This is a genomic window from Shewanella sp. Choline-02u-19 (genome assembly GCF_002836205.1).
GTDB lineage: Bacteria > Pseudomonadota > Gammaproteobacteria > Enterobacterales > Shewanellaceae > Shewanella.
Genome location: NZ_PJBE01000013.1, coordinates 980,414 through 1,038,084, shown reverse-complemented (window position 1 = coordinate 1,038,084; position 57,671 = coordinate 980,414). Strand labels below are relative to the sequence as shown.

Genomic DNA, 57,671 nt, shown 5'->3' with positions numbered 1-57,671 from the left:
TGTGAAATAAATTTGTAGTCACAATTCATATGATTAATTAAGTAAAATCAATGAAGTAATATAAAAATAGATCAACAGACCGGTGACATCGACTATGGTTGTAATAGCGGGGCTGGCAACTACCGCAGGATCTTGCCGACATAACTTTGCCATAAATGGCAACGCAGCACCGATCACCGTAGCAGTAACGACCTGAAAGAAGAGTGCTAATGCAATGGCACTACCTAGCATGGTTAAGGTGATATTACCCGGGACCTCAGCATTATGTGACAGAAACAATACTTTGCCAAAAGAGACTAGCGCCAACCCTAAACCGATAAAAAGTGAAATACGTAGCTCCTTCCACAATACATCACACCAACTTTTCAGCTTTAGCTCACCCAGTGCCATAGAGCGGACTATCACTGTTGCAGCTTGGCTTCCTGCATTTCCCCCCGTATCGGCGACCATAGGCATGTATAGTGCTAAAATAGTCAATGCCATGATGGCATCATCATAACTTTGAATAACCATACCTGATAAAATCCCAACAGCAGCTAAACCGACAATCCAGAAAATTCGCTTATGAACATGTTCCAAGACCGTTGTCTGCATGTAAGGTGTGTCGTCGTGAGTTCCCTGAATGCCCATCAACATTTCAACATCTTGAGTCTGCTCTTGTTGTAAAACAGACATCGCTTCTTTGGCACGCAGTACCCCTGCAGGCTTACCCCAAAAGTCCACTAAGGGTAAGTAATCATTCTCGCTATGTTGCAACTGTGCCACAGCCAGCTCTCTATCAGTGCTGACATGACATGGAGCCACCCAACGAGCAATATCAGCCAATATTGCTGATGGCTGATATTTGACTAATTGATGTAACTCCAGGGTCGATCGATAACAGCCCTGATCATCTACGATAAAAAGCACTTGCTCATCAAAGATATCTGTTGATTGCTGAATTATATCAATCGCTTCACTGACCCGCATATCATCATTAACGCAACGCTGTGGCCTGATTGTCGCCACGGCAATAACTGGATGAGCTTGTGACGCTATTTTTTCCATGTCACTCATAAACCCGCTAGGCATAAGGTGAATAACAGTCTTTTGTTCAGCCTCTGGTAATTGATTATAAATATGAAAGTATTGTAATAAAGACAGCGTTTCAAGCCAGCGTTGGATAACGGTGCTATGTTGCTTTTTAATAAAACCAACAAGCTTGCTTTTATTACATTCATTATCAACTTCAGAATTAAAGCCATTAAAAAATACAAAGTCTAAATTAAAACCTTTATTGATATCATCTGAAGCACTTACTGTAATGTTGGACATGTTTAGTCCTCCCAATATAATAGGATTTAAACTTTATTTAGCCCAAGATAATAATTATTAATGTTTATCATTGAAAGACAAACAGCACTAACTAAGTTAAGACTAATGGATAAACAGTATGAAATAAACAGTGAGGCGGGATGTAAATAGGCAGTAGGATAAAATAATTTACATATTAACTATTACCATACTTTTCCACCGTCACTGTTTTCTCTACTCGGAGGGATGTCATTTTCCATAATACGTTCCTAAACTATCGCTATAAAATAGAAGAAGATTAAAGCAAAGCCTTAACTTACAAAGGTTAACTGACCAAAAACAAGCTATTAAAAACAACTAACTAACAATCTTACAGACTGATTTTCATACAGTACGGCAAGAATATCTGTCACAAAGGGTCGTGAATGCAAGGCAGAATAATCAATATTGGGGAGCTTTTTAAGCTGAAGTTAAAATGAGAATAGGTTTTTAATAAAACACTATTTTTTATTAAAAATCATCTTCAAAATAACTTATATTCTTCGGCGAATCACCGTGGAATCATTGAAGCCCATAGAATGGCCTAGTGTTATTTATTTGAGCTGAATTATAATCATAATAGAGTATATGTCAACGTGAAACAGCCTAATTTACATCGTATTACCGTATTCTATCAAATTAATAGATATATCAACAAAGTAACCGTACACCCGCCTGATTAAATTAATTTTTGATTAACGTTATATTAAGCCTTGATTAAGAAATAAAATTAATGCCGCGTAAATTAACGTCCTTGTTGTTATTAATATTCACAGAAAGGTTACATCTCAAACCATTAATATAAACGGACACCAACTTACACCAATTGATATTTTTCTAATCGATACAGAAACGCTTTATAACTCAGTCCCAAGAATTTAGCGGCTTTCGTACGATTACCTTGATGTTTGTCCATTGCCTGTTCCAAACAATCTTTCTCAAATACCTCCCATTCGATCCCTTGTTCAGGCAATGAAAATTGACTGGTATTAAGTGGCTTAGGCTGACAAGCTAACTCATCGACCATCTCGTCTTCATCGCCTAGTAAGACAAACCGTTCAATCCGATTAGCCAGCTCCCTCACATTTCCCGGCCATGAATGATCTAATAGCTGCTTTAATGTCATCGGTGTCAATTTAGGTAATGCCATTTTGTACTGGCTACTGTGGAGTTTTAAAAAGTGCTCAACCAATCTACCAATATCCTCCTGACGCTCCCTTAATGGCGGCATATGGATAGGGACAACATTGAGCCTGTAATACAGATCTTCTCTAAATCGCCCTTCTGCCACCTCGGTAGGTAAATCTCGATGGGTGGCCGCAATAACTCTAACATCCAGCTTAATTTCACCATTTTGGCCTAAGCGAGAAATGACTCCTTCTTGCAAAAAGCGGAGTAACTTGGTTTGTTGTAATAGAGGTAAGTCACCGATCTCATCTAAAAAGATGGTGCCCCCATTAGCCGCTTCGAGCTTACCGATTTTTTGACTTGTGGCCCCAGTAAACGCCCCTTTCTCCGCACCAAACAACTCCGACTCCGCCAAACTTTCGGGGATTGCGCCGCAATTAATGGCCACGAAAGGTTTATGATGTCTTTGCGACAGTTGATACAAGGCTCTTGCGGCAAGTTCTTTACCTGTGCCGCTTTCGCCACCAATTAACACAGTGGCATCGGTAGCACTAACGCGTTGCACCCGCGTATAAACCTTTTGCATGCAAGGGGCTTTTCCGACTAAGCCCACCAGCTCCTGTTGCTGTGAAAGTTCCGATGCTAAACGCCTATTATGCTGTTTTAGCTTAAGTGACTTAGCCACTTTATCAATGGCCATGAACAGTGATTGACGCTGATAAGGCTTGGACAGGTAATCATCTGCGCCAGCCTGCATCGCATCCACAGCATGAGTAATCGTTCCGTAGGCTGTCGCAATAATAAATCCTAAGTCGGCATGCTCGCGTCTTACGTACGTTAGCAAATCCATGCCTGTTAGTTGCCCAAGTTTCCAATCTGAAAATATCAGATCAGGCACGCTCTTTTTGAGCAATAAAATGGCCTGTTCGACGCTGTCAGCTTCGCTGACAACGTAGTTGTTTGCTGTCAGCATTTGGCAAATAAGCGAGCGCTGATCAGGCTCATCTTCTACCACTAGAATATGTAAGGGCTGCTCACTCATTAATTATCTTCCTTCTGACTAGATTGCTCTTCGACAAATAAAATGGTTGCTATGGTGCCGCCTTCAGGATTGTCTTGATAGCAAATATCGCCATTATAGTGGCTCTCTATGAGACGTTTGGCGATGTAAATTCCCATACCTGAACCTTCTGATTTTGTCGTTATGTGCGGTTTAAACATTTGGCTTTTAATCGAAGGCTCAATGCCTTTGCCCCAATCTGTTATCACAACTGATTTTTCGTTCTCAGCTTTGTTGAGTTCAATTTTAATCTGCTTACCACCAGCTTCAACGGCATTGATCAATACCGCATGCACTATGCTTCTTAATTCTGATTCGGCGCCATAAACCGCTACAAGGTTATTTGCATCAAAAATCACATCAGGCTTGAGGCCAGAGATAGACAGCTCTAATAGAATATCTTGTACAATTGCATTCAATGGCACCAACTTGTCTCTTAGCACCTCGTGACTCGAAAGAGTCAGTAAAGATTGAATGCTCTTATCCATTAAACCAATCTTCTTTTGCATCTTTTGGTTTATCGCTTCACGTTCACTTTGAGAGTCGGTGTAAATACCTTGCTCCGATAACAAACCAAGCGTATGCAGTGGGTTTCTTAAGCTGTGGGCGATACCGCGAGTAATTTGACCGAGATCGGCTAGATGTTGCTGCTGGGACATCTGCTGCTCTTTTTTATTCCAATTTTCCAATGCTAGGCTCATGCGGTTAAAGCCATTCATTATCTGTTTAAGCTCTTTAACACCTTGCTCTTTTAACTGAATGCCAAATTTACCTTCACCCAATTTTTGATGGCCCAGCGCTAATTCGCTTAAAGGCTCAGTAACGTGATGACTGAGCCAGTAAGCGAGGATTAGCGCCATAATGCTCGTCAGTAATATCACAATCAATACCGACTCACTGAAGCGCTCAAGCAGATGGTTAGCCCCTTGGCTTGGCAGATCAATACTGCGCTCTTCGCGGATGACCATGCCATCTTTTTCATCACCATCAACAATCATAACCCGACCTGCTTGTAACCAGTCATCAGTGTGGATCTCAAAGCTTTCAAGGCTCTCTTCTACCCTCTGCTGGTATTCTTTAGCCGCCTCTCGTTTAAGTTGCTGTAAATTCTCTCGCTCACCTTCCATATGACGGCGATCTTTCTCTAGCAGAGCTTGAACCTTCTCCTGTAGCGCCAATTGATGTTTTTGGTAGTCATTTGTCCCCGTATCGACATGGACCTCTACCAGCGATTGCGCAAGGTTATCTATCTCTTGTTCTAGCTCAGCAATATCTTCATCAAGCTCTAATACAAACTCTTTATTTTCTTCAATGTCCGTCAAAAACTCATTTTCTTCTGGTAACGAAAATTCCCAGCGGTCGATGTCGGACGCTCTTTGGATCACCACACTGACTAAACTTTTAGACAGGGATTTTGAGCTTTGCTGTAACTCTTGTTGAAGTTGAGTTTTAAAATACTGAGCCACAAAAAGCTGGCTTATAGCCAACATAAGAATAAGCGCTCCAAACAACAGAAAGACATAACGTTTAATAGACATAATCGACTCTTTTATCTGCCTCAATACACTTTAGATTGAGGCCTTTATTATTAGTTTCTATAGCTATACAAGTTTAATACCAGCTTTCAAATATCAGCTAACGCCCTGTAACACGCTCTTTCAAGAACGGTATTGACCAGAGTAGTTGATTTAAACCCTAGCACGTTTAAGCACAATATCCTTATTTGAGGAAGTCATATGCCCAAATAGGGTTATTTTGTTGTTCTTTAATGGGTTAACAGATTATTTCCGCCGAGAACCCCACTAAAAGCGCATTGTTATGAGTTGGCACGATACTCGCAATACCTACTGAGAATAGAGGGAACGTACCGTTAAGTGGCTGCGTTAGATCCAAACACATCAATGCCTTATGGCAATAGAGAAGACATTATGAAAAATAACTTATTAGTATGCGCATTATTAACCTGCGGTTTAGCCTTGCCAACCAGCTTATTCGCTGCACCTACACAAATTGAAGTCGTCGACAATAAAGACAGAGAATTTACCACCCAAATAGAAACTGATGAGAATGACATTACCCATGTCACCATTAAAACAGATGGTAAGCAACATGACTTAGCATTTACTGCCCAAGAGTTGAAAGATAAAGATGTGATTAGCGCTAAATTAGCTGAGTTACCCAAAGAGTCTCAAGCGCTACTCACTCGTATGCTGTCGCGGTCGCAACTGCACCCTAAAAACAATCTTTTTGTTGTTAACGCAGAGCAAGATAAGGCGATTAGGATTAAATTGGAAAAACTGTATAAACAACTCGATGGGAAAACAGCGCAAATCGAAGCTCATGTAATAAAAATCGAATCTAAATCGGGTGAACTTGAAGCGAAAGCCCAAGAACTCGAAAAACTATTCGAACAAAATGAAGGCGAATTTGAAATACATATTGAATCCCTTTCAGATGATATAGAGATTATTGCCGAGCAGATCTCTGAGCTTGAAGTCATGCGATTTGGTGATAGTGATGAACACGCTAGTTTTGTTATCTTTGACGATGGCGATGGGGCAAGTGCTGAACATATTCTTAGCTTGATTAGTCACGCAAACCTCAGCAAAGAAGATAAACAAAAGCTTAAATCTGCTTTAGACAATATCAAATAACATTGATTGGGCAAGCTGCTCTTAACAGACCAGCTTGCTGTAACCAACAATCAAGGCCGACAGAGTTGTGCTTTGACGCACATAATCACACCTCGATTACTGTTCCCTGCGAGTATTAGTCCCATATTTGTGAAGCCGCCTATAGAATACTTATTTGATTTTGCCTTATCCTTACAGGCTATTTATGGTCAATAAGGTATATCTTTATGTGGTGGCGTATTCTTTTTATCAGTGTTGCGTATTTACTGCTCGGTGCGCATTTTCTTCGATTTGGTCAAAACGAAGTCTGCATAGCCTATGCATTAGCACCTGTATTACTCTTTATTCGAGCAACTTGGATGACTCGATTTTTACAGCTAGCCCTAATCGTCTCCGCCTTTCTGGTTTGGGGAACGAGTGGATTTGAATATGTACAGGCACGCATTGTTGCTGAGGCCCCCTGGTACCGCCTAAGCATTATTATGTCGAGTGTTGTCGCGTTTACGCTATTTGCCGCATGGTGTGGCAACGGCATCATCTATAGAAGACACCAGCGCAAAATATTCAACTAACAATGTACTGATAGCCCAAAGGCTTAGATTCTATTCGTTAACAATCTGTCAGGATAAAAATCACCGTATATGAGTTCGTTCTATACGGTGATTTAACAAGGTTTATGTGAGAGCGACCCATTAACCAGCAGTTTACGACTCGCTATATCAATTAAAATATTAAGTAAAGCCGTCGCACCTATCAGCACTAGCGCCCCATTAAAGCGTATTTCAGAAAAGTTGCTATCAATATAAAAGCCTAACGTAGCAACGCCTAACATTCCCAAAATAGCTGTTTCTCTGAGAATCACTTCAAATCGATAAAACAGTAACGCCATCATATTTGGGTATATTCTCGGTAATATGTCATATGCATAGCCATCAATTTTGCCATTAAAATGCTGGCTAAATGTAGTGGTAGAGCTTTGTCGAGCGGTTAAATAGGCAACTAAGGCACCGTTATGAATCGCTAACGCTATGATTGCCGGCAACATAGAAGGTCCCAACAACAACATGAAAATATAGGCCAAGATGTACTCAGGTATTGATCTTAAAATAAGTAAGATAAAATTGTTGAGTCTAGTGATAAACGCACCCGTTAATGGCTTAAAACTGAATGTTGTCATCAGCAATGCCAACAGATAGCTAAAGCCTAGCGCTGCAACTGCAAGCAACACGGTCGCTAAAACACCGGGAAGTGCTTGCTCAGTAATAATCTGATACAACCATTGTCCAAATAGCCGCCACTTATCGTTAAACAACAGCTCTATGCTATGGCTTTGAAACATGGGCGGTAAAATATCGTCACTTAAAAAGCGCCAAACAAGTGAGCCGTCAATGGTGGTGATATCAGGTAACAACCATACAGCAGCAATAAAATACAAAGGTAACAATTTAGCTCTGCACCAATAAGGTATGGAGCCGATCATAATAATAAACAGAATAAGCAACGCTGCGCCTTGGTGATAATGCCCTTGCCTGAAAGCCGACTCTAAATAAAACCCTAATGTAGGCATTCCGACAAAGCCAAGTATCGCGCTGCTTCTTAGCGCACATTCAAAACGGTAACGCACGTAAGCTTTTATTTCATTCATTACGTGGGCGAAACGGCCATATATGTAGCGGCTGACTTTATCGGTATTCGCTGGTAAATTTTGCAATGTGTAAACAGGGGCTTGCTGTAAAATATCGCTAAAGACTCTAGCAAATGTAGCACCATAAGGTAAGGCGATAGCAAGTACGCCTGTTAAGGGGGATAAACCGAACACTTGCAGAAACAATAACGCCCAAAACAATTCATGAATCGAGCGAATAAAGGCACAAGCGGCTGCGACCAGAGGTTTATTATAAAACAATGCTACGGGTGCACCGAATAACAATCCTGCCGCCACGCCAAGTAAAGCAAAACTAACCGTTTGCCAAACCGCCTCCAATAGATATTCGGTCGCTAAAAAATCTGGTGAAAGAAATCCTAGGGCTATACGCTGCAACTCGCTCCACGGTTCTAACGCTATAATTTCCGTGTCAGCCCAGTAAAAGCATGCCATGGTAACACCAAGCAAAATCAGCGTTACTTTCTGCCAATAACCAAAAAAAGCCTGACGTGGAATTGAGCTCATGTTGACAAGATCAGGCAATGGTATCCGATCCTATAGCCTCGTCAGTATCAATGCTTGAGCCTTCATAGAACGCTTGCAACATCTCAGCACTCAGCTCTGAGGCACGAGTATCTATGCACTTTTTCCCGTCACGCAAACCAATAACTCTATCAAAATGTTGCAACGCCATATCCATATCATGCAATACCATAATGACGCTCTTGTGCTGTTGTAATACTAAACTTATCAGCCGCTTACCCATAACTGGATCTAAGGCGGAAAAAGGCTCATCGCCAATAAAAATGGGCATCTTTTGATATATAGCTCTACCAACCGCAGTGCGCTGACGTTGTCCACCTGATAACTGAGAAACAGTCTGGGATATCGGACAGTCTAGCGCTAAGGAGTTAGCAATGGTTGTCACTTCTTTAAGTGGTTTTTTAAAGGGGAACGCTAGGTTAAAAAGATTATATACTGCAGAATTTCTGCCTAGTGCTCCCATATATATATTATGAAATACACTTAAACTCTCAACTAAACCTTGTTGTTGGGAGCAATATGCCGCACTCCCCTGCAACTGGTCATAGATATAACGAATAAGCGTAGATTTTCCTGAACCTGAGCTGCCAATAATGGCTACCTTTTCGCCAGCCGCAATAGACAGGCAAATTGAATCCAGTGCTTTTTTATCACCAAAGCTCAAAGAAAAATCATTAATGTCTAACATCAATTAATCTATTAGACCGATCGTTTTTGCGACATTTTCAATCGGTTCATAATCTTGATTGTCGGCCGGCACAAATGATTTACGTGGAAAACTCTTAAGAAGTTCCGCATCAGTCATACCCAACAGTGCTGCTTCCACTCGTGCTTTAAAGCCTGCGCCAAAGGTGTCATCGACGCCAGCTCTTACCGTCCATTGGTAATCAGGATAAGTGGGTGTGGTCCAAATAACATTCACTTTTTTCAAGTCAACTTTACCCGCGGCTAAAGCGGACTCCCAGACTTTATAATTAACCGCTCCCACCTGATAAACACCTGCTTGAACTTGCGCGATGGTGCGACTGTGGTCGCCTGAAAAACCAATTCGCTTAAAAATATCTTCAGGGCGTTTACCCAAATTACGTTCGATAAAAAACTGCGGCATCAAGCGGCCAGAAGTAGAATCTTTTGAGCCAAAGGTAAAGGTGTAACCGTTTAGATTAGGGAAGCTATCATCAGCTATAATCTCAGTAGAGTGGTGAGCAATAAAGTAGCTTTTAAAAAATTGGTCTTCATAGCCTTGTGCTATTGCGTCAGAACCCGGTACTAAACGCCTTGCTTGTACGCCGGAAAGACCACCAAACCATGCAAGCTGCACTTGATTGTTTCTAAAAGCGGTTACGGCTGCAGAGTATGACTTTACTGGCACGTATTTAACTTCAACGCCTAGTTTTTCTTCTAAGTAAACGGCCACTTTATCGAAACGTGTTCGAAGTTGGCTTTCATCCTCATCGGGAATAGCGGTAAAAGTAAAAGTTGCAGCCAAAAGACTCGGCGCGAATAGCAGCACAAACATGCTAATAAGGGACTTGATAGCAAACATAATAAGCTTAACCTGACAAAATATTTACCATATTTTAACTAAATTTAACCAACAAACCCAGAAGAAACACTATAAAGCACTAGATAGATCTGGATTTAACCATAACCTTTATCAAACTGATGTTAAATCATCCACTAAAACGTTTTCTTCATAGCAACATCAACATAATTCAGCCAAGGTTAAGTTAGCGAGGCGTAAACTTCTACGTAATTAGAAACACTTAGTTGGCAGTATGCATAAATCTGCGTAAACTAATCTTTATCGCATTCAAGGATATTTGACTATGAGAATATTGGTTGTTGAAGATGATCCTATTTTATCTCACCACCTTAAAGTGCAGCTTAGTGAGCTAGGAAATCAGCTTCAAGTTGCATTAACAGCGAAGGAAGGATTTTACCAAGCGACAAACTATCCTATCGATGTCGCTATTGTCGATCTGGGCTTACCCGACCAAGATGGTATTAGCTTAATTCAAAGTATGCGTGATAACGGAGTGAAAGCTCCCATTTTGATTTTGACAGCCCGAGTTAACTGGCAAGACAAAGTTGAAGGTCTAAATGCAGGTGCTGATGATTATCTGGTTAAACCGTTCCAGAAAGAGGAGCTCGTGGCTCGACTCGATGCTCTGGTCAGGCGCAGTGCCGGTTTTGTCAAACCAAAGATCACCAGTGGCGCACTAGAGATAGACTTGGCAGCCAAACAAGTCACTCTCAACGACGTGCCAATGGAAGTGACCGCCTTTGAATATCTAATCCTCGAGTACTTAATGCGCCACTGCCATGAAGTTGTCGCTAAACAGCGCTTGCTCGATGTCATTTACGGTGACAAAGAGGGAGACCCAAACACTATCGAAGTCATGGTCAGTCGTTTACGCAAAAAACTCACAAAAGATGGTATTGAAAATCCTATCGCGACGATTCGTGGTCAAGGTTACAAATTTAATCTGCCATGCAGTTAAGCTTTAAACCTAAGAAACGTCTGCTTACGCGGATGTTTCTCACTTCGCTCTCAATCATAGCCTTGGTAGGCTTTGGTTTAGCTTGGATGGTTAATATTCTTCATGCCCAAAATAGTTACAATGAAGAAACCTCCCAGCTTATTGCTGAAATCCCTAAAGTAGCCGCCGAACTTAGGGAGCATGATCTACTGCCTGATAATAGCGATGAATGGCTAGCAGAAAATAGCGCATCACAGCGTTATATTATTGCCAGTTGTGACAGTACCTTTAATCAAGTTTGGACATCTTCTTTGGCTGTCGATCGCGGATTATTCGATACCTGCGAACGTTTTAATGAGATCCGCAATAACACCCCCCCCTATTACCTTTCCTTAGCTGATACTCGTGGCTACTTTGTATATTTGCTCTCACTTGATATCGCTGGCAGCGAATACAATTTACTGGTGTTAAAAGATGCTGAGAAGTTAGAAGCAGAATACAGTAAGTTCAGTCGACGCACCTATGTACGGCTGGGGTTTGTGCTGGCATTAGCACTGGTCTTGCTCATCAGTGCGGCTTACTGGGGAATGCGTCCATTAGTGCAATTAAGAAATGAACTCCAATCGGTTAATAGCGGAAAATCCAAGAGCCTTTCTGAAGGTTATCCCATTGAACTTGAAGGCGTAACCCAGGCGCTTAATCAACTGTTAGTGCAATCAAGTGCACAACAGCAGCGATACCAAAATGCAATGAACGACTTAGCCCATAGTTTAAAAACACGTTTAGCCGCGGTGCACGCCATTACTGATGATGCCAGATTAGATAAAGAAGCAACCAGTGAAAAAATAATGGAGCAAGTTAGCCAGATGGATCTATTGGTAAAATATCAATTAAAACGGGCAATGTTAGGGCGTAAGGGCTTAAAACAGGAACAAACTCAAATACTGCCGCTGGTTGACCAACTCGCTCAAATGTTATTTAAGGTATACCGTGACAAACAAGTCCAGTTTGAAGCGGTTATCGAGCAAGAACATGTCTTCCCTGGTGACAAAGGTGACTTAATGGAGCTTTGTGGCAACTTAATGGAAAATGCATTTAAGCTGTGTATTACCACCGTCAGGGTCTCATCCTATTACAATGATGCGGGTGAGTTTGAGCTTTTAGTGGAAGATGACGGTCCAGGCGTTGAAGAGAGTATTAGACAAAACATTATTCAACGCGGCGTTCGAGCAGATACCCAAAAAGCGGGACAAGGTATTGGATTGGCAGTGTGTAACGAGATCGTCATTAGCTATGGCGGACGTCTCAGTATTGAGACATCCGACTTGGAAGGTGCTTGTTTTAGGATCTCAATACCAATCTAACGCGCGTATAGCTGCTCTGCTCGATTAAACATTATCCAAGAGGTCGCGATATATTTATCGCAGCTCTTGGGCATATTGCCTCGATGCGAATGAGTAAAACCTGCAGGTGCTATCACCATAGTGCCTTTTTTAGGCGTTACTTTCTTGTCTTGATAGTAAAACTCAGTCTCTCCGCCTTCTTCGACATCATTTAGGTAAAACATATATAACACGACTCGATGCAAGGCTTCGTTATGATTAAGCTGAGGAAATTGTTCTGAGTGCCAATGAGGATAGCCGCCTTTGTTTTTATCATATTTTTGAATGTTAATCGTACCACTCCGATATAGATATTTAACTAAGGCTTCAGCCCTTGGCTCCCCAAATGCCGCATAATTATCAGGTGTTAGCGTAACAGCGTCACCTTCTAGATTAGAGACTCCTACCGATACCGCACCCATCAGCGCCATAGAATATTTATTAAAGTACTCCGCGGCGTGCTGCAATGTGTATTGCAGCAAAGTATTTTTAAGCACGGCTAAATCTTCATGAGAATCCAACATCAAATCTCGGCTCATTTTTTTGTCAGTGTCGACACCACCACCGGTGCTTCCGGCTAACACACCTGGGTGTTGCTCAAAAGCACTAACGAGCTGTTCACATAGGTCATCGGGAAGTGCATTGGGGTATATTTCAATAAAATCCATTAGATACTCTTAAGCTGCTTGCCTTCGCATAATTGTAAACATATGAGTTAAGCATTTGTAAATAAGATAAGTTGCGTTAAAATAGCAAACTAAGGAAGACTCACACAAATACATATGCCAAATAGTTGTAAAATTGCAGTAAAGCAACTGCAGGTAGGTAATTTCATTCGATTACCTGTTTCATGGAAAGATCACCCTTTTCTATTCAGCAGCTTCAAAATTAGACAACAAGCCCAAATTGAGTTAATAAAGAATCTGGGGATTGAGCATGTCTTTGTCATATTAGATCGCAGCGATACTGCGGTGCTAACCCCTGAAGATGCCCGCAGCAGAAAACAGCCTATTGTCGATAGTAATTTAGATACACTATCAGAGGACCTACGTAAGCAAAAAGCTGAAAGCATAGAAGCCCATAAAAGCCTAAGGCGCCAGCTGCAGAAAACAGAACAACACTTTGATCGTTCAGTCGCAATGATCCGCAGTCTTATGGGTAAATTGCGTAATCGCCCTTTAAATGCCGTGAATGATGGCAAGGAACTTATCCATAATATCTGCGAGCAGTTATTAACGTCTGATAAGTTAGTCTTGCATTTGATGGCAGATGCTAAAGATGATGATGGGATCTACTACCACTCTCTTAACGTATCCGTTTTATCGATGTTAATCGCCAAAGAACTAAACTGGACTCGCAATGAAATAGAATTGATCGGCATTGGCGCATTATTTCATGATACTGGTAAGCTTAAAGTGCCAACACAGATATTAAGAAAAACGTCACCATTATCACAAGCCGAACAAAACTTCGTCAGTCAGCACCCCATGATGGGTGTAGACTTACTCAAGCTTGCTGATAATTTCCCATCAGAAGCACTGCCAGTCATCTTGAATCATCATGAGTTCCTCGATGGTTCAGGCAGTCCAAAAGGCTTGAAAGAAGCCCAGATTGACAAATTAAGCCAATTGGTTGCAGCGGTAAATACCTATGATAATCTTTGCCATTCAGATAATAATCGAAAAGCACGTACCCCCTATTCTGCTTTAGGTTATCTGTATAAGCATTATCAAACACAGTTAAATCCGCAAATGGTTGGAAGAATGGTCAAGATGTTAGGGATCTATCCACCCGGCAGCATTGTCGAGTTATCCTCAGGCCAATACGCTATGGTTATGTCGGTAAATATGAGTCAACTATTGCTACCGAGGATCCTTGTTTACGATGCATTAGTCCCAAAAGAACAAGCACCTATAATAGAGTTGGCACAAGAAGGGATTACCATCGTCAGGTGTTTACCTCCGGCAGGCTTGCCAGAAAAGGTCTTTAAATATCTAAACCCGAGAGAAAGAGTCAGTTACTATTTTGGTACCGATAGCTGAGAATAATCTTTTTGTAATAACAGTAAACTTGTCTAGTTCTTGCTCTATTCCGTTCCTGTTACTAGATTTAATCTAACAGTAAACGTTTAAGAGTGAGTTTTTATGACTAAGCTTCCCGATTTTGACCAACTACTTTGGCTAGCAGAAAACGAACCAAGCAAATTAGATGCTTTACAGAAAAAGTTAAACCAAGAAGTTATTGACGAGTCTTCAGCTGCAAGTAAACCAAAGTTAGTTTCATTGCTCGATCATCTCGAGAAAAAATTGTCACTATGCAAAACACCCTACCAACGCTACCAAATTGTAAGCAGTATGATGTACCAAAAACTCTCAAGTCTTAATGATGTACTTAATCACCCTGATGAGTTTTATCAACATAAGGCTACGGTGCTTACTTTTGCAAACGGCCCCTCACAAACAGGTACAAAAAAAGTTCGCTAAATGCGAACTCTTGTTATTATAACCAACCTTTACGCTTGAAGAAAAAGTAGGTACCCGCAGCACTACCAAACATCATCAAAATAGCCATCGGATAACCTAACTTCCAATCCAGTTCAGGCATATTGGCAAAGTTCATACCGTAGCTACTAGCAATTACCGTAGGCGGCAAAAATACCACTGCCGCAACCGAAAATATTTTAATAATCTTGTTTTGTTGCAGTCCACTAAAACCCATTGCAGCATCGAGTAAAAAATTCAATTTATCGAAAATGAACTGACTATGTGGCATCAGTGATTCAATATCCAATAACATCTCTCGAAGATCTTTTATCTCACCATCTGAGAGTTGACTACGATAGTGCTTTTGCATGTAACGTAATGAACGCTGTGTATCGAGTAAACTTAATCTAATCTTACCGTTGGAGTCTTCTTGTCGAGTAATAAGCTTAAAGACATCATCAAGCTCTTCATTCTTGAACACTTCTTCACTCACACTATCAAGCACAGTGTAAACGTCTTCAATTAAATCTGAGAGATAATCGACCTTTAGATTAAACAACTCAAGCAGCAATGCTTGCGGTGATGTAGCCTCTATTCTGCCAAGACGTAAATAGTTTCTTAGCAGTCTGATTAAGCCAACATCTTCTTCTCTAATCGTCAAAAGGAAATTGGGGCGAATGTTAAAAGAAACGTTTACGCCTTTAACATCTTGTCCTGCTCTTTGTGGGAACAAAGAATTAATGTGCAACCCGTCTTTATTCTGATAAAAACGTGCTGAAGCTTCAATTTCATTGATGTCTTCCTCTTCAGGAACATTTTCAACAGAAAACTGACTTAACCACTCTCGTTCCTGATCATCAGGCTTATAAAGATCTAACCAAGTTGTGCTGGGAGGGATAGTATCCTTGATGCTCAATTCGGTGATCGTTAGATTACGATTCTCGTAGGCATAGGCTGTTATCATAGCTCCTCCTTCTTACAATTAATCAACTAATGGGGGTAAAAAAACGAGGCTATTCTAACCCAAAAAGAGACATCGAAAAGCGTTAACTAAACGAAAAATCTCAAATATTACTCTTCGACTGTCTTAGCGATGGTTATTCGTTCTTGATTAGATAATCTGATTCTTATCCCGTCTATAGTTATTAATTCGTTGTTAGTAATATGCTTCTTTCTAACTTGATAAACAACCGAATCGTTACTCACTGGCGACACAATAGTGACACTAACGACCTTATTACCATCCTGCCAATCCCAATACCAATACCCAGCACTTGCCAATAATGAAAGACTTATAATTATGTACAGAGAGAAGCGAATAATAATCCCTTTACCCATATCTTGAGTTCGCTCTTTTGTTCCGCTTACTTTAGATTGACGAATATAAAAAATGGCACTCGCTATGACTAACAAAGTCACAAGAATTTTTGTTAACACGTGCTCTCTCCAAAACCGTAATGGAAGCACATTATAACTAAAATCATAAAGCTAAACTGTTATTATTATCTAAGCATCCGTATTCAATTGTTCAGTTACACTAGATCAAGCTGCAAAACAAAAATCGTTCTGCTATAAAGTAAGTATCAATTAAAATAGAGATTTTCTATGAAAATAAATCAGTGTATTTTGGCGACAGCATTACTCTGCGTTCATTCTTTCGCTATTGCCAATGTAGAACTAACACTTCCATCAAGCTCTGAACTTGTGCTTATCAATGGCAAAGAGGCTGACGGAAATAAAGACCTTTCACTCGCTAATGGTGAGAACCAGATAGCACTGAGGTATGTAGGGCGTTACCAACAGCAGGGGTCGCAAAACCAATTTAGTTCCGATGTGATTATTCTGACGTTTTCTGCTGAAGATAAGCAATTGACACTCGGTTTTCCGAGAATACGGTCAAGTAGAGCTGCGGAGGCTTTCAATAGTGCCCCTCAGATAACAATGATAGATTCTTCAGGCGCAACGATAGCTTTTCAACAGGGACTATTGATTAAAGAAGGTATGCAACTGGGTCGCGATTACGAAGAAGAGATCAGTATTTACAATAGTAGTCACCAAGTCGCAGCCATCAGTACTTTAGCTTTAGCTGCCCCCATCATATCAACAACCCCGTCTTCAAGTACTCAAGTCTCCGAGGCCGTTTCTGCGAGTAATTCTAACGTGAAATCAGATCAGATAAATGTTGGTCAAATGCTCGACTTTTGGTATGAACAAGCCGATGAAGCAACAAAAAAAGCATTTAAATTAAAGATAAACGCTAAATAGCACATATAGATATTCTCTGACGCAGCTCGGTTTTAAGTAAACCAATTGGGGTTTAAGTGTCATCGAATATCTCACTAACTCCATTAGTCAGTGGCGTCTTCAGGTAGATCAGCAACGTGATCTACCATCCCTAATGTTAGTTATTCAGTCGTCTTTACCCCATCGCTATAAGCACTCTTTTACAGTGCTCATGCAATTCAAAAACGTCTTTGCTATCCGGTTTAAACATTAATTTGACCACACTGTGACGTGGCTAGATATTTAAGTCATAACAGACATCATGTCGACATATTTGAACTCAAAATCTGATGAACCGTATATCCGTTGACTCTACAACCACAAATCACAGACGTAAAAAAGCCCGTTGCGTTAGCAACGGGCTGTTCACTCTCTTTCGAGACCAATCTTAGAAAGAGTGGCGCCTGAAAATGTTCCGCTCGCACTTAGCTGCGACGGCCACTACACGATTATGCCGATGCTATTGCCACTGCACTCCGTCATTCCGGCAATTCATCAACTTAAAACGCCCAAATCACAGACGTAAAAAGCCCGTTGCGTTAGCAACGGGCTGTTCACTCTCTTTCGAGACCAAACTTAGAAAGAGTGGCGCCTGGAAATGTTCCGCTCGCACTTAGCTGCGACGGCCACAACACGATTATGCCGATACTATTGCCCCCTGCATTCTGTCGTTCCGTCAATTCAACAACGTAACAACACTCAAATCGCAGACGTAAAAAAGCCCGTTGCGTTAGCAACGGGCTATTCACTCTCTTTCGAGACCAATCTTAGAAAGAGTGGCGCCTGTCATGGCCAGCTACGCGCTCATAAGCACATCGCTATTACGATATTCGCCCTACTATCACATGAATTGATGCATGCTTCGCATACGCTATTTACTTCCCATGTGAGAGTAACTATTCAAAAAGCTAATAACGATAAATCCCTAGCGCAGAGCACTAGGGATTTATCGTTATTAGGCGCCTGGAAATGACCTACTCTCACATGGGGAAACCCCACACTACCATCGGCGATACTGTGTTTCACTTCTGAGTTCGGAATGGGATCAGGTGGGGCCACAGCTCTATGGTCTCCAGACAAATTTGGAATTCGAAAAGCTGTTACTCGCTATCGCAAGTAAATCGAAATTTATTATTGAGTTTTAACACATGGATGTGTTTTATGTCATAAATGCAGGAGCAATTTTATGACCACACCACATTAAGTGCTTATTCTAACTCTGGTGTTTTGTAAAAACATCAGTCTCATACAAAACCCATCAGGGTTGTATGGTTAAGCCTCACGAGTCATTAGTACAAGTTAGCTCAACGCCTCACAACGCTTACACACCTTGCCTATCAACGTCCTAGTCTCGAACGGCTCTTTAGAGGAATTAAATTCCTAGGGATGACTCATCTTAGGACTCGCTTCCCGCTTAGATGCTTTCAGCGGTTATCGATTCCGAACGTAGCTACCGGGCAATGCTATTGGCATAACAACCCGAACACCAGCGGTTCGTCCACTCCGGTCCTCTCGTACTAGGAGCAGCTTCCTTCAATCATCCAACGCCCACGGCAGATAGGGACCGAACTGTCTCACGACGTTCTGAACCCAGCTCGCGTACCACTTTAAATGGCGAACAGCCATACCCTTGGGACCGACTTCAGCCCCAGGATGTGATGAGCCGACATCGAGGTGCCAAACACCGCCGTCGATATGAACTCTTGGGCGGTATCAGCCTGTTATCCCCGGCGTACCTTTTATCCGTTGAGCGATGGCCCTTCCATACAGAACCACCGGATCACTATGACCTACTTTCGTACCTGCTCGACGTGTATGTCTCGCAGTTAAGCTGGCTTATGCCATTGCACTAACCGTACGATGTCCGACCGTACTTAGCCAACCTTCGTGCTCCTCCGTTACTCTTTGGGAGGAGACCGCCCCAGTCAAACTACCCACCAGGCACTGTCCCGAACCCCGATTCAGGGGCCGCGGTTAGAACATCAAAACTACAAGGGTGGTATTTCAAGGTTGACTCCACATCATCTAGCGACAATGCTTCAAAGTCTCCCACCTATCCTACACATGTAGGTTCAATGTTCAGTGCCAAGCTATAGTAAAGGTGCACGGGGTCTTTCCGTCTAGCCGCGGGTATACGGCATCTTCACCGCAATTTCAACTTCACTGAGTCTCGGCTGGAGACAGCGTGGCCATCATTACGCCATTCGTGCAGGTCGGAACTTACCCGACAAGGAATTTCGCTACCTTAGGACCGTTATAGTTACGGCCGCCGTTTACCGGGGCTTCGATCATGAGCTTCTCCGAAGATAACCCAATCAATTAACCTTCCGGCACCGGGCAGGCGTCATACCGTATACTTCCTCTTGCGAGTTTGCACAGTACTGTGTTTTTGATAAACAGTTGCAGCCACCTGGTATCTGCGACTGCCAACAGCTTAAGGAGCAAGTCCTATCACCGTCGGCAGCGTACCTTCTCCCGAAGTTACGGTACCATTTTGCCTAGTTCCTTCAGCCGAGTTCTCTCAAGCGCCTTGGTATTCTCTACCCAACCACCTGTGTCGGTTTGGGGTACGATTCCTACTAACCTGAAGCTTAGAAGATTTTCCTGGAAGCATGGCATCAACTACTTCATCACCTTAGTGACTCGTCATCAGTCCTCAGTCTTGCAATTAAATGCGTATTCCCGGATTTGCCTAAGAATACAACCTACAACCTTAAACGCGGACAACCAACGCCGCGCTAGCCTAGCCTTCTCCGTCTCTCCATCGCAGTTAGCAGAAGTACAGGAATATTAACCTGTTTCCCATCGACTACGCCTTTCGGCCTCGCCTTAGGAGTCGACTCACCCTGCCCTGATTAACATTGGACAGGAACCCTTGGTCTTTCGGCGAGGGAGTTTTTCACTCCCTTTATCGTTACTCATGTCAGCATTCGCACTTCTGATACCTCCAGCGTGGGTTACCCCTTCACCTTCAACGGCTTACAGAACGCTCCTCTACCGCACTAGTGTAAACACTAGTACCCATAGCTTCGGTGTATTGCTTAGCCCCGTTAAATCTTCCGCGCAGGCCGACTCGACTAGTGAGCTATTACGCTTTCTTTAAATGATGGCTGCTTCTAAGCCAACATCCTAGCTGTCTAAGCCTTCCCACATCGTTTCCCACTTAGCAATAACTTTGGGACCTTAGCTGATGGTCTGGGTTGTTTCCCTTTTCACGACGGACGTTAGCACCCGCCGTGTGTCTCCCGAGTAGTACTCATTGGTATTCGGAGTTTGCAAAGGGTTGGTAAGTCGGGATGACCCCCTAGCCTTAACAGTGCTCTACCCCCAATGGTATTCGCTCGAGGCGCTACCTAAATAGCTTTCGAGGAGAACCAGATATCTCCCGGTTTGATTGGCCTTTCACCCCCAGCCACAAGTCATCCGCTCATTTTTCAACATAAGTCGGTTCGGTCCTCCAGTTGATGTTACTCAACCTTCAACCTGCCCATGGCTAGATCACCGGGTTTCGGGTCTACACCTTGCAACTAAACGCGCAGTTAACACTCGGTTTCCCTACGGCTCCGCTATTCGCTTAACCTCGCTACAAAATGTAAGTCGCTGACCCATTATACAAAAGGTACGCAGTCACGGTCTCAAGAACCGCTCCCACTGCTTGTACGTATACGGTTTCAGGTTCTATTTCACTCCCCTCACAGGGGTTCTTTTCGCCTTTCCCTCACGGTACTGGTTCACTATCGGTCAGTCAGGAGTATTTAGCCTTGGAGGATGGTCCCCCCATGTTCAGACAAGATGTCACGTGTCCCGTCCTACTCGTTTTCACGTAAAGTTAGTTTTCATGTACGGGGCTATCACCCTGTGCCGCTGTGCTTTCCAACACATTCCACTAACACCCTCTACGCTTAAGGGCTAATCCCCGTTCGCTCGCCGCTACTAGGGGAATCTCGGTTGATTTCTTTTCCTCCGGGTACTTAGATGTTTCAGTTCCCCGGGTTTGCCTCATTAACCTATGAATTCAGTTAATGATACATGCTTATGCATGTGGGTTTCCCCATTCGGAAATCGTTAGCTCAAATGCTTGTTACTAGCTCGCCAACGCTTATCGCAAGTTACTACGTCCTTCATCGCCTCTGACTGCCAAGGCATCCACCATATACGCTTAGTCACTTAACCATACAACCCAAATAAGTCTCTATGAGAAATACTCGTTGTTTCAAGCGGGTAAGCTTAAAACAGCCGTATCATAACTAATGGTTTCTACTTTCGCCAAAATTAGAATTTTTCACTTATTGCTGCGACGCAATAAGCCAAGACACTTAATGTTTAAGTGTTTAGAACTCAATTTTTTAAATTTCGCGCTAACCCTATAAACAACAACCTACAAGTAAGTCGCTGTCCCTTTTCAGGTTAACACTATCAGCTTTCCAAATTTTTAAAGAACGGGCTTAAAAAAGCCAAAGATAAATTTTCGTTTATCTTTGGCATCTCTATCCAATGCATGCCTTACTTTCTACTGGTAAAGTAAGTTTACTCAGTCAATTAGAATAATTTTCTAACCGACTAGCAAAGTAAATGGTGTATTTACAAGATAGCTATCGAACCTAAGTTCTTAACAATCAAGTAAATGGTGGAGCTATGCGGGATCGAACCGCAGACCTCCTGCGTGCAAGGCAGGCGCTCTCCCAGCTGAGCTATAGCCCCATTTACATGCAGTCAAACAAAATATATACGTATAAATGACCAAATTGTTTCTTATCGAGGCAGATAGTATCGACGTTTAGCTTTATTAAACGAGTCACTTTCTAACAAAGATAAGGAAAATTTTGGTGGGTCAGAGTGGACTTGAACCACCGACCTCACCCTTATCAGGGGTGCGCTCTAACCAGCTGAGCTACAGACCCATTTATACTTGTTTACTTGCTTCAATTCAGCGTTACTTTCGTCGCTTAATCAGTCATGTAGTGAACTACGCTTCCTCTTTCGCTTCTCAAGTGCCTTGACTTGAAACAAATTAACATCGTCTAAACTTAAAGACGTATATTTTTGCTCTTTCTTTATAACAAGCATATCTGTGTGGACACTCAAACGTATTTTCATACTTCAGATGTGAGTTAGTCGTATAGGTAAGGAGGTGATCCAGCCCCAGGTTCCCCTAGGGCTACCTTGTTACGACTTCACCCCAGTCATGAACCACACCGTGGTAAACGCCCTCCCGAAGGTTAAGCTATCTACTTCTGGTGCAGCCCACTCCCATGGTGTGACGGGCGGTGTGTACAAGGCCCGGGAACGTATTCACCGTGACATTCTGATTCACGATTACTAGCGATTCCGACTTCACGGAGTCGAGTTGCAGACTCCGATCCGGACTACGACCGGCTTTGTGGGATTAGCTACACCTCGCGGCTTTGCGACCCTCTGTACCGACCATTGTAGCACGTGTGTAGCCCTACTCGTAAGGGCCATGATGACTTGACGTCGTCCCCACCTTCCTCCGGTTTATCACCGGCAGTCTCCCTAAAGTTCCCACCATTACGTGCTGGCAAATAAGGATAAGGGTTGCGCTCGTTGCGGGACTTAACCCAACATTTCACAACACGAGCTGACGACAGCCATGCAGCACCTGTCTCACAGTTCCCGAAGGCACTAATCCATCTCTGGAAAATTCTGTGGATGTCAAGAGTAGGTAAGGTTCTTCGCGTTGCATCGAATTAAACCACATGCTCCACCGCTTGTGCGGGCCCCCGTCAATTCATTTGAGTTTTAACCTTGCGGCCGTACTCCCCAGGCGGTCTACTTAATGCGTTAGCTTGAGAACCCAGTGTTCAAGACACCAAATTCCGAGTAGACATCGTTTACGGCGTGGACTACCAGGGTATCTAATCCTGTTTGCTCCCCACGCTTTCGTACATGAGCGTCAGTCTTTGTCCAGGGGGCCGCCTTCGCCACCGGTATTCCTTCAGATCTCTACGCATTTCACCGCTACACCTGAAATTCTACCCCCCTCTACAAGACTCTAGTTTGCCAGTTCGAAATGCAGTTCCCAGGTTGAGCCCGGGGCTTTCACATCTCGCTTAACAAACCGCCTGCGTACGCTTTACGCCCAGTAATTCCGATTAACGCTTGCACCCCTCGTATTACCGCGGCTGCTGGCACGAAGTTAGCCGGTGCTTCTTCTGCGAGTAACGTCACACCCAATCGCTATTAACGCTTGAGCTTTCCTCCTCGCTGAAAGTACTTTACAACCCGAAGGCCTTCTTCATACACGCGGCATGGCTGCATCAGGCTTTCGCCCATTGTGCAATATTCCCCACTGCTGCCTCCCGTAGGAGTCTGGACCGTGTCTCAGTTCCAGTGTGGCTGATCATCCTCTCAGACCAGCTAGGGATCGTCGCCTTGGTGAGCCATTACCTCACCAACTAGCTAATCCCGCCTAGGTTCATCCAATCGCGGAAGGCCCGAAGGTCCCCTCCTTTCCCCCGTAGGGCGTATGCGGTATTAGCAGTCGTTTCCAACTGTTATCCCCCTCGATTGGGCAGATACCTAGGTATTACTCACCCGTCCGCCGCTCGTCACCTCAGGAGCAAGCTCCCTTGTGTTACCGCTCGACTTGCATGTGTTAGGCCTGCCGCCAGCGTTCAATCTGAGCCATGATCAAACTCTTCAATTAAAGTTTTTTGCTTTACTCCGTTAAGAGCAAAGCGGCTCAATGAATTATACTGTTTTTCAAAAGCCCGAAGACTTTCGAAGTTTACATATTGCTATGGTCACTCAGTGGTTCATTGAGTAAATATTTTTGATTGCTTCCTAAGAAGCAATTTCGAATAACTCAACACCTGTGAGTGCCCACACAGATTTGCTTGTCATATTGTTAAAGAGCGTGACACCATCTTTCATGTGTCGCCGAAGACGCTAGGTCGTTGGCTTGAGGAGGCGTATTCTACACTCTCCAGCGTCGGCGTCAAGGGCTTATATTAAGAAGTTATTCAAGTGCTGATTTCTTAATCACTAATGTGAAAAGCTATCAAACCCGAAGCCCTTAAAGCGCTTGTCACCTGAGTCTCATCTCCGAGAAGATTTAACTCTCTAACACCGCTGCAAGTCCCGTACTACCTAAGTAGTTGGCCTGCTGTACCGTGTCAGTGGGTGCGAATTATAGGGGGTTTCTGAGAGAGCACAAGGGTCTTTCTTCATAAAAATGAAATAATCACGTCAACCGCATAGTTACCAAACGATACGTACAAAAAAGGGGCTGAAATCGACTTTTTGGCGTCAACTAATACTGACTCAGTACTTACCTATTATAGGGCTTGCACCTAAAAGTCTTGTATTGGGCGAGTTAACTGCATTGTCATCGACGACTATAAGGAAAGAGCAAGTCCAACAGACACTCATATATCTACATAAGGTCTTTTGTATTCAGTCTAACGGAAATACGTTATTAAGATAATGTTATAGAGGACGTCAAGGAGTAACTCTATTGTAAGTCACTCCAACGATGAAGCGGTACATTTTACAGATATCAATACGAGGTCGAGTTCTTTATTTAGTTAGCCGCAAGATAAGCGGGTACATCAGCAATTGAATCCAGCACCACTGTCGCGGCGGCAATTGCTTCATCAGTGACTGATTTACCTGTACGCACTAATATACGTGTAGGAACTCCGGCAGCTTTAGCCGCTAACATATCATCTCTTTTGTCACCCACCATCACCGATTGACTTAAATCAATTTTCAGAAACTGAGCTGCTGTGTTTAGCATCCCCGGTTTTGGTTTGCGGCAATCGCAGTCAACTTTATACTCACCAATGCCCTTTTCTGCATGATGAGGGCAATAATAGATACCATCGAGCTCAACACCTTTATCAACAAAGTTCCAATCCATCCACTCTGTTAACGTATGAAACTGATCTTCAGTATATAAACCACGTGCAATACCAGACTGATTCGTCACGACCGCAAGAATAAACCCTGCTTCTTTTAGCGCGACGCATGCTTCAAACACGCCTTCTACATATTCAAAATCATCGACTTGATGTACGTAGCCATGATCTATGTTGATTACACCATCTCTATCTAAAAATACTGCTCGCTTCACTATGCTGCCTCTCTATTTACCAATGACGGTTATTATTTCATTCATTAAACGAAATTGCACCGTGAACTTGCTATCAATCGCCTAATACCGTGTAATGGATAAAATATACATTACCACTATAGAAAATATGAATATGCTCAATACATGTCACCAAAGGCGCACCGAGCTGCTTGAACAGCTACCCAATAACAGTTTAGTGATCCTTGCGGGCTATCAGCAGAAAGTTCGCAGTAAAAATATCAAATATCACTTTAGGCAGGATAATGACTTTCTCTATTTGACCGGGTTCAACGAGCCAGACGCGATCGCTATATTGGTCAAACGCGAAGTAAGCGAATACCTGCTATTCTGTCGCCCTAAAGATCCAGCGCAAGAAATCAGCTTTGGCGCACGTGCCGGTGTTGAGGGCGCAGTTGAGCATTATGGTGCAGACAAAGCCTATTCAATCGCACAGTTTGAACAAACCTTATTACCACTTCTGCAAAGCATCACTACACTCTATATAAGTGATGAACTCGGGCGATTCTCATCATCACTTGTCCGTTGGACAAACATTCAAAGATTGACCGCGCCATTTGATACTCCAAAGAATTTCATCTCTATCACACCATTGGCTAAAGTGTTACACGCAAAGCGCGTGGTAAAAAGCCAAGCTGAAATCACTAAGATCCGCAATGCCGTAGCAGCATCCACCTCGGGGCATAAAGCGGTAATGCAGGCATGTCATCCCGGCATCAATGAGCGAGAATTGTCCTCACTATTTGATTTTACCATTGCCAAATATGGCTGTAACGACGTTGCCTACCCTAATATTGTGGCTGGCGGTAATAATGCCTGTTGCCTGCATTATGAAGAGAATTGCAATGAGCTGCAGGATGGCCAGATGCTACTTATCGATGCCGGCGGTGAATATGAGCACTATGCCTCCGACATAACCCGTAGCTATCCGGTCAATGGCAAGTTTACCCCTGAGCAGAAAGCCATTTACCAATTGGTGTTAAATGCACTGGATCAAGCTATAGCAATAGTACAGCCTGGCTCGATATGGATTAGCCTTTATGATACTTGCATGCAAGTGATGGCAAAGGGCCTTAAAGAACTTGGATTATTATCAGGCTCGATTGAACACATTATGACAACAGAAAGCTATAAACGCTTCACGGTACATAAAACCGGTCACTGGCTCGGCATGGATGTACACGATGTAGGCCCTTATCACGATGATAAAGGCAACTGGCGCACGCTAGAAGCAGGCATGGTATTCACCATAGAGCCCGGTATATACATTCCTGAAGATGCACTCGATGTCCCCGAAGGCTATCGCGGCATGGGGATCCGTATCGAGGACGATATTATGGTGACAGACAACGGCTCTGAAAACTTATCCGCTAATGTACCAAGAACGATTGACGATATTGAGCGTATTATGTGTAAATAATAAGGTTTACTGGCTCATTTTTTATCAACAGAGCGTCAGCAGCTTGTCTGCCATGACGTCAACCCATTGCTACATTGCTAGCTCGTTAGAACAGGAATTAACGTATCAAACGTAACGTACCACTTTATTGTTCTCTGGCTGCTGTCACTATCGTTACAGGGTTATTCTCTAGGTCTGCATTCATACCGCTACCCGATTTTATCTCTTTATACGCAGGTGATGCACTGTGGGGACTAATGGTTTTCTGGCTAATGGGGCTCATCATACCCAACGCTAATATTAAGTTAGTTATAATATGTGCTTTAGTATTTTCGTTCTCAATAGAGTTTTCTCAGTTATATCATGCCGCTTGGATTGACGAAATTAGAAGCTACAAGTTAGCTGCGTTAGTACTTGGGGTTGGGTTTCAAACGAGTGACTTGATATGTTACACCGTCGGCGTTTTGTTTGGTGCATTGTCTGAAACAATGTTGATAAACAAAGGGCGGGGAATAAGCAAAGGAACCAACGGTACTTCATTGCTGTGAACTAAATCAAAAAAGGAGCGACTATTCGCTCCTTTTTATAATCTATCGGCCTAACTACCTACTTACAAAATGACCAAACTATCCATTTATCTACCTTAGAAGATCGATACCTTTAACCCTAAATCAACATTCACGACTAACTAAATCGATCGATACGATAAGGATTAAGATCGATATCAGCTTGCTCGCCTAATACTTCTTGCGCGAGGAGCTTTGCGCTAATTGCCGACCACGTTAAGCCAAGGTGCTGATGACCGAATGAGAAAAACACATTAGCTTGTTTTTGACTGCGGCCCAATACTGGCAGACTATCTGGCATCGAAGGCCTAAAGCCCATCCAACGCTCGCCATCAGTGACGACTGCATCCGCAAATAGCTCAGGTAATAACGCCTTACCATGAGGGAACAGACAATCGGCGCGAGCATTCACAAGTGGAGCTTTCAAACCACCGAACTCAACAGTACCAGCGAGTCGCGTCCCTCCTATCATTGGCGTGATAATGAATTTGCGATTATAGGAAGTCACAGGCCGAGAAAGGCTGCTTTGTTGCGGCATCATTAAATGATAACCCCGCTCAGTTTCCAGTGGAACCGAATAACCTAACTGCTTGGCAAAGGGTTTTGACCATGCTCCAGCGGCAATAACCAATCTATCAGTTTGTTCGCTGCGGCCAGAACTCATATCCAGTGTTATGCTCGAATTAGTGTTCGCAGTGTTGATATGAACTAACTCCTCAGTGACCAACTTTCCGCCTAATTCTGTAAACTTAGCCGCCAACGCTTGGCATAAACGGTAGGGATCTGCTGTGTGCCCTACGTGAGTAAAATACAAACCATGGGTGATCGTATTGCTTAATGAGGGTTCTAGTACCCTCACCTCATCGCCGTTAAGTAACTTCACATGTATGCCAGCTTCAGAATGTACTCTAAATTCTTTTTGCACATCGCTGATGGGGGTATCTTCAAACACCAATAAGCTACCGTTTAAGGTCAGTAATTCTTCACAACCACAAAATGCGGTGAGCGATTTCATTGCCGCTATCGCATCTTGATTAAGTGCCTGAATCGCTCTGCCATTTCTAGCTCTTCGCGACGGCAACATGTTGTGTAAAAAACGCATAAACCAAGGTGAAGCTTTAAAAAAGTACTTTGGTTGAATGCGAAATGGCCCTAATGGGTCGATTAACATGCCAGGCAATTTTGCTAGCATGGCTGGATCGGCTAAAGGCAATACCTGTTCAGCAGCAAAGTGGCCTGCATTGCCTTTAGAGGCTCCTTCGCCCACGCCTTCTTTGTCAATGATCGTGACATTAAAGCCTACACGCTGCAGTTCTATAGCTGCGGCTAAGCCTACAATGCCTGCCCCAACAATGGTGAGTGTACCGGGATGATTCTGATTGTGGTTATTCATTTACTGTTCTCTACTCCATTCTCACTGCAACGCTTAACGCGACGACGAATACAACTATCAATACAATCATTAACGCAACATAAAGCCTTCTTGGAATACGTCATCAGGGTCGACAAAAAACTGATGTTTTCCGGTAATATAAGAGCGACCAGACACTTCAGGGATCACCGCTTTTTTATCATAAAATATCGATGTAGCCGTCGCGCTGACAATCATTCTGCCATCAACGATACTTTCGATCATTAATGGACATTTTAGCTCAACTTCACCTTTTGCGTGCAGTAGCGCAATGCGCCCAGCGACCCCCGTCCCTGTTGGCGAACGGTCCACTTCCCCATCCGCAAAAATACACACATGACGAGAATGAGCTTCTTGATTAGTCACCAGCTTCGATGTGAAAATGATGCCATACAGAAAACCTAAATCATCCTCAACAGGATGCACTAGATAATGGCATGCCATTATCGCAAGCTTTATGCGTCGCCCCATATCGATTAACTGCGCAACATTGTCTTTGCTACAACTGATACTGTAGGCATCAGCATCGACATAGGCGTAATATGCGCCGCCAAAACCGATGTCATAGCGCACCTCACCAAAACCTTCCACATTTACAGTACAATCCAACGACTCAGCCCATGAGTCGACATTTTTAAAGCTCGCGTGAATTTTACCTTGCCCATCTCGATAAGCTTTAGCGGTAATTAACCCCGCTGGCGAATCAATCTTTATCACTCTCTCGGCATCATTTAGCTCAATCGCCCCAGTGGTGCACATCACCTTTACTAACGCAAGAATGCCATGACCACACATTGAACTGTAGCCTTCATTATGTAAAAACAACACCCCAAAATCAGCATTCAATGTCACTGGTTCGGTAATGAGTGCGCCGTACATATCTGCATGTCCACGAGGCTCATGCATGAGCAGTTTTCGGTAAACGTCCCAGTTTTGGGTGACATATTTGCGCTTATCTAAAATAGTTTCACCTTTTATTGCTGGGTATCCAGAGATAATAATGCGAAGAGGTTCTCCCTCTGTATGTGCATCTATTGTTTTGAATTCTGAATAAGTGCTTGCCAGCTCTGGACTGATATCAATTTTTTTCATTTTGATGTTTTCTCTTGACAGTTTTGCATATTGTATACAACAATGCGAATGTAGTTTAGTTACTCCTAATCGCGTTGTAGGGTCTATTATTTTGTCTATTCACGTATACAATATCCCATAACGAACCATAATTTCAAATGTAAAAATGCAGTAATAGAGGCTTAATATGAATGTAAATTGGCAAGGTGTTTTCCCCGCTATCTCGACTCAATTTAGTGAAGATGGTTCGATCAATTATGAGTCAAATGCTCGTATGCTCGAAGATCTTATTAGAGATGGAATTGACGGGATTATTGCTTTAGGCACAATCGGAGAGAATGCATCTCTAAGCCCAGAAGAAAAACGTGAGTTCATCAAACATACTGTCGAAACCGTTAAAGGCCGTATTTTAGTATTATCAGGATGTACTGAGAACACCGCTGAGCAAGCATCTCTTTATGCTCAAGATGTAGAGAAACTTGGCGTCGATGGTCTAATGTTACTCCCTGCAATGGTTTATCGTGGTACAGACCGCGAAGTTGTTGCTCATTACCAAACCGTTGCACGTTCAACAAATTTACCCATCATGATCTACAACAACCCTGTGAGTTATGGCATAGACATTAATCTTGAGATGACCGCCATTCTTGCAGAAGAAGACAACATTGTTGCAATCAAAGAGTCGACCACTGACACACGTCGTTTAACTGAATTGCAAAGCCGTTTTGGTGAGCGTTTCAGTATTCTATGCGGTGTTGATGATATCGCACTAGAAAGCTTACTTCTTGGCGCAACGGGTTGGATTTCAGGTCTAACAAACGTATTTCCACGCGAATCAGTCGCACTCTATAAGCTTGCACGAGCTGGACGTATTGAAGAAGCGCGTGAGATCTACCGTTGGTTCATGCCGTTACTAAGACTTGATACCATTCCAACACTGGTTCAGTGCATTAAGTTTGCAGAGCAAATCTTAGGCCGCGGTAGTGAAAATGTGCGTATGCCACGCCTACCATTAATAGGTGAAGAGCGCGCTTACGTTGAGCAAGTTATTGCACAAGCACTTGAAACTCGCATTGATCTAAACAAGTACAACATCGACTAAACCAAAGTCATAACTCCAAGCGCTGAGCCTTCATTTAACAAGGGCTCAGCACACTAACAATAATAATGGAGCTATATACATGCTGAAAGGCACTTTTTTTTGCATTGATGCACACACTTGCGGCAATCCAGTGAGACTGGTGACCAGTGGTCACCCTCATCTTATTGGTAATAACATGAGCGAGAAAAGACAGCATTTTCTTCGCGAGTACGATTGGATCCGTAAAGGACTTATGTTTGAGCCCCGAGGCCACGACATGATGTCAGGTGCCTTTCTCTACCCGCCATGCTCTGATGATGCTGACGCGTCAATATTGTTTATTGAAACCAGTGGTTGCTTGCCCATGTGTGGACACGGCACCATTGGCACGATTACGTCAGCCATTGAATCTGGATTATTAACGGCGAAAACCCCCGGAAAACTCATCATCGATGTCCCTGCAGGCCAAATAAAAATTGATTACCAAAAAACTGACGAAAAAGTCGATTGGGTAAAGATATACAACGTTCCAGCCTATCTTGCACATCAAGACCAAGTTTTAGACATTCCAGGTCTAGGTCCGTTAAAGGTTGATGTGTCGTATGGCGGTAACTACTACGTTATTGTCGACCCGCAAGAAAACTTCCCCGGATTACGTCACTGGAGCGCTGCAGACATTCTGCGCTGGAGTCCCATTGTTAGGGCCATTGCTGATGAACAATTAACCTGTATTCACCCCCATGATCCAACCGTAAATGGCGTAACACATGTGCTTTGGACTGGCGATACGATCTCTTCTGGTTCCGATGGTGCAAACGCAGTCTTTTATGGTGATAAAGCCATTGACCGTTCACCCTGTGGTACCGGTACCAGTGCGAGACTTGCACAGCTCTATGCTAAAGGACAACTACACGTGGGTGATGAGTATACCCACGAGAGCATTATCGGTAGTCAATTTGTTGGACGAATAGAATCTGCAGCACAAGTAGGTGATTACCGAGGCATTATGCCAAGCATTAAAGGCTGGGCCAGAATGACGGGCAACAATACCATCACTATCGACGATAGTGATCCGTACGCATTCGGTTTTCAGGTCGTGTGATCAACAATTAAATTAATTAGCATGTAAGCTCAGGAGCAAATATGACGGATTTAGTAAAGGTAGCAATTAGTGGTCAACACCTCATCAATGGTGCATGGACTGACGAAGCATTGCAATTTAGCAGTATGAACCCTGTAATCAATGAAGCCACTGAGTGGCAATTCGCTAATGCGACATCACAAATTGTCGACGCTGCTGTTAACGCCGCAAAACAAGCTTTCACTTTATATAAGCGCACCACTAACGACAATAGAGCTGACTTTTTAGACGCTATTGCTGAAGAGATCCAATCTGATATTGCTGCGATAACTCAAACAGCTCATATAGAAACGGGCTTACCCATGGCCCGCCTACAAGGTGAAACTGGCAGAACTTGCGGACAACTCAAATTGTTTGCGAGTACATTAAGAACACCGATTAACAATGTATTGGTTGATCTTGCCAACCCAGACAGACAACCTCTGCCAAAACCCGACACCAGACTCGGCACCTTACCTATTGGTCCTGTTGCGGTTTTCGGTGCATCAAACTTCCCGTTAGCGTTTTCTACTGCCGGTGGTGATACCGCTGCAGCACTTGCTGCTGGCTGTAGTGTCGTCGTAAAAGGACACCCTGCTCACGCTGCAACCAGCGAACTCGTTAGCCACGCAATTGCACGAGCTACCGAACGTTGTCAAATGCCTGCAGGTGTATTTAACCTTATACAATCAACAGAGCCAGAATCATCGACGTTATTAGTTAGCCATAGTGCGATTAAAGCCGTCGGCTTTACCGGCTCACTTAAAGTCGGTCGAATTTTAGCGGATCTTTGCGCAGCAAGAGCAGAACCGATTCCATTTTATGGTGAACTAGGCTCAATTAATCCACAGTTTTTACTTGCTGAGTTACTAACACAACAAGCAGAAAGCCTAGCGACGACGCAAGTTCAATCGATGTTAATGGGACATGGTCAGTTCTGTACTAGCCCAGGCGTAGTGGTGGCAATACAAGGAGAGGCGCTCAATCGCTATCTCGCGACAGTCGCAGAGAAAATCTCACTGGAGTCTGCCGCAAGCATGTTAACCGCAGGCATTGCTGCGACCTATCAATCACAAGTCGAAGCACTGCTTAAGAATAAGCGTGTACAGCTAATATCACAGGGTAAGTCTTCACCAGCAAACCACTTTACACGTCCAGCCGCGGTTAAAGTCACCGCTGAAGATTACTTAGCTTCAAAGACGCTTCAACAAGAGGTATTTGGCCCCTTCGCTGTCATTGTAGCCTGTGAAAACCAAGCACAAATGGAGTTAATAGCGGATCAGATGGAAGGTCAATTAACGGCCTCAATTCATGGGCTAGATAATGAGTTAGCTGAGCAAGCTCAATTAATCGAATCGGTCTCGTATAACGTCGGCCGTTTGATATTCAACCAAATGCCGACAGGCGTTGAGGTCTGTCATTCAATGAATCATGGCGGCCCCTATCCAGCGAGTACGGATAGCCGTACAACCTCTGTTGGTACACAAGCAATGTCTCGATTTGAACGACCTTTGTGTATACAAAACATGCCAATAGCACTCATGCCACAGAAGCTGAGAGAAGAGCAAGCCAACATTACCACTTTCTAAACATTTCAAAATATGTACAGGGAAACAAGTTGTTTCCCTTTCATTCTACTTATTTAAGCGTTAACCTAAGAAAATCATCTTGAATAATTAACATAAAAACAGGCTATATGAGCAGAAAAACTCCTATCGTTCATAAAACACGTACTCAAGTTGTCGTCGAAGTATTAAGGGAAAAAATTCTCTCTGGAGAAATCGCTGCGGGTATGCCATTACGCCAAAGTGCCTTAGCCGATGAAATGAATGTGAGCAGGATCCCAGTACGAGAGGCATTGCTGCAATTAGAAGCTGAAGGGTTAGTTAAGTTTGAAGCACATAAAGGCGCTACAGCGACTATTTTATCTGCAGTTCAAGTCACTGAACTATTTGACTTAAGAGCATTAATCGAAACAGATCTATTGGCTAAAGCAATCCCCAATATGACTGAAGATGACCTAACGGAAGCTGAAGGTATTTTGGACTCGCTTGATGTGGCATTTCAAGATAAAGACCAAATAGAACGCTGGAGTGGATTAAATTCTCAGTTCCATACCTGTTTATACCGCGCAGCAGACAAACCTCATACCATTGAAGTCGTCAATGGGCTGAATACCAACTGTGATCGGTATGTCCGCTTACAGCTATTTTTAGCGAGTGGTATTCCTAAAGCACAGCAAGATCATAGAGAATTGCTAGACTATTGTAGGAAGGGTGACGTTGATAACGCTGTTGAACTGTTACGCAGTCACATCCTTCATGCTGCGGCAGCTATTAGAGTTTTAGTTGCTCAACAAGAGGGCTAGCTCACTGTTGAGCGTTAAAAGACTTGTTAAGCTTTACTTATACTGATTGACAAGGCAGAGCGCAGGTTCTGCTTTTTTATTTTTGAGAGATAACCTAATGCAGTACGCTACTATTACAGGTTGGGGAAAGTGTGTTCCGCCCGCTACCCTAACAAACCATGACCTTTCAACATTTATCGAAACCTCTGATGAATGGATTAAATCTCGCACAGGTATTAGCCAGCGTCATATTAGTCATGTCAACACTTCTGAGCTTGCCTCTGTTGCCGCTCAAAGAGCACTTGCTGCCGCCGGTATTGAGGGTAGCGATCTAGATATGATAATTCTAGCAACCGCAACACCTGACACACTGATCCCAAATATCGCTTCAACGGTTCAAGCTAATGTGGGTGCAACTTGCGCAGCCTTTGATATCAATGCTGCATGCAGTGGTTTCCTTTATGGCGTTGGCCTAGCGAGTTCACAAATAAAGAGCGGCCAATGCAAAAAGGTGCTCGTCATTGGTGCAGAAAGACTGTCGTTCTTTTTAGATTGGTCACGACGTGACACCGCCGTTTTATTTGGTGATGGTGCCGGCGCAGTTGTATTAGAAGCAACAGATGAAGCAATTGGTATCTTAGGCTATGAGCTGAATAATGACCCTGCTGGCAGAGACATTCTTAAAGCCGGTTTTGGTACTGCAATGGATCGATTTGACGCCGCTTCACTCGATTTTTATATCGAATTTAACGGTCAAGAGATCTTTAAACGTGCCATTGCAGGCATGGGTAAGTTAAGTACTAAAGTGATAGAGAAATGTGGCATCGATAAGGAAGATATCGATTGGGTGATCCCTCATCAAGCTAACGAGCGTATTATTGATACTCTGATTAGCCGCATGAAAATTCCAAAAGAAAAAGCCATTGTGAATATTGCAAATTACGGCAATACTTCTGCTGCAACTATCCCTATTGCGATTTGTGATGCGCTAGAGCAAGGTAAAATCTTACCAAATCAAACCATTTTATCTTGTGCATTTGGTGCAGGATTGACCTCGGCCGCAGCCTTAATTAAATGGGGTGACAGAGTGACTCCAATTAATATTAGTGATGCAGAGCTGCCACCTTGTGATAAAACCGGTATTGAACTGGTGAGCAAAGCGGTAAAGCATTTCTGTAAATAGCCTAGCCAGAAACACCGTTTGTTTAAAAACACCGACCTAAACCGTCGGTGTTTTTGTATCAAATGATAGCTTCATCCCAATAGACAGCTTCTTCAAAGTACATTCCAATTTCATTGTTGAGTTTACTAAAACTCGATAACGCCTTCTCTTCGCCACTTAAACAATGCCACACAAATCGATGACAATTATTGTCTAACAGATCATATTTTCTATAGGTAAATATTGCTTGTTGTGCCCGAGCTAAAACCAGAGCCCCAACTAAAGGTTGGTGAAGATGATTACACGCTTGAAAAATCTGACTGCCACTTCTGCCAGCCAAAAAGCGCTTAGTTGAAACGGCGCGTACTAACCCACTTCCATGTAACTCAACTAAGGTGTCGTCCCCTAGCCAAATTCCCGTGTGTTCAATGACGCCAAAAACAAAACAGCAAATAATCGAACCCGGTTCGAGTTGAACTTTCTTATCGCCAGTGTGCCATAAGCTAGGGCCAAGTTCGGCATTGGCACCCCTGGTATGATCAGACACAGCCTTACCCTGTAATCGCTTCGTCGCGATGTCTTTTTGATTTTTACGTTCATCAGCAATCAAAGCAGCACCAATTGCTGCAGCTCCTAACCAAACCAAGGGTAATGGCATAAAAATCCCTATCGCGCTAATGACACTTAATATCAAGTAAGTTATAGAACAGTGCTTAATTTAAGAAGCCTAAAAATGTAAGCAAAACTACCTGTAAATTATAGTCATCATATTCATCTCTTGAATTTAAACGTCAATATGACAATAGTAATGACGAGCGAGCGAGGGCTTACAAGCGAAATTAACGTACATTTAATCTGCATAACAGCTCCAGTATCATTGAATAAAATCAACTAATACACTACTTTATAATAAGTAGTGTATTAAGGAGTGACATATGAAGGGAATCATTTTTGCTGAGTTCTTAGAATTAGTCGAAGACACGTTCGGATTAGAGATCTGTCAACAGATCCTCGATGAAAACCAAAACGACGGTGTTTATACCAGTGTAGGCACGTATGACCACCATGACCTCATCAAACTCATCGTAAGCTTAAGTAAACTCACTGGGATTTCTATTGAAGACCTACAAGAGGTTTACGGTAAATCCGTCTTTATCACCTTGTTTAACAGTATGCCTGGCCTCGAAGGCAAGTCAGACTCCACCTTTAGCTTTATCAAAAGCGTGGAGGAATATATTCATATAGAAGTCAAAAAACTTTATCAAAATGCCAACCCACCTACTTTCAACTTTATTTCAGCCACTGAAAGTCAATTAGTCATGGATTATGTGTCCGCACGCTGTATGTCGCATGTCTGCCTAGGGCTGATTCGAGGCTGTGCTGAGCATTTTGGTGAAAACATTGAAATTACAATGGACCCAATAACAGAAGACCAATCAGAAGTCCGATTTACCATCACTTATGTTTAAACAGTGAGGCGATGCGCAATCTATGCTCAACGATGAAATCCAAGCATTAACCAATAGAATTGAATTGCTTAATCGAAAAATAATCCGAGAAAAAGCAGCAAAAAAGGCAGCTGAAGTCCTGCTGGAAGAAAAAAGTAGAGAACTTTATAGTGCAAAACAACTTGTCGAAGACTCACTCATTCATATAAAAGAGCAGTCTAAGCAAGGCATGGCTCTGCTGCATTTTAAAAGCCATTTAGAATCAATTTTACTCGATTACAATCAACTGCTTCTGCAAAAACCTATCTCCAATATATTATTACAGCGCTTACTTGATGACCTGATTGGCATTGAAAATATTAAAGCGAGTCGTATCCGCTTCAAATCACCGATAAAAGAAAATGTTTTTGATACTTTTTTAGCCGGTAACAAAGCCCTGATCCAACCTATTTCAACCGCAAACCAACCATTATGTTGGTCTGATGATCATCAGCAGATTAAGCTTATCATCAAAACTCAAGCCTCTATCTTAGGCAGTCTCACACTCGTTATTGAATCCCCAACCTCATGGCAAAATACCGTTGAGAAACAGCTTCTGCTATTCTGTGACATGATCAGCGCCGCACAACGACGACAAGAGTTATTAGAAAATACCATCAAGGAGAAGTTGCGCGCAGAGTCTTCAGAGCAGTCTACTCGTGATTTTGTCGCGATGATTAATCACGAATTAAGAACCCCACTTAATGGTCTATTAGGCTCCGCTGATCTGATGCTTGATACATCGTTGTCGAGCTATCAGCAGCAACTACTCAATACCATGCATCAGTCTGGTGAGCTATTGCGGGTGATTATTAACGACTTGCTTGATCTCAGTAAAATGAGCGCTGGGATGCTGCAGATTGTAAAGATTAATTTTTCTCCTGAGAAATTGTGCAAAATGATATTCGATATTTTCAAACAGCGCACCGATGAGTTCGGGCTGTTATTTAACTACCATTATCAACAATCAATTCCACAGACATTAATTGGTGACCCAGATCGTATCAAACAGATCTTAGTCAACCTTATTGGCAACTCGATAAAGTTCACCAGACAAGGTGAGATAAAAGTCGATATCTATTGGGCCGAGCAAGCACTGTGTTTTACGGTCCAAGATAGTGGCTGCGGGATCCCAGAAGACAAAATACCGACACTTTTTGACCCTTTCACTCAAGTGAATAACTCGAGTAATCGAGCTTATGAAGGCACTGGGTTAGGCCTCGCAATCTGCAAACAGTTAGTTGATGAAATGAAAGGAGACATCAGATTAACATCGACCCTAGGTGAAGGTAGTTGTTTTGATGTTTCCTTACCCCTAGATATCGCTAAAACAAGCGTATTAAATATCAAACAATCTCAAGCTCAGTATCCTATCGAGACACTGGACGTATTGGTCGTGGAGGATAGTAAAGTTAACCAAATGCTGATTGAAATGATTTTAGCTAAATTCAAAATAACCCCCGCCATGGCTAATAATGGTCAAGAGGCGATAGACTTTCTCGCGAACAATAGCGTTGATATTATCTTTATGGATTGCAGAATGCCGGTCGTGGATGGATTTGAAGCAACAACTTTACTACGCGACAAAGGTTATACCAAACCCATCATAGCCTTAACGGCTAGTACAACCTCGGTGGAAACTGAACAATGTTACCACTGTGGAATGGACGAAATAATCAATAAACCTTATCAACAAGAAGATATCAAGAGTGCACTGATAAAATGGGGACACATTATTGATGCTGCAAAGCAGTAAGTATTTATCCAGTCTTTATGGACGAGTTATTTAGCGAATAAGATCAAACAAACTCAACTCATCTTGGCCTGCTATCCCCGCCATTTGAGCCAAGAGCAACTCACCACAAGCCAATGCATCAACCGTCGCATTATGCGCAGCATATATTGGCAGACCATAGCGGCGCCGACATGCATCTAGCCTTAAAGAGCCTTCTTTAATGACATCATGTTGCCGTAATAAGCGGCTTCGCTCTAGAGACATTGTATCTATTGCAAGAAAAGACATTCTTTCACCTAGACTACGATGAACCTCTGTTTTAAGAAAACACATATCTAAAGGCGCATGATGCGCCACTAACACATGGCCTCGTGTTTGATTTAAAAACCAGACCATTGCCTCTTTAGCTGACGTCGCTGTTGCTAACTCCCTGTCGACAATGCCGTGTATTATCGCGCTATCGCCAACGCTACCTTCAATACTCACCAATTTATGTTGTGCTTTTTCAAGCTGCAACATCCCATTGTAAATAGGCACCAAGCCAATACTTAAAATCTGGTCACATTGAGGATCCAGACCCGTCATTTCTAAATCTAAAGCCATCAGCGGAATTTGTGACAAAGGCTTTGATACATTATCCAATACGGCACGGTAATAGGCTTCAATGGTCTTATTAACCGCTTTGAAGATACGCCAGCGCAACTTGCTCTGTAGATAAAGGCTTTTCAAAAGAATTAGTAACTCCGCATCATTTTCAACTTAAGCCCTACTTGTCCATCGTGTACCACTTTAAAGGCATCTCTTAATTGATGCCGTACTAAAGAAGAGACGTCTTTAGGCATTAGATAGTTGGTCACCGGTTTTGCATGAGTGTACTGGTAACCTTGATTAGATAGCCGCATATGCGCGATAAACTCATGCGCATCGGCCAAATTAAGTGCATCGTTGCGGTTAATGATATTTTGATCCATTAGCGCTCTAATTCGTTTAGCGGTGTTAACCTCTTTAATGCCAGCAGACAATGCATACACCCGTGCAATATCATTAATCAACGCATTACCTTTGTGTTTTAGATCAATCCCTTTGACCTCAGTCCCATCACGCTCCAACACAAACTTTCTGAAAAAACCGAGGGGGGGTGTACTCGTTAAAGAATTACCGGTCAGACCTGCGAGGAAAATATCATTACCTTGAGTATTTTTAAGAACATCATCTTGTAACCCATCAAACAAAGATTGAGGTCCAAAAACAGAGCGCATATCAAAAAATATACTGCAGTGCATTAGCGCTTTAGGATCCGGTGTATTAACCCACTTATCAAATACAGATCGCCAACCATTAAGTGACATTCTCCATTTAGGATTTTGCGCCATAATGTCACCAGGGCAATAAATATAACCACACTCATCAAGCCCAGCACAAACCGCCTTCGATAACGCTTCAAAATAACCTTGTGCTGCAGCATCCGGTTCATGGGCAAGTAGTAAACCATTATCTTGATCTGAACATGCCGCTTGATCTTGCCTACCCTGAGAGCCAAACGCTAACCAACAAAATGCCATAGGTGCTTCACCTAACAGTTGCTGATTTAATACAATAAGCCGCCTTGTTAATGCATCAGTGACCGACGTTAACACTCGCCCTATCTCCTCTGCTCTTGCATCGGCACTGATCAGGTTTTGCAGTAAAAGAGGGATCTGTTTACTGACTTGAATCAAACTAGCAAGATCTTTTTGCCGCTCAATTTCGCCAATCAACAATAAAGGCTGTGAACTCTGGCCGCGTAAAATATCAGTACTGGTAATCACCCCTTTTGCCTTACCATTGTCGACCACGGGCAGATGATGAATATTATGTTCACTCATCAACAGCATCGCTTCAAATACCAGAGAGTTTGATTCAATTGAGATTGGTGTGGTTGTCATTGCTTGATGTACAGGAAGGTTACCATCAAAGTTTTCGGCCAAAACACGGTTACGTAAATCTCTATCGGTTAAAATACCGACGAGCTTATTATTATCAATAACCAGTACGGAAGAGACGAGCGACTTTCGCATACACCTAGCCGCATCAGCAACGGAGGCTTTCATGTCGATCATTAGCGGAGAATTAGACATTAAGGTGGTAATACGGCTAGTCGTTGTAAGCTCTTTTGCTTTAAATCGTCCTTGATGCCTTAAGCGCTTTGCAAACGCCTTATTAAAGAATCGATCGAACTCGCGGCTTTTAGTGCGCAGTAGATTAAATATATCAGGCGGTAAATGGTAGACCAGGCCATCTTCTAAAATAGCGACCCGATTACTGGCCTGCTCTCCAGATAATAAAGACGGAAAGCCAAAATAATCGCCCTCGCCGAGCCTATCTAATAGCTCACCATTAATATCTCTGACTTCGAACGCGCCACTTCTAACAATATAAAGTTGCGGGTGTGACGGGTCTAAAGGAACAAAATTTGCGGCTTTACTGTAGTAGCCGACCGTTAAGGAACGGCAGCAACTCGCCAACGTGGCTTCATCAAGCGACTCAAAGGGTACGCTTTGTTGTAAAAACTGCATGATGGGTTGTAATTCGCTTGCATCCATTTAACCACTCCCTAGCTCACATCCTCTATATTCAATGACCACTATAGCGTTTACTCCAATGCTAGGACTATTCGACCAAAGGCCAGTTATAGACATAAAAAAAGAGCGCTTAATGCGCTCTTCTTATTCTGCTTACAAATTAGGAACTAGTGATCTTGTGCTTCACCTGAACCTTTAGGGAAACGAATAGACTCAACCATGTCCACAACATCTTGTGGTATGGTTGCCGTGACTTTAGTGACACCAAAGGCGACGGCAAAGTTAATCATCATACCCAGCATACCAATACCTTCTGGCGATATCCCAAGGAACCAATTATCACTGGTGTTTGCACTTGGATTAACAAACTTGAAGTAAACAATATAAGCCGCAGTAAACAGTAGACCCGTTACCATGCCTGAGATTGCGCCTTCCTTGTTAACTGTCTTAGAGAAGATCCCCATGATAATAGCTGGGAACAGTGACGATGCCGCCAGACCAAATGCTATCGCAACAACCGCCGCGACAAAACCAGGTGGATTAATACCGAAGTAACCTGCCATCACAATCCCCAATGCAGCTGCAATTCGGGCGTACAACAGTTCCTTCTTATCTGAGATATCAGGCATTAAGTTTTTCTTCAGCAAGTCATGCGATACCGAAGTCGAGATCACCAGTAGAAGACCCGCAGATGTCGATAATGCAGCAGCCAAACCACCCGCAGCAACCAGCGCGATAACCCAAGCAGGAAGATTAGCAATTTCAGGGGTCGCTAGAACCATGATATCGCGGTCAATCTTCATCTCATTTTCTGCACCCTTGGCATAGTAAATCTTGCCGTCTTCGTTCTTATCATCCCACGTAATCAGTCCAGTCTTTTCCCAGTTCTTAATCCACTCAGGTGCCGTTTCATAGGCAACTCCAGTAGACTCAGGGCCATTAATGGTTTCAATCATGTTGACACGAGAGAACGCGGCTAATGCTGGAATAGTGGTGTACATAATAGCGATAAAGACTAATGCCCAACCCGCTGATACACGCGCATCTTTTACTCTAGGTACCGTAAAGAAACGTACGATTACGTGAGGAAGACCTGCAGTACCGAACATCAAAGCACCCGTAATAAAGAACACATCTATCATGCTCTTTGAACCTTCAGTGTATTGCGAAAATCCGAGTTCAGCAGATAACCCATCCAGCTTATCAAGAAGATAAACCCCTGTGCCATTGCCCGCAGCATCGATTAACTCAGCCCCAAAACCGATTTGAGGGAAAATGTGGCCAGTCATCATCACCGAGATGAAAATAGCGGGCACCATGAAAGCAAAAATAAGGACGCAATACTGTGCAACTTGAGTGTAGGTAATCCCTTTCATACCGCCTAAAACAGCGTAGAAGAACACCACCGCCATACCGATATAAACACCGGTTTCAACCTCAACCTCTAAGAATCTTGAGAATACAACGCCTACACCACGCATTTGACCCGCGATATAGGTGAAACAAATGAAGATGGCACACACCACCGCCACGGTACGCGCAGCTTGTGAGTAATAACGGTCGCCAATAAAGTCAGGCACGGTGAACTTACCAAACTTACGTAAGTAGGGCGCCATGCAAAGCGCTAGCAGAACATAGCCACCCGTCCAACCCATTAAATAAACTGAACCGTCATAGCCGGTAAATGACACGATACCCGCAAGTGAGATAAATGATGCAGCCGACATCCAGTCTGCTGCGGTAGCCATACCGTTCATAACAGGGTGAACACCGCCACCCGCCACATAGAATTCTTTTGTTGTACCGGCTCGAGCCCAGATAGCAATACCGATATAGAGGGCAAATGTTACCCCTACAATCAAATAAGTGAGTGTTTGTACATCCATTTCATAGCTCCTTTAAATAAGTTCTTTGTAATTAGTCTTCATGCACATCATATTTTTTGTCTAACGCATTCGCCTTCGCGACATAGACAAAAATAAGCGCAACAAACACATACATAGCACCCTGTTGTGCAAACCAGAATCCCAACTTGAACCCCATGAAATGGATTTCATTGAGTACATCTACTAATAAAATACCGCACCCGAATGATACTGTTGCCCATATGGCTAACAAACCGAGTACTAGGCGTAAATTTTCACGCCAATAACCTTCTGCCTTCTCGTTGCTTTCAAAACTCATAGCGACTCCCTTGTGCTGATTTTTATATTAAGTCAGGGTTTAATCTAGCAAGCATGCGGCGAACAACAATCGCGACCTTAGTCTAACGCTAACGGCAACCACAAATGATAATGATAGATAACATAAACATTACAACAAGATACAAGTTTACGTGCACGTAAACCAAGCTCGTTTATCGAACACTTAGTTAGACCAAGGTATTAGCCATTTTTATTGTATGAGCTGAAGCGCGTCGCGAGATTTGGCAAAATGTTTCACATGGTTTGGCAAATGAGACTGTTTCTCATCCTAAGAATTCTGTAGCGCATCGCTTGGTTTGGGGATTAGTTTCGGATGGTTTGGGAAGTAAAGCCGGCTAGCCTTCGAATGAAGACTGATTACATTGTCTTAGTTTAAATTTGAGCTTCTGGCTGAATGGGTATTTTGAGGTGTGTTTGAAAATCATTCCTGCATTGTGTTATCTATCGCTTGCAGCGTGCTCATATGCAGATACTTCTGTGACACGCTGCAAGTACATCCTTGTAAGCTCGACGACAGCATCCTTGCTGTCAACGGCCACAGCTGCATCTACACCTGCTCATCTGCCTCTTCGATTTGGCTGTAATGGGTTGAGTTTCTTAACTCTTTTTTGCACCAAAACGATTCAGTCATACATGCCCAACCAAGCTCCGCTTGATTAAGGTCGTGGCGCTTCGCCCACACCAGAGCAAGAAGGACTGCTCGTCTGATGTGAATTGATTCACAAATGCCGCGATGGCATGGTCAATGATGTTCCCGACATCATATAGACATTTCCCATATCCATATGGGTCAGATGCCAAAGAGCGGCCTATCCTCCTTGCATCCACCATGACGCCCCCGACGAAGTTATCTCCCTCGTACTTATTCGAAATAACCTAACACTTCCGATGGGGTATTGGTGTTTTATGATTATGTTGTGGAACGGGAACTTTTGTGTTCTTAAATTTAAATCTCAAATGCTGAGAGTTTGCGCTTTTATAACCCAGTGTAGATGCGGCTGATGCCTGCGAAAACAGGCCAATTCTGTTCCCTACAGAATTTGGAATTCCCTCCATCCTTGGAGGTCAGACGTTTTCGTTGAGCCTACAAGGATGTGTTTACGGCGAGTCTCAGTAGCGTCTGCACATACGCCGACCGCATGTCATTGGAACCACTTTGGTCAGCAGCTAACGCATTTATGCCCCATTACGTGTTTTACATGGATATATCTCGAGGTTTAGCCGTTTGTATTTAACCTCAATAATCTAACCTCCAATACAGTGGCCAAATTCGCTATACCACTTCACAAAGCCTGATTTAGCAGAGCGTTGTTTTTCAAGTACGCTATTGGACAGATATTAATAGGTTCACTGAGCAAGCATTAATAGATAAGAAAATATAACTTCATCAGGTTGAATTAGACATTTCTGTGGCATTGAAAATGCTTATAACAAGCCTCTTATACGCAACTAAATAACCCACTGCTTTAGTTCGCTTAGTTCCCGCTAGCGCATTCCATCGTTTATCTAGACTGCATGCGTATGGACATTCCAGCCCTAATTATTGCCAAAAACAACTTGCCTGCCAGTTCTGCACCGCTCCTATTACAAAATCGAATAGTACATGGTTGTTATAAAGCTTCGTTATCAATTAAATTATCAACATTGATTAGGCTTAGTAACCAAGTAAAGCCGAAGCGTTCCATTTACAACTTAGTCGCGGCACAGCCCGCAAAGGAATTAACAATGAAAAAAGCAATCTTAGCAACCGTCCTAGTAGCAACAACTTTTGGAGCTGCATTTACAGCCTTTGCAGCAGATAAAGTCCCTTTGTCTAAGTTTTATGAAGGTTACACGGTAGAAGAAATTCCAGCCGATGCATTCCAACAGTGGCCTTATTACACATACGCATCAGCACATATTGCAGACTTCTTACGTTACGGCGTTCACAAGCTACCTGCATCTGATAACGCAGTAAAAGTTGAGCGTATTGGTGGTTTTGAGATCTCACCTGAGCTACGAAAAGTCCTGGTCGATACTCAGGTTAAGGCTTTCGTAGTAATGAAAGATGGTAAGGTTCTAGCAGAGCACTTCGATAATGGCTTTAAAGCCGGAATGCTAAATAACTTGCAATCGGCCTCTAAGACTTTCGTTGGTGTATTGCTGAGCCACGCTGTTGACTCTGGCAAGCTTTCACTCGATGAGATAGCTAAGACTTATTTGCCAGAGCTAGAAGGTTCTATCATTGGTGAAGCGACTATCAGCGAATTGGCATCAATGAACTCAGGTATTGAACCATTAAGCGACTACCACACACCAGGCTCTAATGGCTACGAGTGGGAAAAAGAAATCGGACTGCAAAATGCAGGTGAACCCATTGGTCATTTGAATGCTATCAAGGCTGCTAAAGCAACGTCATTCGAGCGCGGAACTAACTGGGACTACACTGACCAAAACTCAGATACGCTAGCACTAATAATCGCTAAGGTTGAAGGTAAGCCATTTGAGCAGTTAATTTCTGAACTACACAATAGTTACGGTGGTAATAACGAAATTCAAATTGCTAAAACGTCCGATGGCACAACGTCTCCATCATACGGGATCAACATAAGCGCATACGATTATGCATTATTCACTGGATACATTGCACAAGGCAAGGCGGGTAGTTCTTTCTATAAAGAGTTAAAGGACTCATCTAATGACGTACTTAACGTTACACCTGTAATTAAAGATGTATTTGCCGCTGCAAGCCCTACAACGTACGACATGCAGTCTTATACAATGCTAGATCAGGACATCATCTACTCTCATGGTTCATTCGGCCAAACTGGCTTTGCTGACATTAAATCTGGTTACTCAGTAATCTACCTATCGGACTGGTACACAAATACAGACGTACCGAGCCTACAAAAGCAGTTAATCAATGCAGTTGATGTGATTAACGAGTTGCGTACTAAGTAATACTCATTTCGTCAACTAAGTGGTCAGTAATGACCAAGCTAAAAAGCAGAGTGATACCACTCTGCTTTTTGCTATTGAGGCAGAAATATTGTTGGGGGTTCGTCAGAGTCTGGCCCCACTTATTACCCCTCACTCACTTAAAAAAATATGACTCCATCAGGTTGAATTAGACATTTCTGTGGCATTGAAAATGCTTATGAAAGCCTCTTATACGCAACTAAATAACTCACTGTTCTAGTTCTCTTAGCGTACTCCATCATTCATCGAGCTAGCATGCGTATGGACATTCCCGCCCCAATTATTGCCAAAAAGGATTTACCTGCTATTTCCGCACCCTTCCTATTCGACAATCGAATAGTACGTAATTGTTATAAAACTTCGTTATCAATTAAATTATCAACATTGATTAGGGCTTAGCAACCAAGCAAAGCCAAAGCGTTCCATTGACAACTTAGTCGCGGCAAAGCCCGCAAAGGAATTAAAAATGAAAAAAGCAATCTTAGCAATCGCAATAGTTTCTCTATTCTCTGGTTCTGCAATGGCAGAAGCGGGTCGAACTTCTACTGGTGTCAACGGCGTGACTATCGATTTGGTTGGTGACTTCTACAACCCAAATGACACACAAATGCTGCAAGAGACTACACCCGTCATTAAATTTGACGGACTCACAGTTGAAGGTGGTAAGCAGGTCGTTAAAGGTTACGTTGAAGCATTTGGCACAAACGTACACAAGGACGATATTGCAGGTAAATTAGCTCAGTTAAACGATGAATACAATGAAGCTGAACTTAAAGGCATCATCGCGACAATGGATTTACTTAAAGCTGACTTCCCTGGGTTGTTGAACTACTACCAGGGTATCGGTGAAGCGACAGGCTACACACTTGAAGAGACATATTTAGCAGCATGGGCTTCTGATGGTTTGTTTGCGAAGATGGTACAAGATGTGGGTAAGCATATCTTAGCCGACCTTAAAGAAAGTACAGATAAAACACGTGGTTGTACTGCTATTGGTTGGGACAACGGTGTCATAGGTCAAAACCAAGATATGCCTATCTCGCTAGGTGGTCACGGTGCTATTTTGAAAAGTGCTGACTTGATTGTTCATGCTCCAGAACCTTTCTTTAACGCTATCGCTATGGGTCGTGGTTTATCGACTACAGCTAATACAGTTGATGCGTTCCACGCAAGTGCTCTTGAAGATGGTGTACCTATGAGTGGCTTAGCTATGGCTATGGCTAATAAGTTCGATGATGCTAACGTTGCGAAAGATACATTACAGGACATCCGTACTAACTCTGCAGTAGCTCTTGGTTTAAGCGACCTTAAAGGTAACGTTATGCACATTGAGAACCAACTAGGCAAGAACATTGTCCTTGATGGTACGCTGCGTGGTTACACGGTTCACACTAACCACCCAATAGGTCAAGAGCAGGCACTTGTTGATACTTACGCTAACGGCGATGCACAAGCGTTTGACTATGCAGTTAAGACGACACTATGGCGCAATGAACATGCAGAAGTTGCGGCCAAGTTTAGCCCGACTAAAGATGTTGCCGCATTGAAAGACTTGTTCTTACAAAAGCCTTTGCTTAAATCACCTTATGAAGGCAACGAGTTCGTAACCACTAACGCTATCATTCATGACTTGAATGAAGGTTGTACTTACGGAACAACCTGGATGCCTAGCATGCAAGAATACACTCAAGTGTGTTTTGATAAGTAATCGTATCGAGGGGCGTTTAGGAAACAACGCCCTAGCGGGGATCTCTTGATTAGGCATCATGCTAAATGGGCTGCTGGCGTTTGTTGCTCGACGGTATAATAGACATAAAAAAGCCCACTCTAAGTGGGCTTCTAGTCTCAATTTAACGCTTAGTCTTCAAGCTGACTAAGATATTTAATCAACTCTGCGAGTGCTTCAGGTGACTGAGGTTGTGCTTTAATCAGGTACTGGCCATTAACGACTAATGACGGCACGCCACGAATTTCAGCTAATTGAGCTTGAGTGTCATAATTCATCAAGGCCAGTTTAGCGTCAGCAGAATTCATCGCTGCGTCTATCTTTTTAGCATCTAAGCCTTGGCTAACAAAAAATGATTTTAGTTGATCAGGGCGTGTGAATGCGTCCCCTTTTTCATGAATACGGCTAAAGATACTGCCATGAACTTGCTTAGTGACACTGAATTTCTGCGCTAAATAATAGGCTTCTTGACTTAATATCCAACTCGTACGCCCAGCGCCAACAGGGGTTCTTTCAAATTGAATGTCATTTTCAAGCAAATGTGCCGTCTTTTCAAAAAGCGGGTCCTGTTTGTAGCAATGACCACAATTATAGGAAAAGAACTCTCTTATTACTGGCTTTTGTGCTTCAGGGATCCCACTGATTTTAACGTAATCGACACCTTCTACATATTCCTTGGCATGTGCGCTTTGTAACGGCAGTAACAAGGTGAAAAACGCCAATATTGCACTTCCTAAAAAGACTTTAAACTGCTTCATAACACTCCTTAAATATTTAACAGACAACCAGCATATCCATGGGATCACTGAACTGATATTCAAAATTGAGCTCTTTCATTAATCTATCGCTACTAATGATCTTTCCGCTACCGCTCTCTTTTATGAATTGTGGCGCAACTAAGCCCAAGTCTAAAGCCGCTTGTTGATAAAAAGACTGACGAGCGGGATGCTTCGGCGCGCAAACATTATATGCCCCGTTTGAGGTCGGCTCAAAAACTAATTTAGAGACCGCAAGTATGCAATCATTCAAATGAACGATGTTAACGGGTGCGTCGGACTGAGACAGTTCAGTTTTACCAGCCAGAAAACGCCCAGGGTGACGTTCAGGCCCAACTAAACCCGCAAAACGAGCAATACAACTATGGCTTAGCGCTGAAAACATGGCTTCGGCTTGTAGCAGCTTGCCGCTAACCTCAGAATGAGCAACGGCATCTTTTTCAATCATCAGCTTTTCAAGTGAAGGGTAGACTCCGGTCGTACTGATAAAGATAATTTTTTGATAAGTGATATCGTGGATCAAGGTTTTTAATCTTGCCAGCTTAACTAAATAACCGTCAGGGTCTTTTCTTAAACTAGGCGGGATATTGACCACCAGACAATCGGTATTGAGCGCGACTTTTATGGCGCCTTGATTTTGATCTAGTTGTTCGTCGAGCGATAAGTCTAATGTAAACCCATTAATACCATGCTCAGTAAGCAAAGCGGCATTTTCAGCGTTGCGTTTACTACCATTAACCCTAATTCCTTGCGCAACCATTGCCTGTGCTAACGGTAGGCCAAACCAGCCACAGCCCACAATACAAACTGACTTTATCATCTTTATCCTTTATCTTTGCTTAAACTGATTCACAATGGGCTGAAGTAAAAACTAATATCAGCACTGGGGTCTAATTTTGTTAATGCTGTTTTACTTAACTCATCAATCTTTACGACCCGCTCAATCGATATATTCTCTTTAATCAAATATCGTAATGTTGTGTTCTCACCGTTTTCATCACATGCAAGCACGTGAGGTTGCTTCACTAAAGGGGTAGTGACCAGCACTTTTGCCACTTGAGCATTTGATAGCAACACTAATGTACCGGGAGGATAGATCCCAAGCACTTTGACCAGTGCCGAAATCAATGATGGTGCATGCTTACCCACTCTTTTTTTAAAAAGATAGCCTAATGCGACTTGCGGAGAACGCCCTTCTCCCCCCTTTAGTAAAAGCTCGAAATCATTTGCCAGTGCAACGATTTGTGTGCTTAATGCGATTGCAGACCCTTTCAGTCCGTCAGGGTAACCACTGCCATCTGCCCATTCATGGTGATGTAATACAATATCGAGCACCGCTTCAGGAAATAGATTTTGTTTGGTCATCATGTCATAGCCAAACTTAGGGTGCATCTTTAAAAAGTTAACTTCATGATCGGATAGATTCGACTTTTTCCGCCGGATCACATCAGGCACTTTAAGTTTCCCTAAATCATGAAACAATGCCCCCATCGCCATATCACGCAATTCAGAATTTGTGCAGTCCAGTAAATGCCCCAACATCATCGATAGTACAGCAACGGATACGCCATGCTCGGTTATCGCGCTGTCTTCACCACTATTGACTAATGCAAGGCACGGTATTGGAGTTTCCTTAATGTGATCCATCAGTGATTCAACTAACGTCGCTGCCGCTCGATAAGCCCCCTCTGGTTCAGCGCTCATTTTTGAAAACGCAGTGCGACATTCTACACCGCACTTTTGGAATCGTTGCTGGCTAATTCTTAATGATTTTCGTAGAGATGAAAGTTGCTCTTTTGCATAGTCTTCTGCAGACTGTTCTACCACAGTTGCTACCGGTTGTGCAGCTGTCGTAGTGATTAATTCTTTGCCTGCAATTAAGTACACATATGAGATATTCAAGCTTTTAATCAACTCTATCTGTGCTCCGGTTTCAATCTCAAATTGATTAAACACAAAAGGATGATTAGTCCATGACAATGGCAGTTTAATCGTTAAGCCAACGATCAACTGCGACAAAGGTAATTTAACGCCTTTGGACATTACTGATTACTCCAGTGAAATGCACTCAATCTACAAAGCGCCTCACTTTTGAAATAGGAGATTGTGACCAATGACTTTAGCTTGAGTTGAAGTGACGCTAAAGCATTGGAATATCGATCTTACTCATATTTCGATAATAATAGCTTTCTGGTGTGAATAACAGTTAGTAAGTCAATTTTATGACGGTTACGATTAATAAACACTGATACGATTGTCGACCTTGATATGAGATCAAACATCGTCTCAGTGCATTGCAAATACTGACATAGCTAAAAACAGAAGCGAGTCTCACAATGACATTTAGACTAACCATCCTAACATCTGCCATTCTAACGTCGGCCAACGAGCCTCTAACAGGGTGATGTTTTCCGGGTATTTAACCATGACGAATGAACACGTTAGCCATTAGTTATAACTTATAGCGTAATCATCCCTTACTGATCCAACAATACCGACAATGGATATTGTATGCAATCATGAATTGTTGTACTCTAATTCTGCTCTTTGGCGTTGATAGCCCCGACTATTACTTTCAAAGGCAAACTGTCAATTGTCCTTTTATTAAGGCGAGTCGTAATCGAGTGCTGCTTATGGCTTAACTAAAGAAGGTTTTATGTTCATATCCCTGAGTCATAATATCGAATGCTGTCGATATTGCAGATTCTTTTGGCGCTGTATTTATACAGCGTTTTTTTTTGCCTATTATTCCAGAAATTGCATTAAATACCGACAGGTTGAAATCATTCAGCGCTACAGTCTGTCCACGAAGGCTGTTATCAAACAAGATTGTCGCCACCTGCAATAGGGTGCTAAACATTTTCGCAGCCCGGGAAGATAAAGCATGATAAGTGCGATTCTATAAGGCCGCTATCCATAGCCGTGTGATTAGCGACGTAACCAAATATAAAGTCACAGGCTACTCATTCGGTGCTTTCCAATCAGAAAAATAATGTGTCAATCGCTTCGAATTAAACAAATATAACGTGCTCCAAAACAGAAAAAGCGCATCTAATCCCACATTCCAGCTATAAACATAGTACGAATGTAATATCCGTTGCACCAGTAAGCTGGCATCTATACACAATAAAGCCAGTAACACCCACTTCATGTAAGGAAATAGAGGCTGTACCCACTGAGGAGTACGTTTTCTTTCCGCAATAATGACCGCGTAGACCACTAAGGCACCCGCCCCCGCCATTAATGCCATCAAGAAATCGGACTTTTGTGGATAAATTAACGCCACCAAGCCAGCCCTATCGCTCGCTTGTGTTAAAGATGCCACTAATATGCACCAACCCCGTGCCAGAAACACCAATATCAGGTAAAGCATCAGCGGGGGCTTAATATGGCCTTTATCGTCAAGCCAAGTAATATTGCTGAAATTCAAATCATCTCCTTTGAGTCAAAATCCGTCGTCGAGACTAAAGACATTGCCATTGCAAAAGTCACCATCAACAGGGTAGATATGGTGCCAGACTTATCAATTTCAATGATTGAGTTTTATGACACAAAAAAGCTCCTTAAAAGGAGCTTTTATTGACCATGATAACTTTTAAGACAAGATGACAATCAATGCATCTTCATCAATCACTTTTACGCCAAGCTCTTGCGCTTTGGTTAACTTAGAGCCCGCTGCGGCGCCGGCAACCAAACAATCTGTATTCTTCGATACACTGCCTGCGACTTTTGCACCTAACGCTTGAAGCTGTGCCTTCGCATCATTGCGGTTAAGCTGCGTTAAGGTACCTGTTAATACCCATGTTTGCCCTTTCAGCGATAAGTTCTCGTCAGCAACATCTTCAATCACTGGCCAAGATACGCCCGCTTCGATGAGTTTATCAATAACCTCTAGGTTATGCGGCTGTGCAAAAAAGTGCTCAAGATGTGCTGCGACAATGGTGCCAACATCATCGACTTTAACAAATTCCTCTGCATTAGAGGCCTTAAGCGCAGCCAATGTTTTAAAGTAGGCGGCAAGGTTTGCTGCCGTCGCTTCTCCTACCTCGCGGATCCCTAATGCATATAAAAAACGGGAAAAGGTGGTCTCTTTTGCCACACTGATGGCAGCTACAAGCTTAGTCGCAGACTTCATCCCCATGCGCTCAAGCATCGTCATCGCTGATGCTGTCAGCCTAAACAGATCGGCAGGACTTTCGACTAGCTCCTTATCAATTAGCTGCTCAACCACTTTATCACCCATACCGTCAATATCGAGCGCTTTTCGAGAGGCAAAATGTTTAATGGCTTCTTTACGTTGTGCTTCACAGAACAGTCCACCAGTGCAACGTGCTGTCGCCTCACCTTCAATACGCTCCACTAGGCTTTGACACACTGGGCATTGCGTGGGAAATTCAATAGCTTCAGCGTTTTCAGGACGTTTTTCAGCCACCACGGCAACGATTTGTGGGATTACATCACCCGCGCGACGGATAATAATCGTGTCGCCCACTTTAACCCCAAGACGAGCGATTTCATCCGCATTATGCAATGTCGCATTTGAGACGGTCACGCCACCGACAAATACCGGTTTAAGACGTGCAACTGGGGTCACAGCCCCGGTACGACCGACTTGGAAATCAACGCCCTCTAACAGCGTCATCTCTTCTTGTGCCGGAAACTTAAACGCGGTAGCCCAACGAGGGGCTTTAGCCACAAAGCCAAGGCTCAACTGATGCGCGATTTGATTAACTTTAATCACCACACCGTCAATTTCAAACGCTAAGCCACTGCGACGCAGTTGAATATCATTGTAATATTCCATCACCTCGGCAATCGAGTCGCAGACGTTAACTTCTTGACTGACTGGCACGCCCCAAGAGCGTAATTGTTCAAGTTGGCCATAATGACTGTCGGCAAGCTCCCACGTTTCAGGCTCAACCACCCCTAACGCATAAGCATAAAAACCTAAGGCACGACTGGCTGTAATTTTACTGTCTAACTGACGCAAACTCCCTGCAGCCGCATTACGAGGGTTAACAAACAGCTTGTCACCTTTAGCTAATGCGCGTTTGTTAAGTGCATCAAATGCTTGGTGCGGCATAATCACTTCACCACGAACTTCAACCAGTGGAGGAAATTTATCACCACGTAGCGTTAATGGTATCGACTTTATAGTACGTACATTCTCAGTGATATTTTCGCCCGTTTGGCCATCGCCACGGGTGGCTGCACGCTCAAATACGCCATCACGATAAACAATACTCACCGCTAAACCGTCGAGTTTAGGCTCGCAACAATAACTAAGGTCCGTACCCACTTTATCGGCAATTCTGGAATGAAATGCGCTAAATTCAGCTTCATCAAACACATTATCTAAACTCAGCATCGGCTTTAAGTGAGTTATTTGATCAAACTTCGCCAACGCCTCACCGCCAACACGTTGTGTAGGAGAGGCTGCACTCGCTAATTCAGGGTATTGGATCTCAAGTTCGTTAAGGCGCCTAAGTAATCTATCGTATTCAGCATCTGGAATAGTAGGATTATCATCTACATAGTAATGGTAATTGTGCTGATTAAGTTGGCTAGTCAGTGCTGCGATTTCTAGTTCAATAGCTTGCATTTATTTTGTCCACATAATAACAAAGGCCGCCGAAGCGACCTTTTAAAAACCGGTTTAACTAATAAGTTGGCTCTGCGTTAAACCTGCGCTCTAATTCGTTGAATATAATTCTGTTTCGTACTATCGAGCCACGTATCGCGGCCACCATCAAGTACAATGCCGCTGAGATCATCTGCAATTTGATGAGCTGAGTTAAGCATAATAGAGAAGTTTCTCAGTGCGTCGCCGTGACAAGGTAATGTCATAAACAACACTACGCCTTGGGTCGAGAACTGCTCCATGCTATCGGGGTCAAATACACCAGGCTTAACCATGTTAGCCATTGAAAATAACACTTTCCCGGTCCCAGCATTGTCTTCATGGCGATGGAATATATTCATCTCACCAAATTTAAAGTTCAATGTCAGTAAGCAAGGTAATAATTCTGCACCGTTAAGCTCTTCACCCTCTTTAGCCACCACATGTAATACCAACACATCTTGTGGTTCACCTAAAGGTTGCTCTTGCTCTACCTCGTCTGCAACAAAACTTTCTTGGGCCGCTTCAGTGCTTAATATTGATTCGTCAGCACCAAATAATGACGGTTGAATCGGTGTGTCTTCCGTAAGCACGTCAGGTTCAGCTTCTGATAGAGAAGGCTCTACTCGAGTCGTTTTTGCTGCGCGAGCGGCTTTTTGAGTTGGCGCTTCAGTTAAACTAAATGCGGTATCAACATTGGATTCAAATACAGTGTCGACATTAGCCGTTGCGCCCGCTTCTGCCATTAATGGCTCAATGCTCTGCTCAGTGACCGTTGATTCATCACTTTGCGCCTTGATGATCCTCACTTCGCCGATACCATCGTTATCGAAACCTTGAGAATCTCTACGCTCTCGATTGATATCGGTCATAGGGCTTTGTTTGAACCCTTTAGGTTGTTGCTTTCTTATAGACCAAAAACCATGCACAAGTACGGCAATAATCGCTATCGCCCCTAAAAGAAGCAATACCAGTTGCAAATTTTCCATTGGTTACCCTGTAATTCCTATGTTCATCCAGCGTCGGCTAACGCCACCGCTTCATCGATATCTACCGCCACAATGCGCGAAACGCCGGGCTCATGCATAGTCACACCGATAAGTTGATCGGCCAATTCCATGGTGATCTTGTTATGACTAATATATATAAATTGTACGCTTTGGGACATCTCTTTTACTAAACGACAGAATCGTTCAACATTGGCATCATCCAAAGGTGCATCAACTTCGTCCAACATACAAAAAGGTGCTGGATTCAATCTGAAAATAGCAAAAACTAATGATAAAGCCGTTAACGCTTTTTCTCCACCAGAAAGAAGATGGATTGTACTATTCTTTTTACCCGGTGGCCGAGCCATAATCGTGACGCCGGTTTCCAGAAGATCGTCACCCGTTAACGCTAAATAGGCACTCCCACCCCCAAATACTTTTGGAAATAAAATGCCTAAATCTTTATTCACTTTCTCAAAAGTATCTTTAAATTTACTTTTGGTTTCGGTATCAATTTTCCGAATCGCTTCTTCCAAGCTACTCAATGCGGAATTTAAGTCTTCATCTTGGCTATCTAAATAGCTTTTACGCTCGTTTTGTTGATCAAACTCTTCAATAGCGGCGAGGTTTATCGCCCCTAAGTGCACTATTCGAGCTCGCAAACGTTCTAACTCTTTTTGACGCCATAAAGTGGTACGATTCGCATCGAGTTTTAACAATACCTGCTCAACATCGATACCCTGCTCATTTATTAGGCTGAACTGGCTGTCGATTTGCCCTTTTAAACCTTCACGACGTAACTTTAACGTGCTCATGTTCTGAGTCAAGTCTTCAATCTTTACAAGCTGTTGTTTTTTATTCGCTCCAGCGCTATCGCACCGTTCTTGAAGGCCTGCCTGTTGCTGTCTAATACCACTCAATGCTTGCTGTTTCACTTGTTGAACTTCCAATGCTTGCGCTAACTGCGTTTTTATTGGAAGTGTATTATGATTGGCGCTACCACTCTCTTTATCACCCAGTTGCGCTAGCACTTGCTTTTCGTTGTGCTCAAGCTCTTCAAGTCGTTGCTGCTGGTGATTAACCTTTTGCCCTATTAAAGCGAGTTGAGTCTGGGTAGTTTGTTCAGTTTTAAGTCGCGTTTTAAGTGACTGCTCAGAGCTGCTTAGCAAGGCTTTAAGTTTATTGAGCAACGTAGATGCCGCGAGTTTGTCGGTTTCAGCGGTCTGCTTTCTTTTTTGAGCTTGCTCAAAAGTATGTTGTAACGCTAGGGCATCCTGTTGTAACTGCATTTTCTGAGTCGATAGCTGTTGCTGCTCTTGACTGGTTTCTGTCAGCTCTTGCAGTAACTGTTTGTGCCGCTCATCAGTGTCATTTATAGCATGTTGCATCGCTTTCACTTGCGACTGCAATCCCGCTAGAATCACTTTTTGCGCTTGGATCTGTTGATGTTTTTGCTGCTGAACTGTGACTAATGGTTCTAGCTCTTGCGCTTGCTTAGACAGTGCTTGTGTCAACGAGCTTAAGTTGTTTTCGGTATTGTCTACGGCTTCGATAAGTGCGCTGTATTCATTCTTAAGTTGCACTAACGAGCTTGACTCCGACGTTTTTTCAACGATAAAGTCAGCCCCAACAAGATAACCGTCGGCGGTAGCAAACATCTCATGTTCAGCGAGTACCGTGCGTTGCTGTATGGCTTCATCTTTAGTTTCTAGCCATTTAACCTGGCTTAACCATGGTTGTAAATTCACCGGTGTATTAATCACATGGTTAGTCATTGGGTTAGCGTTAAACCCAGTGGTTATTTCAGTAACATCGTCGAGGAGTACAGGAGAGTTAAGTACATTGGACAGTAATAAATCGACCGAGCGCTCCCAACCAGGAGTCACCTCAATAACTTGCCATAGCTGAGTGCAGGCAATGTCATTTTCGTTAGGCAGTAACTGCGAAACTACGGACAAACGCCCTTTTTCATCGGCTAATTTGACTTTAACGGATTCAAGTTCAATTTTAAGCGCATCGCTTGCGCTTTGACGAGTTTCAATATTGAAACTCAGCTCGTCATAAACCTCTTGTTCACCTTCGGTCTCTGTCATTAGCGTATCGCACTGACTCGTTAACGCGTTAGCCTTAAGCTCAGCAAGCTTTTCGTTGAGCTGTTGCGCTTTTTCCGTCAGCCTAGCGACGAGCTTTTGCTTTTGAGCAAACTCATTGACACTGTGATTAAGTTTACTTCGATTCATCTCAACGGCTAAATGCGCTTTAGCCTCTGTACTACTGTCTAACTGAAACTGCTCTGAAAGCTCACTATTGCGTTGAGTAGCTTGTACTAATTGAGCTGATTCGTTGGCAACTTGATGTTGCAAACCTTCCATT

44 protein-coding genes, 2 tRNA genes and 3 rRNA genes (1 of these 49 cut by a window edge) are annotated in these 57,671 nt (G+C 43.1%); 18 read left to right on the top strand and 31 right to left on the bottom strand.

Annotation, left to right across the window (positions count from 1 at the left end; translation table 11 throughout):
* Positions 1–33: 33 nt before the first annotated feature.
* The 3 genes from CXF83_RS11250 to CXF83_RS11240 all read right to left on the bottom strand — a co-directional run bounded on the left by CXF83_RS11250 (position 34) and on the right by CXF83_RS11240 (position 5,058).
* A complete protein-coding gene (locus tag CXF83_RS11250) occupies positions 34–1,314 on the bottom strand; it encodes a magnesium transporter (protein ID WP_101091826.1) in 1,281 nt (426 codons plus the stop codon).
* Between the two features lie 835 nt (positions 1,315–2,149).
* Positions 2,150–3,502, bottom strand: coding sequence for a sigma-54-dependent transcriptional regulator (locus CXF83_RS11245; protein ID WP_101091825.1), 1,353 nt, complete (start codon positions 3,500–3,502; stop codon positions 2,150–2,152).
* The gene (locus tag CXF83_RS11240; protein WP_101091824.1) at positions 3,502–5,058 is read right to left on the bottom strand and encodes a sensor histidine kinase; all 1,557 of its coding nucleotides are present in this window, start codon (positions 5,056–5,058) and stop codon (positions 3,502–3,504) included. Before CXF83_RS11240 ends, CXF83_RS11245 begins: the two co-directional genes overlap by 1 nt.
* Before the next feature lie 390 nt (positions 5,059–5,448).
* Between CXF83_RS11240 and CXF83_RS11235 the strand changes: the two genes are divergently transcribed.
* Both CXF83_RS11235 and CXF83_RS11230 read left to right on the top strand, forming a co-directional pair.
* Positions 5,449–6,174 (top strand): hypothetical protein, encoded by a 726-nt coding sequence (locus CXF83_RS11235; RefSeq protein ID WP_101091823.1) that lies wholly within the window; start codon positions 5,449–5,451, stop codon positions 6,172–6,174.
* A gap of 206 nt (positions 6,175–6,380) precedes the next feature.
* Positions 6,381–6,725, top strand: a complete 345-nt coding sequence (locus CXF83_RS11230; RefSeq protein WP_101091822.1) for a hypothetical protein — start codon at positions 6,381–6,383, stop codon at positions 6,723–6,725.
* 92 nt (positions 6,726–6,817) lie between these two features.
* Here CXF83_RS11230 and CXF83_RS11225 read toward each other — a convergent pair whose 3' ends face one another.
* From CXF83_RS11225 to CXF83_RS11215, 3 genes are read right to left on the bottom strand one after another with little or no spacing between them, the layout of a single operon-like run.
* Positions 6,818–8,323 carry a PhnE/PtxC family ABC transporter permease gene (locus CXF83_RS11225; RefSeq protein ID WP_101091903.1) on the bottom strand — a complete coding sequence of 502 codons (1,506 nt, stop codon included), beginning with the start codon at positions 8,321–8,323 and terminating at the stop codon, positions 6,818–6,820.
* Between the two features lie 10 nt (positions 8,324–8,333).
* A complete protein-coding gene (locus tag CXF83_RS11220; protein WP_101091821.1) occupies positions 8,334–9,029 on the bottom strand; it encodes an ATP-binding cassette domain-containing protein in 696 nt (231 codons plus the stop codon).
* 3 nt (positions 9,030–9,032) lie between these two features.
* Positions 9,033–9,887 carry a putative selenate ABC transporter substrate-binding protein gene (locus tag CXF83_RS11215; RefSeq protein WP_101091820.1) on the bottom strand — a complete coding sequence of 285 codons (855 nt, stop codon included), beginning with the start codon at positions 9,885–9,887 and terminating at the stop codon, positions 9,033–9,035.
* Positions 9,888–10,170: 283 nt separating this feature from the next.
* On the opposite strand from CXF83_RS11215, the gene CXF83_RS11210 reads away from it, so the two are divergent.
* Together CXF83_RS11210 and CXF83_RS11205 are read left to right on the top strand one after the other, a co-directional pair.
* The gene (locus CXF83_RS11210; RefSeq protein WP_101091819.1) at positions 10,171–10,845 is read left to right on the top strand and encodes a response regulator; all 675 of its coding nucleotides are present in this window, start codon (positions 10,171–10,173) and stop codon (positions 10,843–10,845) included.
* Positions 10,836–12,188, top strand: a complete 1,353-nt coding sequence (locus tag CXF83_RS11205) for an ATP-binding protein (protein WP_101091818.1) — start codon at positions 10,836–10,838, stop codon at positions 12,186–12,188. The genes CXF83_RS11210 and CXF83_RS11205 overlap by 10 nt, the downstream gene beginning before the upstream one ends.
* On the opposite strand, the gene CXF83_RS11200 is transcribed toward CXF83_RS11205, so the two are convergent.
* Positions 12,185–12,874: a 2OG-Fe(II) oxygenase gene (locus CXF83_RS11200; protein WP_101091817.1), complete on the bottom strand. Its 690-nt coding sequence runs from the start codon at positions 12,872–12,874 to the stop codon at positions 12,185–12,187. The two genes, CXF83_RS11205 and CXF83_RS11200, sit on opposite strands and share 4 nt — an antisense overlap.
* A 114-nt stretch (positions 12,875–12,988) precedes the next feature.
* On the opposite strand from CXF83_RS11200, the gene CXF83_RS11195 reads away from it, so the two are divergent.
* Positions 12,989–14,248 carry an HD-GYP domain-containing protein gene (locus CXF83_RS11195; protein ID WP_101091816.1) on the top strand — a complete coding sequence of 420 codons (1,260 nt, stop codon included), beginning with the start codon at positions 12,989–12,991 and terminating at the stop codon, positions 14,246–14,248.
* A 102-nt stretch (positions 14,249–14,350) separates the two neighbouring features.
* A complete protein-coding gene (locus tag CXF83_RS11190; RefSeq protein WP_101091815.1) occupies positions 14,351–14,689 on the top strand; it encodes a DUF3135 domain-containing protein in 339 nt (112 codons plus the stop codon).
* 16 nt (positions 14,690–14,705) lie between these two features.
* Here the strand turns inward: CXF83_RS11190 and corA are convergent, their stop codons facing one another.
* Complete coding sequence (corA, locus tag CXF83_RS11185) at positions 14,706–15,653, bottom strand: magnesium/cobalt transporter CorA (protein ID WP_101091814.1); 948 nt, start codon at positions 15,651–15,653, stop codon at positions 14,706–14,708.
* Between the two features lie 107 nt (positions 15,654–15,760).
* Positions 15,761–16,126: a hypothetical protein gene (locus CXF83_RS11180; RefSeq protein WP_101091813.1), complete on the bottom strand. Its 366-nt coding sequence runs from the start codon at positions 16,124–16,126 to the stop codon at positions 15,761–15,763.
* A 168-nt stretch (positions 16,127–16,294) separates the two neighbouring features.
* On the opposite strand from CXF83_RS11180, the gene CXF83_RS11175 reads away from it, so the two are divergent.
* Positions 16,295–16,954, top strand: a complete 660-nt coding sequence (locus CXF83_RS11175; protein WP_101091812.1) for a YccT family protein — start codon at positions 16,295–16,297, stop codon at positions 16,952–16,954.
* Between the two features lie 979 nt (positions 16,955–17,933).
* Here the strand turns inward: CXF83_RS11175 and rrf are convergent.
* The 6 genes from rrf to gmhB all read right to left on the bottom strand — a co-directional run bounded on the left by rrf (position 17,934) and on the right by gmhB (position 25,067).
* Positions 17,934–18,049, bottom strand: a 5S ribosomal RNA gene (gene rrf / locus CXF83_RS11170).
* A 191-nt stretch (positions 18,050–18,240) separates the two neighbouring features.
* Positions 18,241–21,145, bottom strand: a 23S ribosomal RNA gene (locus tag CXF83_RS11165).
* A gap of 452 nt (positions 21,146–21,597) precedes the next feature.
* Positions 21,598–21,673, bottom strand: a tRNA-Ala gene (locus CXF83_RS11160).
* A 123-nt stretch (positions 21,674–21,796) separates the two neighbouring features.
* Positions 21,797–21,873, bottom strand: a tRNA-Ile gene (locus CXF83_RS11155).
* 223 nt (positions 21,874–22,096) lie between these two features.
* Positions 22,097–23,639, bottom strand: a 16S ribosomal RNA gene (locus tag CXF83_RS11150).
* Together the 16S, 23S and 5S rRNA genes with 2 tRNA genes alongside form the textbook arrangement of a ribosomal RNA operon.
* Before the next feature lie 876 nt (positions 23,640–24,515).
* Complete coding sequence (gene gmhB / locus CXF83_RS11145) at positions 24,516–25,067, bottom strand: D-glycero-beta-D-manno-heptose 1,7-bisphosphate 7-phosphatase (RefSeq protein ID WP_101092171.1); 552 nt, start codon at positions 25,065–25,067, stop codon at positions 24,516–24,518.
* Between the two features lie 133 nt (positions 25,068–25,200).
* Here gmhB and CXF83_RS11140 point away from each other — a divergent pair, with 133 nt between their 5' ends.
* Positions 25,201–26,505 carry an aminopeptidase P N-terminal domain-containing protein gene (locus CXF83_RS11140; RefSeq protein ID WP_101092175.1) on the top strand — a complete coding sequence of 435 codons (1,305 nt, stop codon included), beginning with the start codon at positions 25,201–25,203 and terminating at the stop codon, positions 26,503–26,505.
* A 124-nt stretch (positions 26,506–26,629) separates the two neighbouring features.
* On the opposite strand, the gene CXF83_RS22695 is transcribed toward CXF83_RS11140, so the two are convergent.
* Positions 26,630–26,770 carry a hypothetical protein gene (locus tag CXF83_RS22695; protein ID WP_198553534.1) on the bottom strand — a complete coding sequence of 47 codons (141 nt, stop codon included), beginning with the start codon at positions 26,768–26,770 and terminating at the stop codon, positions 26,630–26,632.
* On the opposite strand from CXF83_RS22695, the gene CXF83_RS23050 reads away from it, so the two are divergent.
* Positions 26,742–27,032 (top strand): ribosomal maturation YjgA family protein, encoded by a 291-nt coding sequence (locus tag CXF83_RS23050; RefSeq protein WP_198553573.1) that lies wholly within the window; start codon positions 26,742–26,744, stop codon positions 27,030–27,032. The two genes, CXF83_RS22695 and CXF83_RS23050, sit on opposite strands and share 29 nt — an antisense overlap.
* Positions 27,033–27,168: 136 nt before the next feature.
* Here the strand turns inward: CXF83_RS23050 and CXF83_RS11130 are convergent, their stop codons facing one another.
* Entirely contained in the window at positions 27,169–28,443 is a 1,275-nt protein-coding gene (locus CXF83_RS11130; RefSeq protein WP_101092169.1) for an NAD(P)/FAD-dependent oxidoreductase, read from the bottom strand.
* Between the two features lie 69 nt (positions 28,444–28,512).
* Positions 28,513–29,553 (bottom strand): proline racemase family protein, encoded by a 1,041-nt coding sequence (locus CXF83_RS11125; RefSeq protein ID WP_101092168.1) that lies wholly within the window; start codon positions 29,551–29,553, stop codon positions 28,513–28,515.
* Positions 29,554–29,719: 166 nt separating this feature from the next.
* Here CXF83_RS11125 and CXF83_RS11120 point away from each other — a divergent pair, with 166 nt between their 5' ends.
* The 5 genes from CXF83_RS11120 to CXF83_RS11100 all read left to right on the top strand — a co-directional run bounded on the left by CXF83_RS11120 (position 29,720) and on the right by CXF83_RS11100 (position 35,263).
* Positions 29,720–30,634, top strand: coding sequence for a dihydrodipicolinate synthase family protein (locus CXF83_RS11120; RefSeq protein WP_101092167.1), 915 nt, complete (start codon positions 29,720–29,722; stop codon positions 30,632–30,634).
* 79 nt (positions 30,635–30,713) lie between these two features.
* Entirely contained in the window at positions 30,714–31,715 is a 1,002-nt protein-coding gene (locus CXF83_RS11115; protein ID WP_101092166.1) for a 4-hydroxyproline epimerase, read from the top strand.
* A gap of 41 nt (positions 31,716–31,756) precedes the next feature.
* Positions 31,757–33,322: an aldehyde dehydrogenase (NADP(+)) gene (locus tag CXF83_RS11110; RefSeq protein ID WP_101092165.1), complete on the top strand. Its 1,566-nt coding sequence runs from the start codon at positions 31,757–31,759 to the stop codon at positions 33,320–33,322.
* A gap of 107 nt (positions 33,323–33,429) precedes the next feature.
* Positions 33,430–34,101: a GntR family transcriptional regulator gene (locus tag CXF83_RS11105; RefSeq protein WP_101092164.1), complete on the top strand. Its 672-nt coding sequence runs from the start codon at positions 33,430–33,432 to the stop codon at positions 34,099–34,101.
* A 97-nt stretch (positions 34,102–34,198) separates the two neighbouring features.
* Entirely contained in the window at positions 34,199–35,263 is a 1,065-nt protein-coding gene (locus tag CXF83_RS11100) for a ketoacyl-ACP synthase III (protein ID WP_101092163.1), read from the top strand.
* 58 nt (positions 35,264–35,321) lie between these two features.
* Here the strand turns inward: CXF83_RS11100 and CXF83_RS11095 are convergent, their stop codons facing one another.
* Entirely contained in the window at positions 35,322–35,900 is a 579-nt protein-coding gene (locus tag CXF83_RS11095; RefSeq protein WP_101092162.1) for a lecithin retinol acyltransferase family protein, read from the bottom strand.
* A gap of 277 nt (positions 35,901–36,177) precedes the next feature.
* Here CXF83_RS11095 and CXF83_RS11090 point away from each other — a divergent pair, with 277 nt between their 5' ends.
* Complete coding sequence (locus CXF83_RS11090) at positions 36,178–36,711, top strand: heme NO-binding domain-containing protein (RefSeq protein ID WP_101092161.1); 534 nt, start codon at positions 36,178–36,180, stop codon at positions 36,709–36,711.
* Between the two features lie 22 nt (positions 36,712–36,733).
* A complete protein-coding gene (locus CXF83_RS11085) occupies positions 36,734–38,485 on the top strand; it encodes an ATP-binding protein (RefSeq protein ID WP_101092160.1) in 1,752 nt (583 codons plus the stop codon).
* A gap of 30 nt (positions 38,486–38,515) precedes the next feature.
* On the opposite strand, the gene CXF83_RS11080 is transcribed toward CXF83_RS11085, so the two are convergent.
* From CXF83_RS11080 to CXF83_RS11065, 4 genes are all read right to left on the bottom strand, one after another.
* Positions 38,516–39,193, bottom strand: a complete 678-nt coding sequence (locus CXF83_RS11080) for an exonuclease domain-containing protein (RefSeq protein ID WP_101092159.1) — start codon at positions 39,191–39,193, stop codon at positions 38,516–38,518.
* Positions 39,194–39,198: 5 nt separating this feature from the next.
* Positions 39,199–41,046, bottom strand: a complete 1,848-nt coding sequence (locus CXF83_RS11075) for a DUF294 nucleotidyltransferase-like domain-containing protein (protein ID WP_101092158.1) — start codon at positions 41,044–41,046, stop codon at positions 39,199–39,201.
* A 146-nt stretch (positions 41,047–41,192) separates the two neighbouring features.
* Complete coding sequence (locus CXF83_RS11070; protein ID WP_101092157.1) at positions 41,193–42,911, bottom strand: sodium:solute symporter family protein; 1,719 nt, start codon at positions 42,909–42,911, stop codon at positions 41,193–41,195.
* Positions 42,912–42,942: 31 nt separating this feature from the next.
* On the bottom strand, positions 42,943–43,209 hold the full coding sequence (locus CXF83_RS11065; protein WP_101092156.1) for a DUF4212 domain-containing protein: 267 nt from the start codon (positions 43,207–43,209) through the stop codon (positions 42,943–42,945).
* 1,745 nt (positions 43,210–44,954) lie between these two features.
* Between CXF83_RS11065 and CXF83_RS11060 the strand changes: the two genes are divergently transcribed.
* Together CXF83_RS11060 and CXF83_RS11055 are read left to right on the top strand one after the other, a co-directional pair.
* The gene (locus tag CXF83_RS11060) at positions 44,955–46,169 is read left to right on the top strand and encodes a serine hydrolase domain-containing protein (RefSeq protein ID WP_157822931.1); all 1,215 of its coding nucleotides are present in this window, start codon (positions 44,955–44,957) and stop codon (positions 46,167–46,169) included.
* Between the two features lie 484 nt (positions 46,170–46,653).
* Positions 46,654–47,895: a hypothetical protein gene (locus CXF83_RS11055; RefSeq protein WP_101092154.1), complete on the top strand. Its 1,242-nt coding sequence runs from the start codon at positions 46,654–46,656 to the stop codon at positions 47,893–47,895.
* Between the two features lie 149 nt (positions 47,896–48,044).
* Here the strand turns inward: CXF83_RS11055 and CXF83_RS11050 are convergent, their stop codons facing one another.
* From CXF83_RS11050 to CXF83_RS11020, 8 genes are all read right to left on the bottom strand, one after another.
* Positions 48,045–48,671, bottom strand: coding sequence for a thiol:disulfide interchange protein DsbA/DsbL (locus tag CXF83_RS11050; protein WP_101092153.1), 627 nt, complete (start codon positions 48,669–48,671; stop codon positions 48,045–48,047).
* 16 nt (positions 48,672–48,687) lie between these two features.
* Complete coding sequence (locus CXF83_RS11045) at positions 48,688–49,509, bottom strand: NAD(P)-dependent oxidoreductase (protein WP_101092152.1); 822 nt, start codon at positions 49,507–49,509, stop codon at positions 48,688–48,690.
* A gap of 29 nt (positions 49,510–49,538) precedes the next feature.
* A complete protein-coding gene (locus CXF83_RS11040) occupies positions 49,539–50,732 on the bottom strand; it encodes an HD-GYP domain-containing protein (protein ID WP_101092151.1) in 1,194 nt (397 codons plus the stop codon).
* Between the two features lie 595 nt (positions 50,733–51,327).
* Positions 51,328–51,549: a hypothetical protein gene (locus tag CXF83_RS22525; protein ID WP_157822930.1), complete on the bottom strand. Its 222-nt coding sequence runs from the start codon at positions 51,547–51,549 to the stop codon at positions 51,328–51,330.
* 99 nt (positions 51,550–51,648) lie between these two features.
* Positions 51,649–52,119, bottom strand: a complete 471-nt coding sequence (locus CXF83_RS11035; protein ID WP_101092150.1) for a DUF2919 domain-containing protein — start codon at positions 52,117–52,119, stop codon at positions 51,649–51,651.
* 165 nt (positions 52,120–52,284) lie between these two features.
* Positions 52,285–54,291, bottom strand: coding sequence for an NAD-dependent DNA ligase LigA (gene ligA, locus CXF83_RS11030; RefSeq protein ID WP_101092149.1), 2,007 nt, complete (start codon positions 54,289–54,291; stop codon positions 52,285–52,287).
* Positions 54,292–54,368: 77 nt separating this feature from the next.
* Entirely contained in the window at positions 54,369–55,298 is a 930-nt protein-coding gene (zipA, locus tag CXF83_RS11025) for a cell division protein ZipA (RefSeq protein ID WP_101092148.1), read from the bottom strand.
* Between the two features lie 23 nt (positions 55,299–55,321).
* Positions 55,322–57,671, bottom strand: partial view of a chromosome segregation protein SMC gene (locus tag CXF83_RS11020; RefSeq protein WP_101092147.1) — the 3' portion only. The gene runs 1,064 nt beyond the window's last position; only the last 2,350 of its 3,414 coding nucleotides appear in the window; its start codon lies off the right edge, out of view; its stop codon occupies positions 55,322–55,324.

What these genes read in the sequence shown, in the direction of transcription:
- CXF83_RS11250 (WP_101091826.1), bottom strand. Translation starts at nt 1,314, where the DNA reads ATGTCCAACATTACAGTAAGTGCTTCAGATGATATCAATAAAGGTTTT.
- CXF83_RS11245 (WP_101091825.1), bottom strand. Translation starts at nt 3,502, where the DNA reads ATGAGTGAGCAGCCCTTACATATTCTAGTGGTAGAAGATGAGCCTGAT.
- CXF83_RS11240 (WP_101091824.1), bottom strand. Translation starts at nt 5,058, where the DNA reads ATGTCTATTAAACGTTATGTCTTTCTGTTGTTTGGAGCGCTTATTCTT.
- CXF83_RS11235 (WP_101091823.1), top strand. Translation starts at nt 5,449, where the DNA reads ATGAAAAATAACTTATTAGTATGCGCATTATTAACCTGCGGTTTAGCC.
- CXF83_RS11230 (WP_101091822.1), top strand. Translation starts at nt 6,381, where the DNA reads ATGTGGTGGCGTATTCTTTTTATCAGTGTTGCGTATTTACTGCTCGGT.
- CXF83_RS11225 (WP_101091903.1), bottom strand. Translation starts at nt 8,323, where the DNA reads ATGAGCTCAATTCCACGTCAGGCTTTTTTTGGTTATTGGCAGAAAGTA.
- CXF83_RS11220 (WP_101091821.1), bottom strand. Translation starts at nt 9,029, where the DNA reads ATGTTAGACATTAATGATTTTTCTTTGAGCTTTGGTGATAAAAAAGCA.
- CXF83_RS11215 (WP_101091820.1), bottom strand. Translation starts at nt 9,887, where the DNA reads ATGTTTGCTATCAAGTCCCTTATTAGCATGTTTGTGCTGCTATTCGCG.
- CXF83_RS11210 (WP_101091819.1), top strand. Translation starts at nt 10,171, where the DNA reads ATGAGAATATTGGTTGTTGAAGATGATCCTATTTTATCTCACCACCTT.
- CXF83_RS11205 (WP_101091818.1), top strand. Translation starts at nt 10,836, where the DNA reads ATGCAGTTAAGCTTTAAACCTAAGAAACGTCTGCTTACGCGGATGTTT.
- CXF83_RS11200 (WP_101091817.1), bottom strand. Translation starts at nt 12,874, where the DNA reads ATGGATTTTATTGAAATATACCCCAATGCACTTCCCGATGACCTATGT.
- CXF83_RS11195 (WP_101091816.1), top strand. Translation starts at nt 12,989, where the DNA reads ATGCCAAATAGTTGTAAAATTGCAGTAAAGCAACTGCAGGTAGGTAAT.
- CXF83_RS11190 (WP_101091815.1), top strand. Translation starts at nt 14,351, where the DNA reads ATGACTAAGCTTCCCGATTTTGACCAACTACTTTGGCTAGCAGAAAAC.
- corA (WP_101091814.1), bottom strand. Translation starts at nt 15,653, where the DNA reads ATGATAACAGCCTATGCCTACGAGAATCGTAATCTAACGATCACCGAA.
- CXF83_RS11175 (WP_101091812.1), top strand. Translation starts at nt 16,295, where the DNA reads ATGAAAATAAATCAGTGTATTTTGGCGACAGCATTACTCTGCGTTCAT.
- CXF83_RS11140 (WP_101092175.1), top strand. Translation starts at nt 25,201, where the DNA reads ATGCTCAATACATGTCACCAAAGGCGCACCGAGCTGCTTGAACAGCTA.
- CXF83_RS23050 (WP_198553573.1), top strand. Translation starts at nt 26,742, where the DNA reads ATGGTTTTCTGGCTAATGGGGCTCATCATACCCAACGCTAATATTAAG.
- CXF83_RS22695 (WP_198553534.1), bottom strand. Translation starts at nt 26,770, where the DNA reads ATGATGAGCCCCATTAGCCAGAAAACCATTAGTCCCCACAGTGCATCA.
- CXF83_RS11130 (WP_101092169.1), bottom strand. Translation starts at nt 28,443, where the DNA reads ATGAATAACCACAATCAGAATCATCCCGGTACACTCACCATTGTTGGG.
- CXF83_RS11125 (WP_101092168.1), bottom strand. Translation starts at nt 29,553, where the DNA reads ATGAAAAAAATTGATATCAGTCCAGAGCTGGCAAGCACTTATTCAGAA.
- CXF83_RS11120 (WP_101092167.1), top strand. Translation starts at nt 29,720, where the DNA reads ATGAATGTAAATTGGCAAGGTGTTTTCCCCGCTATCTCGACTCAATTT.
- CXF83_RS11115 (WP_101092166.1), top strand. Translation starts at nt 30,714, where the DNA reads ATGCTGAAAGGCACTTTTTTTTGCATTGATGCACACACTTGCGGCAAT.
- CXF83_RS11110 (WP_101092165.1), top strand. Translation starts at nt 31,757, where the DNA reads ATGACGGATTTAGTAAAGGTAGCAATTAGTGGTCAACACCTCATCAAT.
- CXF83_RS11105 (WP_101092164.1), top strand. Translation starts at nt 33,430, where the DNA reads ATGAGCAGAAAAACTCCTATCGTTCATAAAACACGTACTCAAGTTGTC.
- CXF83_RS11100 (WP_101092163.1), top strand. Translation starts at nt 34,199, where the DNA reads ATGCAGTACGCTACTATTACAGGTTGGGGAAAGTGTGTTCCGCCCGCT.
- CXF83_RS11095 (WP_101092162.1), bottom strand. Translation starts at nt 35,900, where the DNA reads ATGCCATTACCCTTGGTTTGGTTAGGAGCTGCAGCAATTGGTGCTGCT.
- CXF83_RS11090 (WP_101092161.1), top strand. Translation starts at nt 36,178, where the DNA reads ATGAAGGGAATCATTTTTGCTGAGTTCTTAGAATTAGTCGAAGACACG.
- CXF83_RS11085 (WP_101092160.1), top strand. Translation starts at nt 36,734, where the DNA reads ATGCTCAACGATGAAATCCAAGCATTAACCAATAGAATTGAATTGCTT.
- CXF83_RS11075 (WP_101092158.1), bottom strand. Translation starts at nt 41,046, where the DNA reads ATGGATGCAAGCGAATTACAACCCATCATGCAGTTTTTACAACAAAGC.
- CXF83_RS11070 (WP_101092157.1), bottom strand. Translation starts at nt 42,911, where the DNA reads ATGGATGTACAAACACTCACTTATTTGATTGTAGGGGTAACATTTGCC.
- CXF83_RS11065 (WP_101092156.1), bottom strand. Translation starts at nt 43,209, where the DNA reads ATGAGTTTTGAAAGCAACGAGAAGGCAGAAGGTTATTGGCGTGAAAAT.
- CXF83_RS11060 (WP_157822931.1), top strand. Translation starts at nt 44,955, where the DNA reads ATGAAAAAAGCAATCTTAGCAACCGTCCTAGTAGCAACAACTTTTGGA.
- CXF83_RS11055 (WP_101092154.1), top strand. Translation starts at nt 46,654, where the DNA reads ATGAAAAAAGCAATCTTAGCAATCGCAATAGTTTCTCTATTCTCTGGT.
- CXF83_RS11050 (WP_101092153.1), bottom strand. Translation starts at nt 48,671, where the DNA reads ATGAAGCAGTTTAAAGTCTTTTTAGGAAGTGCAATATTGGCGTTTTTC.
- CXF83_RS11045 (WP_101092152.1), bottom strand. Translation starts at nt 49,509, where the DNA reads ATGATAAAGTCAGTTTGTATTGTGGGCTGTGGCTGGTTTGGCCTACCG.
- CXF83_RS11040 (WP_101092151.1), bottom strand. Translation starts at nt 50,732, where the DNA reads ATGTCCAAAGGCGTTAAATTACCTTTGTCGCAGTTGATCGTTGGCTTA.
- CXF83_RS22525 (WP_157822930.1), bottom strand. Translation starts at nt 51,549, where the DNA reads ATGTTTAGCACCCTATTGCAGGTGGCGACAATCTTGTTTGATAACAGC.
- ligA (WP_101092149.1), bottom strand. Translation starts at nt 54,291, where the DNA reads ATGCAAGCTATTGAACTAGAAATCGCAGCACTGACTAGCCAACTTAAT.
- zipA (WP_101092148.1), bottom strand. Translation starts at nt 55,298, where the DNA reads ATGGAAAATTTGCAACTGGTATTGCTTCTTTTAGGGGCGATAGCGATT.